This is a genomic window from Iamia sp. (assembly GCF_035575815.1).
Classification (GTDB): Bacteria; Actinomycetota; Acidimicrobiia; order Acidimicrobiales; family Iamiaceae; genus Iamia.
This window is the reverse complement of record NZ_DATLXO010000120.1, coordinates 1-54,309: the sequence shown is the minus strand read 5'-3', so window position 1 is coordinate 54,309 and position 54,309 is coordinate 1. Positions and strand designations below refer to the sequence as shown.

The following is a 54,309-nucleotide window of genomic DNA, read 5'->3' as shown; positions in this document are numbered from 1 at the left end:
GGCGCCGGCGCTGCGACCCGCCCCGGTCCGGTGCACCTGGAGCTGGCCTTCCGCGAGCCGCTCGTCGGCCGGGCCGGGACGTTGCCGCCCGGGCGCCCCGACCGCAGCCCGTGGACGGTGAGCGCCGCCGACCGCCCGGTGCCGCTCTGGGGCGATGTCGCGACCGTCGTCCGCGGAGCTGAGCGGGGCCTCGTCGTCGCCGGCGGCGAGCCCGGCTCGGGTCTCGGCGGGACGGCGGCCACCGCAGACGCCGCCCTCAGCGTCGCATCGGCCCTCGGGTGGCCGCTCGTCGTCGACGCCCGCCTGCGGGGCGCCCTCGGAGGTCCGCACCGCCAGACGGTGACGGTGGTCGGGGCCGCCGATGCCGTGCTGCGCCACCCGGCCACTGCCGCCGCGCTGGTGCCCGACGTGATCGTCCACCTCGGCGCCCCGGTCGCATCGCGAGTCGTCGCCGAGTGGCTGGCGAGCCACGTCGCGACCGAGATCCGAGTGACCGCTCACGGCTGGATCGACCCGGCCCACGGCGCCGCCCACCGCGTCGCCGCTGCGGCCTCCACCCTGGCCGAGGCCATCGGGGCCGTCGACGGTGCCGCCCTGTTCGTCGGTCCCCGCACCGACCCGGCGTGGACCAGTCGCTGGGCCGAGGTCGAGGGCATCGCCCAACGGGCCATCGACGAGGTGCTCGCCGGCCACGACGAGGTCACCGAGCCCGGGGTGGCCCGCACGGTGCTCGCCGCCCTCGAGACGGGCGAGGCGCTGGTGGTGTCGTCGTCGATGCCGGTGCGCGACCTGGAGTGGTACGGCCGGCCCCGGGCCGGCGTCGAGGTCCACGCCAACCGGGGCGCCAACGGCATCGACGGCGTGGTCTCCACCGCGGTCGGGGTGGCCCGGGCCACCGACGCACCCACTGTCTGCCTGGTCGGCGACGTGGCCCTGCTGCACGACGCCAACGCGCTGCTCGGCCTGGCCCGGCGCGGGGCCGATCTCACGATCGTCGTGGTCGACAACGACGGCGGCGGGATCTTCTCGTTCCTGCCCCAGGCCGCCGACCCGGGGGGCGAGACCTTCGAGGCGCTCTACGGCACGCCCCACGGCGTCGACCTGCGGGCCCTGGCTGCCGCCCACGGCATCGAGACGATCGAGCCCGCCACCGCCGCCGAGGTGGGCCCGGCGCTGCGAGCGTCGCTCGCCGCCGGGGGGGTGCGCCTCGTGCGGGTCACCACCGAGCGGGCCGCCAACGTCGAGGTCCACCGAGAGATCCACGACGCCGTCGCCGCCGCCCTCACCTGAGGTCGGTCGTCCGGTTTGCGGTGCTCGGTCGGCCCGTCGCCTGGTAGCGCTCGCCTATGACGAGCTGCCGACCAGGTCACCCGATGCCAGGATCGTGGTGGCCCCGCTCATGGGGTTGGCGGCAGGTGCTCAGCATCGACGTAGCCAAGGCGCCGGTTCAGTGCGATGGGCGCCTCGTTGTCAGGATGGTGGACTGTGCGGATCGTGGGAACGCCAAGGTCGCGAACGCGAGCGATCACAAGGACCTTCATGGCCAGGCGATGCCTCGGCCTCGATGGCTCCGGAGGACACCCGTCATCTCGTTGAAGAAGAAGCCCCGGGCCCGGTGGTCGGATGCGGCCGACATCCCGACCCACTGGTCCCCGTCGAGCGCGATGATCACGGCGCCTGGGTCATAGGTCTCCCGCTTGATGCGCTCGGCGCAGTACTCGGCGTAGGTGTAGAACTCCTCGCGTCCAGGGATGTCGGCTGAGCAGGTCCGGTTCAGCTCGTACAGGCGGCGGTGGTTCGAGTCCCTATCGCCGAGTTCGTGGATCGTTCGAAAGACGATCCCCTGTCTCCGGCAGCCACCGACGACGACGTCGAACGCAGTGGTGTCGAGCGTCTCGACGTCGAGGGTCAACCGCACCCAAGGGGGGTCCATCGGCGAACCATAGGAGGTGCCTCCCCAGCGAACCGCGACGGTCCCTCGGTGTACGTTCAGAGGCCATCGTGTTGAACCCGCCGACTCAGTACGCCACCGATCAGAACCTGGCGGCCCGCCAGCACTTCTGGACCGTCAGCCGGCGTGAACCGACCTTCGACCTGTTCCCCTGGGTCCTCGACCTGGCCGGCCTCCACGCCGAGTCGTCCGCAGATGTGGTGGACCTGGGATGCGGCAACGGGCGCTACGAGCAGCTCCTCTCCGAACGGCACCACCGCGGGATGCGCATCGCGCTCGACCTCTCCAGGGGCATGCTCGGTGACGTCACCGCGGCAGCCCGTGTCCAGGCCGACGCTCAGCGCCTCCCACTTCGGTCGAACAGCGTCGACGTCGTCCTCGCGCCCCACATGCTGTACCACGTCCCCGACGTCGCCCAGGCTCTCCGCGAAGCCAAGCGGGTGTTGCGATGGGGCCCTCGTGGCAATCACCAACGGTCAGGACAACCTGGCCGGCATCGCGGCCATCGTGGAGGAGGCCGTCGGCAACGAGTGGCAGATGCGGCAGCCTGCCGATCAGCACTTCAGCCTCGAGAACGGCGGCGCGCAGCTGAGCGCCGTGTTTTCCCTCGTCGAGCGGGTCGACTGCCCGAGAAGCGACCTCGTCGTGACCGACATCGGCGCCTTCACCGGTTACGTCGCCAGCATCGCCGACCACTACCAAGACCAGGTCAACGTCCCGTGGAGCGACGTGGTCGAAGGGGCGCGGGCGCGGTGCGCGGACCGCCTGACCACGAAGGGTGAGCTCCGCATCCCCACCGCTGTCGGTGCCTTCATCTGTCGCTGAGCCGGTGTTCAGGGACGGGTCGCACGGGGCTGGACGCGGGCGACCGCCGTGGCCTACTTGTCGAGGGCGCCTAGCGTCGTCAGGTGCGATCGAGCAGCGCACGGGCCGTGGCCACGAGCTCCGCGTTGCCGTCGGCAGCAGACCCGTCGGGGAGCACGAGTGCGTCCTCAAGGCCGATCCGGACGTCGAATCCTCGGCGGATCGCCTCGCCCAGCAACGGCCATGTCGAGGTGCCCTCCCCGTGTAGGAGCACCGATGTGGCGTCGATGTCATCGCCCAGCGCCGCGACGAGTCGAGCCGCCTCGGCAACCGCCTGCCGAGGGGGGAGGTCGTCGACGACCCCGAGGAGCACCCGCAGGCACTGATCATGGCCGTCCCATTGGCGCCAAGCGGCGATGGCCGTCGGGTGCCACAGTCCCGCCTCGACGCCAACGCCGAGGTCGAAGAGCGCGTGGGCGACTGCCTGCGGGCCAGGCTCGTGCCAGTTCACCGAAGCGAAGTCGGGCAATACCATCCAGTCGCGGGCCGTTGAGGCACGCCTTGAGCATCACGTGCACAGCGTGACAGGCCAGGCCGAGCCGGGTCCGACCAAGCGCCCGCCGCCGATCTACGTCACGCCCCAGGAGTTGACGCCTCGGATGGGCCCGCCCCTTGTTCTCCAACGCCGGTAGCGGAGCCTCTCCCTTGTCGTCCGCGACCGCTGTCGCGGCCCGCGTTGGTGCCTCGCGCGTGGGGCAGCGCCCACGCGCTGAGGGACAGGTCCGGTCGCCGGATCGGTCCCGCCGGGGCCTGGATCTGACGCACAGAACGAGCGTCGTTGTATGACGTTTAGTGATACGGTGGACCCATGGCCCGTGCGATCTCTGTCCGGCTCAATGACGAGGCCGAGCGTGCCCTGCGCTCCCTCGAGGCCGCCGGGCTGTCGAGGTCAGAGGCAATCCGTTCGGCAGTGATCCAGTCGGCTCGACGGCTGCGCAGAAGCTCCGAGCTCGCGGCCGAAGTCTCGGCGCTGGAGGCCGACGACGCCGATCGCGACGAGATGCTCGCGGTGGTCGGGTTGATGGAGTCGCTGCGTGCTCCGCGGTGACGTCTACCGGTTCAAGCCGCCGAAGGGCGTCGGCCATGAGCAGCACGGCGAACGGTTCGGCCTGATCGTCCAGGCCGCTGAGTTCCTGCCGCGCTCGGTGGTTCTCGTGGCGCCGACCTCGCGGCGCGCACGCGCCGCCTCGTTTCGTCCCGAGATCGACGTCGAGGGTGCAGTCGATGTCCGCCGCCTCGGCGAGCTGTCGGGCCATCTCAGCCGCGAGGAGCTTTGGGGTGTCGACGACGCGTTGACCACCGTCCTCGGTTTGGGCTGACGGAGCCCGGGTCGGTCAGAGGTGGGCAGTTTGGGCAGGAGCCGTTTGGGTCGCTGCCTTAGGCTCATCCAATGGTGCTTCCTGATTCGCCGGTCGATCTTCAGCGGCTCGCAGAGGTCTGCGGCCGCTATGGAGTCGCACGTTTGGAGGTCTTCGGGTCCGTGAGCCGGGGCGACGCCGGCCCCGATAGCGACATCGACGTGCTCTACGAGATGGTCCCCGGCGCCCGGCTCGGTTGGGACATCGAGAAGCTCGTTGACGAGCTTGAGGCCCTGTTTGGTCGATCGGTCGATCTCGTGTCGCGCCGTGCGCTCCATGAGCGGCTCCGTGAATCGGTGCTCGCCGAGGCACAGGTGATCTATGCGGCGTGAGGTCGTCCTGATCGGCGAGATGATCGACGCAGCCGAACAGGCGCGCTCGTTGGTTGACGGCCTGGATCTTGCCGTCCTCAACGGGGATCGCCAGCGGCGAGACGCCCGCCTCTGGAACTTCACGGTGCTCGGCGAAGCGGCAGGTCCGATCGATGACGCGGTGAAGGGCCGGTTCCCGGAGATCCCCTGGTCGAAGCCTGTCCGTTTGAGGAATCGCGTATCCATGGGTACTGGTCGATCGACCTGGAGGTTCTCCACACGACAGCTGTCGACCTGCTCCCCGAGTTCGTCGCGCAGCTCCGCATCGCCCTCGCCACTCTGGAAGCCGAGGGCTGAGGCGGCACATAGGTAGGCAGAGTTCCGGTATGCCGCGCCGCCGCACCCTGAAGTGGAAATGGCCGGAGCGTCGACGGATCGTGGCGGCGCGGACACCCTCCGGCATGTTTCCCCCACCAGCAGGTGGGCCGCCAGGCCCCCGGGCTGAGATCGTTTGAGCCGCCGGCCACGAAGGTAATGGTCAGCCACGGCGCCAACCGTCACGCGCCGGTGCGACGGCGGCGACGTCGGCACCGAACGTGCTGGCGAGGGCGCTGGACGCGTCAGCCTCGTCACCGAGGTAGTCGTCGACCGCCCGGCGGATGAGCTCACCCATCGTGACCCCTTCCACCGCGGCCGCCTGATCGATGCGACGGCGCTGCTCCTCAGTCAGGTAGATCTGTGTGCCGGTCACCGACATACAGCGACCTATACAGCGTCCTCGAGCGCCATCGACGGCCGGCAGGGACGCCCATGGGCGGCGGCCCGATCGGGTCAGCTCGGCGAGGCCGGCAGGGAGATCACCCGGACGGTCGCGGTGGCCCGGGCGACGATGACGCCGTCACCATCGACGAGGTCGGCTTCCACGAACGAGATCGTTCCGCCGCGCTTGACCACGCGCCCGTGACCCCAGAGCGGGCCGACTTGTGCCGGTGCCAGGTAGGAGACCTTCATCTCGAGCGTCGCCGCGAACTGCCCGGGTGGCAGGGTCGCGACCAGTGCCGGTCCCATGGTGTCGTCGAGCATGGCCGCGAGCAGTCCACCTTGGATGTCGCCGAGTGGGTTGGCGAACTCCGGTCGACCCTCGTACCGCACGACGATGGTGCCTCTGCCCGGATCGATCTCCTCGAGCTGCCAGCCGAGAAGCTGGGCCACCGGCGGCATCGCAGCTCGACCTTCGATGGCGTCCCAGAAGGGGCCTGAACGGTCCGGACCCTTGTCACTCACGGTTCGATCGTTGCACGTGGGCGATGCTCATGCCGGCCGACCGTGCCCGTCGAGCGAGGGGGAGCATCCGCCGTTCGAGAAGCACCCGCCCGCAGGGTGCCGATCGGGGACATGCGCCGGGGTGGTGGATCTGGTGCCGTACCGGCGCGGAGCTGAGCCCGGCGACGCTGTCAGGGGCGGACGAGCACGCCGAGCAGGGCCTGGAGCTTGGCGCGGGTCTCGATGAGCTCGGTGGCCGGGTCGCTGTCGGCGACGATGCCGTTGCCGCCGAAGACCCGGGCCTCGGCGCCATCGATCACGGCGCTGCGGATCCCCACCGCCCACGTGCCGTTCCCCTGACCGTCGAGCCACCCGACGGCCCCGGCGTAGGGGCCCCGGTCGAAGCCCTCGAGCTCGGCGATGGCATCGAGCGCTGCGGCGCGGGGGCGGCCGCACACCGCCGGTGTCGGGTGCAGGGCGGCCACCAGGTCGAGCGCCGAGGGCGCGGGCGACGAGAGGTGTCCCGACACGGTGGTGGCCAGGTGGGTCACGTTGGGCAGGGCGACGACTGATGGCTCGGCCTCGAAGTCGAGGAACGAGCAGAACGGCACCAGGGCGTCGTACACGGCGTCGATCGTGACCTGGTGCTCGTGGCGGTAGGAAGGCGAGGCGAGCAACCCGGCCACTGCGTCGGCGTCGGCCGCGGGGTCGCCCCGGCGGGGGGCGGTGCCGGCCATGGGCTGGGAGGTGACCTCGTCACCGGCCCGTCCCACCAGCAGCTCGGGGCTGGCCCCGACGAAGCCGTCGACGGAGAACACGTAGCACCCGGGGAAGCCCAGGGTGAGACGGCGCAGGATGGCGGCCACGTCGAACGGCGCGTCGGCGCTGACGTGCACCTCGCGGGCCAGCACCACCTTGTCGAGTCGCCCGGAGCGGATCAGTGCGGTCGCGGCGGCCACCGAGTCGCACCACTCGGCGGGCGACCGGGCGCTGGCCACGGTGAAGCGACCGGGGCCGAGGCCGGGCACCGGCGGTCGGCCCAGGGCCGCCACGTCGACCGCGACCGGGTCGGCGGGTGGGTCATCGGCGGTGCCCACGGTGGTGACCCACCCGCTTCGGTCGGTGCCGCGCCCGACGACGAGGGCCGGGATCGTCAGGCGACCCGTGGCATCAGGGTGGAATGGGACGACGCCGAGGGCGACTGGTCCGGTTCCCGGTCGGGTGACGGGATCGTCGATCTGTGCGGCGGCGAGGGCCTCGGCCGCGACATCGGGGGGCAGGCGGGCAACCACCCCTCGTCCGGCCAGAGCGGCGCCGTCAGCCCGGGCGAAGAGGAGCGCATCGCTGCCGGCGACCGCTACTGGGTCGAGGGGCTCGGCGAGGGGCCGGGTGATCGCGACCAGCTCGGGCCAGGGCACCTCGCCGGTGCGGGTCATGGGTCGGGGACAGGCTCGACGCCCGCCGCGTCGCAGGCGTCGGGGACGGGCCCGGCGTCCGCTGCGCCGCGCGTGGCGGTCACCAGGCGGGCGATGCCCACCGTGAGCAGGTCGTGGCGGGGAGCGGTGAACCCGGCCTCGTCGAGCAGGGCGAGCATGCGCTCGGCCGACGGCAGGTACGACACCGACTTCGGGAGGTAGCGGTACGCGGCCGGGTCCGACAGCAGGCCGCCGAGGCGGGGCACGACCCTGCCGAAGTACAGGGCGTGGCCGGCCCGCAGCACCGGGTTGGGCGGCTCGGCCACCTCGAGCAGGGCGATGCGTCCACCGGGGCGCAGCACCCGGGCCAGCTCGATGAAGAACCGCGGCAGCTCCTCGAGGTTCCGCAGGGCGAAGCCGCACGTGACACCGTCGATGGAGCCGTCGGGCACCGGGAGGCGCAGGACGTCGCCGTGCACGAGGGGAGCCCGGGTGCGCGCCGCGGCGAGCATCCCGAACGAGAGGTCGACCCCGACGGGGCGGTGTCCGCCCCGGACGAGCTCGGTGCAGAGGTCGCCGGTGCCACAGGCCAGGTCGAGCACGAGGGAGCCGATCGGGAGGTCGAGGTCACGCACCGTGCGCCGCCGCCACCCGACGTCCATCCGGAACGTCATCACCCGGTTCACCAGGTCGTAGCGGGGGGCGATGGTGTCGAACATCACCCGGACGGCCTGGACCTTCTCCTCACCGCTCGGCAGGCGGTCGGCGTCGGGAAGAGCTCCGGTGGCGATCGGGCGGCCGGACGGAGCGGGGCGAGAGGTCACGGCGGCGAGGATACGGGGGACAGGCCGACGACGACGGACCGGACCCTACCTGCTCGGTGCTGTCGCCGAACTGGTAGGGAGATCGGGGGTCCCAGGCCCCGGATCCACTACCGGTTCGGTGTGGTCGTCGAACTGGTACGGAGATCGGGGGTTCCCGCCCCCAGAACCGCTACCGGTTCGCCGGGTCGTCCGGCGCCGCCTCGGCCTGGGCGCGGGCCCAGCGGTAGTCGGCCTTGCCGGCGGGGGAGCGCACCACCTGCGGAACGAAGACGAAGTCCTTGGGAAGCTTGTAGCGCGCCACGTGGGTCGCGGCCTCGGCCAGAAGGCCCGGAACGTCGGCCGCAGCCCCTTCCACCAGCTGCACCACGGCCACGACCTCGTGGCCCCAGCGCTCCGACGGGCGCCCGGCCACCACCACGTCGGCCACCGAGGGGTGGGGGGCGAGGGCCATCTCGACCTCCTCGGCGAAGATCTTCTCGCCGCCGGAGTTGATGGTGACCGAGTCCCGGCCGAGCAGCTCGATGATGCCATCGGCGCGCCAACGGGCCCGGTCGCCGGGCACGGCGTAGCGCACGCCGTCGAGCACGGGGAAGGTGCCCGCGGTCTTCTCGGCGTCACCGAGGTAGCCCAGGGGCACGTAGCCGCGCTGGGCCAGCCACCCGGTCTCCTCGGCGCCGGGCTCGAGCAGGCGGGTGGTGGCGGCGTCGATGACCACCGTGTCGGGCCCCGGTGTGAAGGTACCGGTCGACGCCGCGCCCTTGACCGAGGTCTGTCCCATCTGGGCGCCGGTCTCCGAGGCGCCCACCGCGTCGAGCAGGAAGATGTCGGGCAGGTGCTCCAACATGCGGTCCTTCAGCGCCGCGGTCATCGGTGCCCCCCCGTTGACCACCGCCAGCAGGTCGGGCAGGTGGCGAGGCCGGCGCTCGAGCTCGTCGATCAGCGGGCGGGCGAAGGCGTCACCCACCAGCTGCAGGGTGTTGATGCGCTCGCGCTCGGCGAGCTCCCACACCACGACCGGGTCGAGGCGGCTCGGGTCGTCGGGGATGACGATGGTCCCGCCGCCGGTGAAGGTGTTGAACGTGAGCCACTGGGCGGCGCCGTGCATGAGGGGAGGGGTCACAATGGCCCGGGCGCCGCCCCCGGCCCCCGACGCGACGACGGCGTCGAGGTCAGGGTGCACCTCGGATGAGCCGAAGGGGCGGCCCCCCATGGCGCCGACGTAGATGTCGTGCTGGCGCCAGAGGACCCCCTTGGGCATCCCGGTCGTGCCGCCGGTGTAGAGGATGTAGAGGTCGTCGGGCGAGGGCTCGGTGGCCGGTGGGTCACCCGGCGCGCCGGCGAGGGCGGCCTCGTAGTCGAGGGCGCCGGGCAGCAGCGCCTCGCCGGTCTCGTCCGCGACCTGCAGCAGCAGCCGCAGGTCCGGGAGCTGGTCGCGGATCTCGCTGAGCACCGGCGCGAAGCGGGCGTGGTAGACGATGCCGGTCGCGGCCGAGTCGCGCAGCAGGTACAGCAGCTCCTCGGCCACGTAGCGGTAGTTGACGTTGAACGGCGCCACCCGGGCGCCGTAGGCGCCGAGCATGCCCTCGACGTACTCGTTGCCGTTGTAGAGGTAGAGGCCGATGTGGTCCTGGTGACTCTCGTGGCCGCCGAGCCCGGCGCGCTCACGGTGGGCGCCGAGACCGGCGTCGGCGAGCACCCGGGCCAGGCGGTGGCTGCGGTCCGCCACGTCGGCGTAGGTGAGGCGTCGGTCGCGGAAGACGATCGCCTCGCGCTCGGGGTAGGCCCCGGCGACGGCATCGAAGACGGTGGCGAGGTTGAACTCCTGGGGCACGGGGGTCCTCGGGTCGATGGCTCGGACCGCAAAGACTAGTGACCGGATCTGACGGTGCGTCAGGACGGGCTGCTCGTCCGAGGGAGTCGGACGCTTCGGGCGATGGCCCTCAGGTGCCGTCGACCGCGGCCGGGGAACGCAGCCCGGGCGCCACGCCGGCACGGGCCACGGCCCGGACCCAGGCGTGGTCCGTCTTGCCCGACGGCAGGCGCCGGACGGCGTCGACCGCGATCGTCCGACGCGGCACCTTGAACGCGGCGAGGTGCGCCCGGCAGTGGGCGTTCAGCTCCTCGTCCGCGGCCGGGATGCGGGGACGGTGCGCGATCACGGCGACGACCCGCTCACCCCACCGGTCGTCGGGCACGCCCACCACCGCGGCGTCGAACACCGACGGGTGGGCCTTGAGCACGGCCTCGACCTCGTCGGGGAAGACCTTCTCCCCGCCCGTGTTGATCGAGCTGGCCCCCCGCCCGAGAAGGGTCACGGCACCGTCGGCCTCGATGCGACCGAGGTCGCCGGGCACCGCCCACCGCACGCCGTCGATCACCGGGAACGTGTGGGCTGTGCGCTCCGGGTCGTTGCGGTACCCGAGGGGGATGTGGCCCCGCCGGGCGATGCGCCCGATGCGGCCGATGTCGATCCCGGGCACGAGGGGTGAGCCCTCGTCGTCGAGGACCGCCGTGTGGTCGGCGAGCGGGAACCGGGTGGTGCGCGCCGCGGGCTGACCCGGCCAGGTGACGGCGTTGCCCTGCCCCCCGGTCTCCGAGGTGCCGTAGCCGTCGACGACCGCGACCCACGGCAGGTGGACGGCCAGCTCGGTGCGCACGGCGGGGGAGAGCACGGCCCCGCCCGAGACGACCGCCACCAGCGAGCCGAGGTCCCAGCGCTGGGGCTCGGCGTTGAGGGCATCGGCCAACGGACGGGCGAAGGCGTCGCCCACGATCACGACCAGCGTGGCCGCCTCCTCCGCGACCAGGTCCCAGAGATCCGCGGGCACGAACGTCGACGAGGGGAGGATCAGGACGGTGCCGCCTCCGAGCAGGGTCGCCAGCGTGACCCACTGGGCGGTGCCGTGGATGAGCGGCGATGCGGGAACGGTCCGGGTCCCCCCGACCACCACCCGGTCGACGACCTCCCCGGGGCTGCGCGGGACCTCGATCGGAGAGCCGCCCAGGAGAGCGGCCGCCGATGCGGCTCCGAGGGCGGCGAAGACGATGTCCTCGTGACGCCACTCGACGCCCTTGGGCATCCCGGTCGTGCCCCCGGTGTAGAGCAGGTAGCGGTCGTCGCCGCTGCGGTCGGCGACGACGGGTCGGGTCGACGCCGCGGCCCTCAGGTGCTCCTCGTGCACCGCCCCGCGCCCGACGAGCGGGGTGATCTGATCGCCCTCGGCGCGCAGGGCGGCGACCGCCGGGGCGACGGCGGGACCGAGGTCCGGGCCGTGGAGCACGACGCGGGGACGGGCGTCGCGGAGCAGGTAGGTCATCTCCGCCGCGGTGTAGCGGTAGTTGACGTTGAAGGGGACGGCGCGGAGCTTGTAGGCGCCCAGCAGGGCGGCGAGGTGCTCGTGGCCGTTGCGCAGGGCGAGGCCGACGCGATCACCGGGTCCGACGCCGTGGGCGGCGAGGAGGTGGGCGGCCCGGTTGGCCCGCTCGTCGAGTGCGGCGTAGGTCAGACGGGAAGCCCCGGCGACCACCGCCTCTCGCGCACCGACCCGGTCGACCACGGCCTCGAACAGGTCGGCCAGGTTCCAGCTCCCGGCCATCAACCGACGGTAGCGACGACCGTGAGCGGCCACCGCATCTGCGCGAGGGTCGTCCCCGGCGGGGTGAGGCACGGTTCACGCCCGGCGCCATCCGGGGCTGACCACGGCCCCCGGGGCCCCTTGACGGGCCGTCGCGGCGTTGCGAACCCGGGGGCCGTGGTCCACCGTGGTACCGATGCTCACGGTCCACGCTCGACGCACCCGGCCCCGCCACCACATCGAGCGCCACCTCAGCCACCGGGCGGGGTGGCTGCGCGCCGCGGTGCTGGGGGCCAACGACGGCCTGCTGTCGACCGCCGGCCTGCTCGTCGGCGTCGCCGCATCGGGGGCGGGGCGACCGGTGGTGGCGGCCAGCGGGGTGGCGGCGCTGGTGGCGGGCGCGGCGTCGATGGCCGTGGGCGAGCTGTCGTCGGTGGCCTCGCAGCGCGACGCGGAGGAGGCGGACCTGGCGCGCGAGCGCGAGGAGCTGGTCGAGACGCCCCGCGCCGAGCAGCGCGAGCTGGCCGGGATCTACGAGCGCCGGGGCCTCACCCCGCACCTCGCCGACCAGGTGGCCGAGCAGCTCACCGCCCACGACGCCCTGGAGGCCCACGCCCGTGACGAGCTCGGCCTCGACCCCGACGACCTGGCCCGGCCCGGGCAGGCGGCGGTCACCTCGGCGTTCAGCTTCTCCCTCGGCGCGCTCGTCCCGCTGCTCGTGGCCCTCCTCGTCGGCTCCGGGGCGCGGGTCGCCGCAGTGGTCGCCGTCACCCTCGTGGGCCTCGGCACCCTGGGCGCGACCGGTGCCCGCCTTGGGGGCGCCCCGCCGCTGCGCCCCACCCTGCGCGTCGTGGCCGGCGGGGCTGCGGCCATGGCCGTCACGGCCCTCATCGGCAGCCTCTTCGACGTCGCTGTGAGCTGAGGGGCCTACTCGTAGTAGCGGAAGACGACCACGGCGACGCACGACGGCTTGGGGGCGCCCTCGACCTCGTAGGTGAAGGTCATGGTCACCTGGGCGCCGCCGGCGATGTCGTCGACCGCATCGAGCGAGGCACCGAGGCGCAGCATGGCCCCGACGGGCACCGGGGAGGGGAAGCGCACCTTCTCACAGCCGTAGTTCACGCCCATCTTGATGCCCTCGACGCGCATGATCTGCGGGGCCAGGCTCGGTCCGAGCGAGAGCGTGAGGTAGCCGTGGGCGATGGGGCCGCCGAAGGGCGACTCGGCGTTGGCCCGCTCCACGTCGACGTGGATCCACTGGTGGTCGCCGGTCGCCTCGGCGAAGGTGTTCACCCGCTCCTGGGTGATCTCGAGGTGGTCGGAGTAGCCGAGGTGGGTGCCCACCAGCTCCTTGAGGCCGCTGATGCCCTGGATGATCGTCGTCATTGGAGCATCATGGCCGACGTGACCCCGGCTCTCCCACCCTCGCCGCCGGGAGGATCAGGTGAACCAGATCTTCTGGTGGGCGCGGCTCTGGGGGTGGACGAGCAGCACCAGCTGGGCCACCGCGAACATCAGCCCGATCGCGGCGAAGAGGTTCGAGCTGAGCACCAGCAGGCTGAAGAGCACCGAGATGGCCGAGACCACGACGCCGAGGAGCCAGCCCCACCGCAGCTCGTTGGCGATGCCCAGCCCGGCGGCGGCGGCGCCGACCACCAGGGCGGTGCCGATGGGGAACGAGAAGATCCTGCCGTAGAGCACGCCGAACACGGCGTCGATGTAGAGCAGGAACATCCCGATCTGCAGCGTCTGGGGCAGCGACTGGTTGGTCCAGCGGGTGAGGGCCATGGCTGACAGTGTGGCAGGAGTGGTCCTCGCCGCGGGTGCCGGGACGCGCCTCGGGCCCCTCACCCGCCTCCGGCCCAAGGCCCTGTGCCCCGTCGGCAACCGGCCCCTCGTCGACCACGCCCTGGACCGCCTCGCCCCGGTCACCTCCGACCGGGCCGTGAACGTGCACCACGGCCGGCGGGCGATGGAAGCCCACCTCACCGGGTCGGCACCCGGCGACCCGCCTCACGTCTCGGCGGAGGAGGGGGAGCCGCGCGGCACCGCCGGGGCCCTGGGCGTGCTGCGCGACTGGATCGACGGGCGTCCCACGCTCATCACCAACGCCGATGCCTGGCTGCGGACCGATCTGGTGGCCTTCGCCCAGGGGTGGGACGGCGAACGGGTGCGCCTGCTGTGCGTGGCCGATGCAGCCCGCGGCGACTTCGGGCCCCTGCGCTACTGCGGGGTCGCGCTCATGCCCTGGAGCGAGGTGGGCCGCCTCGGTCCCGAGCCGGCGGGGCTCTACGAGGCGTCGTGGGCGGCCGCTCGCCTCGCCGGCGCGCTCGACCTGGTGGTCCACGAGGGGCCGTTCGTCGACTGCGGGAACCCGGCGGACTACCTCGCCGCCAACCTGGCCTGGTCCGGGGGGCCCAGCGTGATCGGGGCCGATGCCCGGGTGGCCGAGGGGTCCGAGGTGGTGCGCTCGGTGGTGTGGCCGGGGGCCGAGGTCGGCGCCGGGGAGCGACTGGTCGACGCCATCCGCGCCGGTCCGCTCACGGTGCTCGTCCGTTGACCGTGGTGCTCTGCGGGTCTTGCTCCTCCACCGACCGGGCTCGGTCGGGTGACCGTGCGGCGCGACGGGCCCTGCTCCTCCACCGACCGGGCTCAGTCCGGTGACCGGGCAGGTTCAGGCGGGCGGGGCAAAGGGCCGGGAGGGCGGGGCGGGGACGTGCGGAGCGACGGTGAGCGCCGCCTGGTAGCTCCGAGCCTGGGCCAGGACGGCTGCGACGTAGGGCAGGGAGTGGTTGTAGGAGAAGTAGGCAGCGCGGAGCTGGGCCTCGTCGGTGAGGTCGGTGCGCCCGGCGCAGAGGTAGGCGGCGGCACCGGCGGTGGCGTCGTAGAAGGTGTGCGGGTCGCGTTGGCCGTCGCCGTCGCCGTCGCGCCCCCAGCCGGCCCAGGTCGAGGGGATGAACTGCATGGGGCCGACGGCGCGGTCGAACACCGGGTCGTCGTCGTAGAGGCCAGCGTCGGTGTCGCCGATGCGGGCGAAGTCGCCACTGCCGTCCAGCTGGGGGCCGATGATGCGGGTGGTGGGGTATCCCCGGGCGCCCAGGCGGCCTCCGCCGAAGGTGCCGTGGCGGCCCTCGATCTTCGAGATGCCGGCGAGCATCCACCACTCGACCCGGCACGGGGCACTGGCGGCGGCCTTCACCCAGGCGTCGAGGGCCACGAGCTGGAAGTCGAGCCCGGCCCCGACGACATCGGCGCGCAGGCGGGGTGGGGTCAGGCCGACCTGTGCCTCCAGCACGGCGGCCTCGCGGCGGCCGAGCGCCTCGACCGAGTCGGCCTCCTCCACCCTGGTGCGGACCGCATCGGCCTCGATGTCGCGGATCTGCTGCTCGGTGCCCTGGCGGGCGGCAACGGCGTCGCGCTCGGCCTGCTCGGCCCGGCGGCGGGCGTCGCGGGCCCGGGTGCGGGCGTCGATGGCGGCCCGACGGTCGTCGAGCGCCTCGTCGACGTCGTCGGCTCGGGCGGCCACCGACGACTCACCCAGTGATAGGCGCACGAGGGCGTCGTTGACCCCGCCCTGCCCGCTGAGGACGGTGCCGATGTCCGACACGGTCGAGGACTCCGACATGTAGTTGGCGACCAGCAGCTCCCGCAGGGCGTCGCGGGCCCGCTCGAGGATGCGGAGGGCCCGATCGGCCTCCTGGACTCGGCGGCGGTGGAGCGCAACGGCCTCCACCCGCTCCTCGCCCCGGGCCCGCTCGTCGATGCGCCGCTGGGCCAGGAGCGCGACCGCAGCCTCCCTGTCGCCCTGCAGGTCGATGATCCGGCGACGCAGGTCGTCGCGGAGGTCGATGGCGTCGTCGCGATCGACCTCCGCGGCGAGCAAGGTATCGTCGGCCGCGGCGACCTCAGCGCTCTCGACCCGGAGCGCGAGCAGCGACGGCGACACGGGGTTGGTCGCCAGGGGGGTGTCGTCGAAGGCCGGGTCGGTCCCGGGGGTCTGGGTCACGACGCGGAGATCGGCCCCGTCCACTACTGCGCCACCGACGCCGGTGGCGCCTGCCGCGGGAGGCGAGGACGGCGTGGCCGCCGATGCGGGCAGGGGAGCCAGCAGGGCGCCGACGGTCAGCATCCCCACGACGAGGCGGCGGGCGCGGCGCAACGCGGCCGACCGGTCGCCTCTGCTCTCGAGCACCGTGGTCACTGCCATCGCCTTGGTCCTCCGCTCCGCCGGTGGGAGGCTACTCGGCGACCGGGGCGACCGGCACGGCGCGGCGGGTCGGTGACGCCAGCGCCGTGGCCCCGGCCGCCAGCTGGCCGCAGGCGGCGTCGATCGAGGTGCCCCGGGTGTGGCGCACCGTCACGTTGACGCCGCGCTCGGCCAGTCGGGACCGGAACGCCTCGACCCCTTCGGGCGAGGTGCCGCGCGTGCGGTAGCCCGGCGTCGGGTTGAGGGGGATGAGGTTGACGTGGGCGCGCAGGGCCCGGGCGTAGTCCGCCAGGCGCGCCGCGTCGCCGGGGCGGTCGTTGACCCCGGCGATCAGCGCCCACTCGAAGCTGAGCCGGCGTCCGGTGACCTCGATGTAGTCGGAACATGCTTCGGCCAGCATCGACAGGCCGAAGCGCTTGTTGAGCGGCACCAGCTCGTCGCGGAGGGCGTCATCCGCAGCGTGGAGCGATACCGCCAGGTTCACCGGCAGCTCCTCGTGGGTCATCCGACGGATCCCGGGAACGACCCCGACGGTCGACACCGTCAGGTGCCGGGCACCCAACCCGAGGTCGCCGTGGATGCGACGGATGGCCGTCCAGGTGGCGTCGTAGTTGGCCAGGGGCTCGCCCATGCCCATGAACACGACGTTGCCGAGGCGTCGGCCGTCATCGCGGGCCCGACGGGCGGCCCGCACCACCTGCTCGACGATCTCCCCGGCGCTCAGCTGACGGGTGAAACCGGCCTGGCCGGTGGCGCAGAAGCTGCAGGCCATGGCGCACCCGGCCTGGCTCGACACGCAGACCGTGGAGCGCTGGGGGTAGTGCATGAGCACCGTCTCGACGCGAGACCCGTCGGCGAGGGTCCAGAGCCACTTCACGGTGTCGCCGCCGTCCGCGGTGGCCTCGGTCGTGAGGGCCAGGCCCTCGGGGAGCGACGCGGCCAGCCGGGCCCGGAGGGCGAGGGGGACGTTGGTCATCTCCTCAGGGGTGGCGAGCTGGTCGTGGAGCCCGGCCCACACCTGGTCGACCCGGTAGCGGGGCTCGTCGTCGAGCAAGGCCCCCAGGGCGGTGCGATCGACGTCGTAGCGGGTCACGGGCGGCACCCTGCGAGGCTACGGCGCGCAGTGGGCGCGGCCCCCTACCCCGCGACCCGGGAGCGTTCGCCATCCTCTCACCTAACCTCACCTAGCCTCGGCCCATGACGGACGTGGCCCCTCCCGAGCAGCCCGGCTGGTACGCCGATGCCGCAGGGGCCTGGTGGTGGTGGGACGGGCGCGCCTGGACCTCGGCGGCGGCCGCCGCCCCGGACCCGAGGACCGGCGTCGACCCGGCCGTGGCCCGATCCCAGGAGCGCACGATGGCCATGGTGATGTGGATCGTGTTCCTGGTCGGCGGCGGCTGGATCGGGGCGTTGGTCTTCTACGTCGTGGCCAAGGACAAGGCCTTCGTGCGCCACCACGCGGCCGAGGCCCTCAACCTGACCCTCACCACCATTATCCCGCAGCTCCTCGCCCTGGGGTTGCTGGTGCCGTACTACCTCGACCTCATCACCAGCACCGACGAGGTCCCCTCGGTGACGAGCGCCTTCCTGATCGGTCTGGTGCTGCTCGTGAGCCTCACCCTGGTGACCTACGCGGTGGCCATCGTCGGGATCATCCGGGCCCGCAGGGGCCGCTGGTGGAGGATCCCCCTGCCGTTCCACCCGGTGCGGGGCGTGGTGGGTTCGGGCGAGGAGCCCTACTCGGTCGCCTGAGACCGAGAGGGCGCGCCGGGTCGGTGCGAGCGCACCCGACGGGTGTGCGCCGGGGTGAAGCCGAGCCGCTCGTAGAGCCGGCGGGCGGCGACGTTGTCGGCGTCGACGTAGAGCAGGCCCTGGGTGGTGCCCCGGTCGGCGAGGTGGGTGAGGCCGGCGACGACGAGCGAGCGGCCCAGCCCTCGGCCCCCGGCCGAGGGGTCGACGCCGATGACGTAGATCTCGCCGGTCTCGGGTTCCGTGGCCGTCGCCGGGTGCACCTTGGTCCAGCAGTAGCCGTCGAGGTGGCCTCCGGCATCGACGCCGGGGGTGCCGTCGACGAGCAGGAACCCGGCGGGGTCGAACCACGGCTCGACCATGGCCGAGCGCAGGCTGGCCACCGTCTCGCGGCCCTGGTCCGGGTGGCCCGCGAAGGCCCGGTTGTTGCACCGGACCCACGCCTCCTCGTCGAGGCTGCCGGGGCGCAGGGGACGCACCGGCACCGGACGGGTCGCGTCGAGGTCACCGGTCGCGAGCGGCAGCGACCGGCGCAGCAGCAGGACGTCGCGCCGCTCGTCCAACCCCGAGGCGGTGGCCACGGGGTCGACCAGGGCCTCGGGCTCGTCGGTCTCCCAGTGCACGGCGACGGCGCCGTCGGCGAGCGCCGCCTCACCGACGGCGAGGAGCAGGTCGGCGAGGGCGCGGGCTTGGGGACCCGCCGGCTCGGCGTCGGCGGGAAGGGGGGTGGTGGTCAACCAGGCCTCGCCGTGACGCCGGCGGGCCCGGGCCCGGAGCCCGGCTGCGGGGCCCGACGCCACCTCGCCGCCGTGGGCGTTCAGTCGGACGGCGGCCACGGCCGGACCCTACCGGCGGCACCCCGGATGCCGGGCGGTGCGGGGGATGGGTCCGCCGGCGCGGGGAGCGGTGGGTCCACCTACCCTCCGGGGATGGCCCGCCCTCGTTCGCCCAAGGGACGCGCCCGGGTGGTCCACGAGCGCCTGGCCGACACCTACCCGGGTACGGCGGTCGAGCTCTGCGCACTGGATCACCGCAACCCCTTCGAGCTGCTGGTGGCGACGATCTTGTCGGCCCAGTGCACTGACGAGCGGGTCAACCTCGTGACCCCGGCCCTCTTCGCACGGTACCCCACCCCCGGTGAGCTGGCCGGCGCCGACCCGTCGGAGGTCGAGGAGCTCATCCGGCCCACGGGCTTCTTCCGCAACAAGGCCCGGAGCCTGCTGGGCATGGCCCACGCCCTCGACACCACCTTCGGTGGCGAGGTGCCGAGCGCCATGGCCGACCTCGTCACCATCCCCGGCGTGGGGCGCAAGACGGCCAACGTGGTGCGGAGCGTGGCGCTGGGCCAACCCGGCCTGCCGGTCGACACCCACGTCGGGCGGGTGTCGCGCCGCCTCGGGCTCACCACCGAGACCGATCCGGTGCGGGCCGAGGTCGCCCTCAACCCCATGGTGCCCGCACCCGAGAGAGGTGTGTTCAGCCTCCGGTTGATCCTCCACGGCCGGGCGATCTGCCGGTCCCGGGTCCCGCAGTGCGCGGCGTGCGCGCTGGCCGACGTCTGCCCGTCGGCTGGTCAGCTCACCTGAGAACCGGCGGCGCGGCCGGCATCTCGGCGGCCGGACTGCGCACCCTGGTCGAGGACTCGACCGATTTCCCTCACGATGACCGCACCTGCGACCGATGGAGCGGGGTGGAACAGAACCCCCCCATAGAGACCGGGTGTCGGCGGCATCGAACCGTGGGCGCCAAGATCTCCGTCCGCCCTCGGCGCCTCGGCGTCGCGCTGCTGGCCGTCGCGTTGATCGCGCTGGCCGGGTGCCAGATTGATGACGTGGAGTCTGGGGTCTACAACGGTCCGGGAGCGGTCGAACAGCTCGAGAGGTTCGGCTCCTTCTCCGGCCGCGCCCAGACCTACGCGACCGACTACGTCCCATACAGCAACGGGTGGGCCACGGACTTCAACCCGACCTGGCTGGTCGACCCGTGGTCCCGGTGGGTGGCAGAGGAACCCGGGCGACGCCTCGTCCTCGGCCTTCCACTGCTGCAGGAGAGCCACCGGGGCCAGTTCGCACTCGGTGCGGCGGGGGCCTTCGACCAGCACTTCGTGGGCCTCGGTCGCACCCTGGTGGCGAAGGGTCTCGGCCACTCGGTCATCCGCTTGGGCTACGAGGCCAACAACCCCAACATCGGACCGTGGCAGGCAACCGACGACCCCGCTGGCTACGTCCGGATGTACCGCCACGTTGTGTCGGTCCTGCGAGCGATCCCCGGAGCCCGGTTCACCTTCGACTGGAACCCCTGCACCGGTCTCACCGGGGGCCGGGCCCTCACGTCGTACGAGTCCTTCTACCCCGGCAACGATGTCGTCGACATCATCGGACAGAACGTCTACGACGTGAAGTGGAGAGATCCCGGCGTCACGCCCGCAGAGCGGTGGTCCCACATCGTGAACCGGCCGCTCGGTCTGAAGGCGCATCGGGACTTCGCCCGGGCGCATCGCAAGCCCATCAGCTTCCCCGAGTGGGGCCTCTACGCCCCGGGTGACCAGTACGCCGGCGGGGGAGACAACCCCTACTTCGTCGACCGCATGGCCGATTGGATGGCCGCCAACGATGTCGTCTACCAGGCCTACTTCAACTGGGACTGGGGCGGAGGGGTGCTGTCGGACTTCCCCAACGCCGCCAAGCGGTACCAAGCCCGTTTCTGATCCTCCGCAACGACGCTCCCCGGTGGGGACGGCGACCCCTCACGGGGTCAGGCCCACGACCGACAGGCGGAACAGCACCAACGACAGGCCCACAGTGGCGGCCACCCCGATCGGGGCTGCGGCGGGCCGGCGCCGCCACCTCGCGACCGTCGACGCAACCCCATCGATCGCCGAGGTCGGGCCGGGACGTTGGTTGCGGAGGTCGAGGATGATGACGGCCAGGACGACCGTCAGGTAGATCATGGCTTGCATGGCGCTGATGATCTGGAGCCCCAGAGCGCTGCCGGGGTGACGGACGAGCACCACGGCCGCGGCGGGGACGACGCCGAGCACGAGCGTCGGCACCAGGTGGCGGGGCTGGAGCCCGGACCGGGCGCTCTGGCCCTTGGGGGTCACGGCGAAGCCGGGGGCGCGGCGTCGGATGCCGAGCCACATCCCGTACACGAACCCCCAGGTCGTCCACGGCCAGCGGATGATCTGGAACAGCACGAGGTCGAGCGACCACAGCTTGGCCGCCCGCGGGCGCAGGAGGTCCTGGCGGCGGAGGTACCAGAGGATCGCGCCCAGAAGGAGGGAGCTGGGCCAGATGTGGCCGTAGAAGCCGACCACACTGGTCGACCCCCAGCTGGCGCCGGTGACCACGGCGAGGGGCGGGATGACGGCCCCGAGGATGAAGATGAGCCCTTGAGCGAGGTAGTGGCAGAGGGCGAACCCGAGGCGGAGACGGGCCCGCCACGGTGCGGTGCGCAGCCGTCCGGGCGCCCAGCGGGTCAGGATCACGCCGAGGCTGCGGGCCCACTGCTTCTCCTGGGTCAACATGGCGCCCAGGCTCTCGGGACCGTCCCCGTGCGCTTCGGCGTCGATGGCGAACACGCCGTCCCAGCCGCCGGACTGGAGCCAGAGGGTCGTCGAGTAGTCCTCGGCCAGCTCGGGCCCTAGGCCACCGACGCCACGCAGCGCGGCGGTGCGGACGGCATAGTGAGACCCGATGCAGACAGGAGCCCAGCCGCCGTTGCAACCGGCTTGGATGGGACCGTGGAGGGCCGCCTCCTTGTGCAAGCGTCCCTTGACGGTCCAGCCCCGTGCGTCGTTCGCGTCGCACACGCTGGGGGCCGAGACGTAGCCGACCGACGGGTCGGCGAAGGGGCGGACCACCTCGGCCAGGTAGGTCGGCCCCGGGATGTGGTCGGCGTCGAGCTGGGCCACCACGTCATACCGCTCGTAGCCGACGGTGTCGTAGAAGTAGGCGAGGTTGCCCTCCTTGGACCTTGTCCGCCTCGGCCACTCGGCGCGGTGGTACTCGGTGATCCCGAATCGCGTCGACACCGACACGCCGTGGGCGGCGCACCAGTCCAGGGTCTCCTGCGACGGATCCTCGTCGGCCAGCCACACGTCGTAGGGGTGGGGGAACACCTGGGAGCGCATGGCGTCGAGGGTGCGCGCCAGCACCGACCACGGTTCCGACGGCGCCTTGGTGACCACCATGGCGGTGCGCAGCCGAGGGACGGGGAGATCCGGGTTCGGGCGGGTCATGCGGCACATGAAGAACAAGCCGTACGACGCGTTGGCGAAGAGCCATCCCAGGACCACGGTCGTCAGGAGCCGCCACCCTCCCAAGGCGCCGCGCTCGGGCGAGAGCCACCACAGCCAGAACCACCCGGCGGTGATGGCCCAGGACAGGACGAGGAGCCGCACCACCAGCTCTTGGGCGAACCCCAGGACCGGAACCAGTCGCCGAGCAGGGGTGGCGCGTTGCTCACCGGCCGCGGCCCTCGAATCAGGTGGAACGGTGGAGGCCGCGAGGTCCACGAGCACCTGGGGCACCGGGGCCACGCCGACCGGTCTCAGGCGCCGGTGTCGAGAACGCCGCGGCGATGGCGTTGGGCCAGACCCAGAACCAGCACGCCGGCGAGGATCATGACCAACGCGACGGCCACGAGGACCGAGAGGTCACTGGCACCGGTGCGCGCCAGCTGGTCACCCACGCCGGCGCGCACGCCCGACCCGCCAGAGCTCGCGGCTCCCGCACCCACCACCACCGACGCCACCGTCGCACCTGCTCCTGTTGCCTGCACAGTCATGTCAGAACCTCTCGTTTCGTCCCGTCGGGGAGGGTCCCCACACCGGCGTCGGAGGGTGTTGTCAGCTGCCCCCGGTGGAGTATCCAACGCGTTAAGTGAGCATGCAAGGCACCACACTACAATTCGTGCTGTGTTCTTGGTCACGTTACGTGACGGACGGTCTTCGAGCGGCACGGAGCGAGCTGGGCCGCCGGCGCGTTCCGGTGTGCTCACCGTCCGGCATCGGCTGTCAAAGAAATTCGAGGTTTCGCTTGCCGTTTCGCTGGACGGTGATTCCTGTGCGCTTACAATGACTCCCGACCAGGTTCCCGCCACCTGGTTCACCGCGACGCTGGGATCCGCCGCCCGGCGTCGCCCGACGGGGGCGCCTTTCTGGCGCCCCCGTCGCCTTTTTCACCCGCCCATCGGGTAACAGGTCCGTCGGGTGCGGGTAACAGGTTGGTCGGGTGATGCTCCCGCCGGCCGTCAGGCGCCCAGGGCTCGTTCGGCCCGCTCCAGGGCCCGCCGCACCGAGCGCAGGGCCCGCTCCGCGTCGTAGAGGGCCGCAGCCACGCCCTCGGTCGGGGAACGGTCGCTGGCTTCGGCGTCGGCACCGACCCGGACCAACATGTCGTTGACCTGGGACGACAGGGAGCTGAGGGTCGCGGCGGTGGGGAGCTCGGCATCGGCCATCGCCCCAGTGTGGTCCTCGCGCCGGGTGACGCGACCCCGGCGGACAACGGGTCGAGGGCGCCCCGCAGGCCGGCGATCCCATGGCGGCCCGGTGGCTGCGCTTCGGTAGCGTGCTGCCGTGCTCACCCGACTCGACCTGCGCGGCACCTCCGACGACGCGCTCGCCGACCTCCTCCCGCCGGTGGCCACCGACGACGAGGGCCCCCGCGCTGCGGTGCGCGAGGTGCTCGAGGCCGTGCGCACCGGTGGCGACGCCGCGATCCGCGCCCTGACGATGCGCTTCGACGGCGTCGACGTGGCCGACACCCGCGTGCCGCCCGAGGCCATCGTTGCGGCGCGCGACTCGGTGCGCCCCGAGGTGCGGGCCGCGCTCGAGGTGGCGGCCGCGGGGATCGAGGACTTCCACCGCCACCAGCTGCGACCGCCGTCGACCTACTCCCGCGATGGCATCCTGATCACCGGCCGGGCCCAGGCCGTCGACCGGGCCGGGTGCTACGTGCCCGGTGGTCGGGCCCTGTACCCCTCGACGGTGCTGATGACCGCCGTGCCGGCCCTGGTCGCCGGCGTGCCCGAGGTCGCCCTGTGCGTGCCGCCGGGGCCCGACGGCGAGGTGCCGGCGCTCACCCTGGCCGCAGCCGCCGTCGCCGGCATAACCGAGGTGCACCGGGTCGGTGGCGCCCAGGCCGTGGCGGCCCTGGCCTACGGCACCGAGACCATCCGGGCCGTCGACGTCATCGTGGGGCCGGGCAACGTCTATGTGGCCGAGGCCAAGCGCCAGGTCGCAGGAGAGGGGCGCGTCGGGGTCCCATCGGCCTTCGCCGGGCCGTCGGAGGTCGTCGTCATCGCCGATGACTCGGTCGCCCCCGACCTCGCCGCGATCGACGTCATCCTCCAGGCCGAGCACGGCCCCGGCGGTCGCGCCTGGTTCGTCACCTGGGACCAGGCCGTGGCCGACGCGGTCGATGCCGCCATCGGGGCCCAGGTCGCGGCATCGCCCCGGCGCCAGGACATCGAGGCCACCTTCGCCGCGGGCGGGCGCCTCGCCCTGGTCGACGGACCGGCCCAGGCCGCGGCGGTGGCCAACCGGGTCGCGCCCGAGCACCTCGAGGTGATCTGCGCCGAGGAGGCCGCCACCGAGATCGTGGGCCTCATCCGCCACGCCGGCGCCGTGTTCGTCGGTCCGTGGGCGCCGGCCTCGGTCGGCGACTACCTCGCCGGCCCCAGCCACGTCCTGCCCACCGCCGGTTCGGCCCGGTTCGGCTCGGCGCTCACCGTCGCCGACTTCACCAAGGACATCCACGTCGTCACCATGGATCGCGACGCGCTGGCCCTCGTCGGCCCTCACGTGGCCGTGCTGGCCGAGGCCGAGGGGCTGCCGGCCCACGCCGAGTCGGTCCGTCGTCGCCTGGCGGCACCCCGATGAGCAGTGTCGGCGGAGCCGACGCGTCCAGACCGGAGGGTGGGGTCGCCGGCGCGCCGGTCCGCCCGCGCCTCGGCCCCCGGACCGACGTGGCCCTCATGGCCGGCTACCACTCGCCCCAGGTCGACGTCGACGTGCGCCTCAACGTCAACGAGTCTCCCTTCCCCCCGCCGCCGGAGTTCCTCGACGCCGTCGCCGACGCGGTCACGAAGGTCGGTTGGCACCGCTACCCCGACCGCGCCGCGCTTCGCCTCCGCTCCAAGATCGCCGCCGCCCACGGCGTGGATGCGGGCCAGGTCTTCGTGGCCAACGGGTCCAACGAGGTGCTCCAGACCCTGTCGCTCACCTACGGCGGGGCGGGCCGGTCGGTCGCGGTGTTCGAGCCCACCTACGCCCTGCACTCCCACATCGCACGCCTCACCGGGGCGACGGTCGCCGAGGGGGCACGCGCCGATGACTTCGCCCTCGACGTGACCGAGGTGCGCCGGGTCGTGGCCGAGGCCGCGCCCGCCCTCACCTACCTGTGCTCGCCCAACAACCCCACGGGCCTGGTCGAGACGCCCGAGACCGTGAGAGAGGTGTTGGCCCTCGTGCCCGGGTTGCTGGTGGTGGACGAGGCCTACGGCCAGTTCGCACCCTGGTCCGCCCTCGAGCTCGTCGACGACGACACCCCCCTCGTCGTGACCCGCACCTTCTCGAAGACCTGGTCGATGGCCGCAGCGCGCCTCGGCTACCTCGTCGGCCCCTCGTGGGTCGTCGACGAGCTCCAGAAGGTCGTGCTCCCGTACCACCTCGACGCCCTGAAGCAGGTCGCCGGTATCCTGGCCCTCGACCACGTCGCCGCCATGGAGTCCCGCGTCGCCCACCTGGTCGAGGAGCGCGGGCGACTCGAGGCCGCGCTCCGCGACCTGCCGTGCGAGGTCTGGCCGTCGGGAGCCAACTTCATCCTCTTCCGCCCCACGTCGCGGGCCGGCGCCGAGGTCTGGCGGGCCCTGCTCGACCACTCGGTCCTGGTCCGCGACTGCTCGTCGTGGCCCCGCCTCGACGGGTGCCTCCGCGTCACCGTCGGCACCACCGACGAGGACGACCGCTTCCTCGCCGCCCTCCGGGAGATCCTCCGATGACCGCCGCCCTCGGCCCCCGCGCCGCCAGCCGCCAGCGCACGACCAAGGAGACGGCGATCTCGATCACGCTCGACGTCGACGGCCCCCGGGGCGAGGTGTCGGCATCGACGGGACTGCCGTTCTTCGACCACATGCTCGACCAGATCGGCCGTCACGCCGGCTTCGACCTGGCCCTCGACGCCACCGGAGACCTGCACGTCGACGGCCACCACACCGTCGAGGACGTCGGCATCCTCCTCGGTGAGACGTTCCGGGAAGCCCTGGGGGACAAGGAGGGCGTGCGGCGCTTCGCGTCGGGCCTGTACCCCCTCGACGAGGCCCTCGTCGAGGTGGCCCTCGACCTGTCGGGTCGGCCCTTCGTGGTCTTCGACGTGGCCTTCGGTGAGGTCCTCCCGCTCGGTGACCCGCCGTTCAACCCGGAGATGGCCGAGCACTTCTGGCAGTCGTTCGCCACCTCGGCGGGCATCACCCTGCACGTCACCAAGCGGTCGGGCCGCAACACCCACCACGTGCTGGAGGCGATGTTCAAGGGTGTGTCGCGCTGCCTGCGCGACGCGGTGCGGGTGGAGGGCCGTGGGGTGCCGTCGACCAAGGGCACCCTCTAGTGGTGGTCGACGGTGCGCGCCCGCTCATCGCAGTCCTCGACTACGGCATCGGGAACCTGCGCTCGGCCCAGAAGGCTCTCGAGAAGGTGGGCGCCGACGCGCGCCTCACCGCGGACCACGGGCTGATCGCCGACGCCGACGGCCTGGTGCTGCCGGGCGTGGGGGCGTTCGGACGGTGCATGGAGGCCCTGGCCGCCGCCGGGCTGACAGAGGTGGCCGCCGCCGGGGTGGTCGATGCGGTGGCCGGCGGGCCGCCGTTCCTCGGGGTGTGCGTCGGCATGCAGATGCTCTTCGAGGGCTCCGACGAGACCCCTGGCGTCGCCGGGCTCGGGGCCCTGCCGGGGTGGGTCCGGCGCCTGCCGCAGGGGGTCAAGCACCCGCAGATGCAGTGGAACGTGCTCGACTGGGCCCGCCGCCCCGAGCCGACCGCGGGGCTGGCCGACCCCGCGTGGGTCTACTTCGTCCACTCCTACGCGGTGGAGGCGCCCGCCGAGCTGGTCGCCGCGACGTGCGACTACGGCGGCCCGGTCGTGGCCATGGTCGACCGGGGCCGGTGCTGGGCCACCCAGTTCCACCCCGAGAAGTCTTCGGCCAGCGGTTTGGCGCTGCTCGCCGGCTACGTGGCCGAGTGCCGGTCGACGCCGGCGGTCGCGTCCGGGCCGGGCGAGACGCGCTGATGGACCTGTACCCGGCCATCGACCTGCGCGGCGGGCAGTGCGTCCGCCTCACCCAGGGCGACTTCGCCCGTGAGACCGTCTACGGCGACGACCCCGTCTCCCAGGCCCGGGTCTTCACCGACGCCGGCGCCCCGTGGATCCACGTGGTCGATCTCGACGCGGCCCGTACCGGCGAGCCGGTGAACCGGCCCGTCATCGCCGCCGTCGTCGCCGCGGTGTCGACCCCGATCCAGACCGGGGGCGGCGTGCGCGACGACGCCTCGGCCGACGAGCTCCTCGGCGCCGGCGTGGCCCGGGTGGTGGTGGGCACCGCGGCCCTCGACGACCCGTCCTGGGCCCGGGCCCTCGCCGCCCGCCACCCCGGTCGGGTCGTGCTGGGTCTCGACGTCCGGGGCGACGAGGTCGCGGTGCGGGGCTGGGCCGAGGGCTCGGGCCGCACGCTGCTCGACGTGGCCACCGAGATGGACGACGCCGGGTTCGCGGCCTACGTGGTCACCCAGATCAACGTCGACGGCGTGGGCACCGGACCCGACCTCGACACCTACGAGCGGCTGCTCACCGAGGTCGAGACCGACGTGGTCGCCTCCGGCGGCGTGGGCACCCCCGAGCACCTGCGCGACCTCGCTGCGCTCGAGGCCGGCAACCGCGTGCTCGCCGGCGCCATCGTGGGCAGGGCCCTCTACGATGGGGCGCTGTCGATCGACACCGCCCTCGCCGCCGCCGGCACCGCCTGACCATTTCATCGCAGGTGAGGCCCGGGCCGAGCCGTGCCCGTTCTGAGCCGCCAACCGGACACGGGTGGCCGATCTGTGGCCCAGAACGGATCGCGGTCGTCATCAGGAGCCGAGGGCGACGACGACCTTGCCGGTGTTGCCACCGGTGAAGAGCAGGTTCAGCGCGTCGGGGGCGTTCTCGAGGCCCTCGACGACGTGCTCGGCGTGGCGGACCTGACCGTCGGCGACCCAACCGAACATCTCCATCTGGGCCTCGGGAAACCGGTCGAGGTAGTCGAGGATCAAGAAGCCCTCCATGCGGGCCCGCTTGGTGATGAGGCTGAAGTAGTTGGTGAGTCCGTGGGCCTCGCCCCGGGCGTTGTAGGCGGAGATGGCGCCGCAGCACACCACCCGGGCGCGCATGGCCAGCTGGGCCAGGCAGGTGTCGAGGATCTCGCCGCCGACGTTGTCGAAGTAGAGGTCGATGCCGTCACCGCACAGCTCGCGGAGGCGGGCGCCGAGGTCGTCGTTCTTGTAGTCGATGGCCCCGTCGAAGCCCAGCTCGTCGATCAGCCAGGCGCACTTCTCCGGTCCGCCGGCGATGCCCACCACCCGGCCGGCGCCCTTGATGCGGGCGACCTGCCCGACGACCGATCCGGTCGCACCCGCCGCCCCCGACACGACCACCGTGTCGCCGGGCTGGAGCCGGCCCACGTCGAGGAGCCCGAAGTAGGCGGTCATGCCGGTGACGCCGAAGACGCTGAGCGCCTCGGTGGGCGGAACGCCGTCGGGGATGACCTGGGCGGTGTTGCCGCCCTCGTCGACCACGGCGTGCTCCTGCCAGCCGAGCATGCCGAACACGGTGTCGCCGACGGCGTAGCTGTCGCTGTTGGAGGCTACGACCTCGCCGATGCCACCGCTGCGGACCACGGCGTCGATCTCGATGGGGGGCAGGTAGCCGGGGGCATCGTCCATCCAGGTGCGGATCGTGGGGTCGATGGAGAGGTACTGCACGCGCACGAGGGCCTCGCCCGGTCCGGGCTCGGGCTGGGGGACGGTCTCGAGGCGGGTGGTCTCCTCGTCGACCATCCCCGAGGGGCGGGTGGCGAGGACGACCTGGCGGCTGGTGGGGGGCATCGCCCGATCCTGGCAGGACTTCGTCGGTCGTGTGGCGGGCAGGCGGCGATCCGGGGCACCGCATCGCGGTGTGACGACGTCCTGGGTCTGGGTCACCCCCGGGGCTTCGGGGTTCTGGCCACCCTGGTGGGGCCCACGGGCGCACCAGGGTGGCCGTCTTTCGGTTCTGCGGCGGGTCTGCGGACGGCGGTTCTGCGGACGGTCTGCGGACGGCGGCTCGGATCAGATCGGCGGGCCGGGTGGGTTCCACCGCTCGATCACCGGGGTCTCGCGCTCCCAGCCGAGCGCGCCCCAGCCCGCCGGGTCGAGCGTCAGGTGGCGACCGCCGCCCGGCGCCAGTCCCAGCCAGCGGGCGGCGAGCACGCGGAGGTGGTGGGCGTGGCCGACGAGGGCCACGGTGCCCTCCACGGAGCGGGCCCGGACGATCACCGAATCCGCCCGGGCCCCGACCTGCTCCAGGGACTCGCCGCCGGTGATCTCGTCGTCCCAGACGGTCCAGCCCGGGCGCTCGTCGCGGATCTGGGCGGTGGTCCGGCCCTCGGCGAAGCCGTAGTCCCACTCGATCAGGTCCGGGTCGATGACGTCGACCGCCAGGCCCGCTCGCGCTGCGGTGTCCCGGGACCGGGCCAGCGGGCTGCACCAGATGGCGACCACGCCGTCGAGCGGCAGGCGGCCGGGCAGGTCTCGGGCCTGAGCCTCGCCGGTGGCGTTGAGCCCGATGTCGGTGCGCCCGGTGTGGCGGCGACCCTTGGCCCAGTCGGTCTCGCCGTGGCGCACGAGCAGCAGCCGAGTGGAAGGCACATCCCTGAGTCTGGCCGCTGGGCCCGGACCGGCGTGCCGTTGGGGGCGAGCCTCGCATCATCTCATCACGATCGACAGTGACGGGACGAGGCGTAGGCTGGAGCCATGCGCACGACGGTCGAACTGCCCGTCGACAGCCACGTCCACCACGAGCCGTCCGCGCGGTGGTTGGCGGCGATGTCCGGCACGTTCGCCACGACACCCATCACCCAGGGGCCCTGCTCCGGATCCTGATCCGGGGTGGCCTGACCGCCGTCGAGGCGGCGCGGGTGCTCGACGACGTGTGCGCCGACGACCGCCACGAGCTGTGACCGACGACGAGGCCGACTTGCAGGCGGTGCTGCGGGGCGTGCTCGACCAGCGGCAGGTGACCGACACGTACCTGGCGGCGCAGGCCCGACGACGCAGGCCCGACGACGGGGAGGGGCCCTCGCCACCTTCGACCGGGGGTTCGTCGCGTTGCACCCCGACGTCGGCGTCTTCGTCCCGACCTGACCCGCCACGCTGCGGACCTCGTCCTCCTCGCCGGCCGAGGCGCTACTCGGCAGTGAAGGCGCGGGCGGCGACGTCGGCGGGCACGCTCGGCGTCGTCGCGCCGAGGCCGCCGGAGGCCAGCACGGTCTGCGCCGCGGCGGCAACGGCCCCGTAGGCCGCGTTCGAGAGGTTGCTGCCGAGCGAGACCCGGCGCACGCCCGCTCCGGCCAGGTCGGCGACCGTGGGCCCGCCGGGCAGCAGCAGAACGTTCACGGGGACGCCGACCTCGGTCACGACCGTCCCGATGGCGTCCAGGTCGACCAGCCCGGGGGCGTAGACGACCTCGGCGCCGGCGTCGCGGTAGGCGACGAGCCGAGCGGTGGTGTCGTCGAGGTCGTCGACTCCGTGGAGGAGGTTCTCGCAGCGGGCGGTCAGCACCAGACCGTGCTCTCCGGCGCTGGTAGCGGCGGCGGCGACCCGGGCGACGGCCACGTCGAACGGCTCGATCCGATCAGCGCCCGGATTCCAGTCCTCGATCGAGACGCCGGCCGCCCCGGCGTCGGCCAGGAGCCCGACTGTCTCGGCCACGCCGTCCGGACCGTCGGCGAAACACCGCTGGGCGTCGACGTGGAGGGGCAGCTCGGTGCCCGCGGCCAGGTCGGTCACGTGGTCGACCAACACGTCGCGGGTGATGCTCATGTCGGCACGGCCCCGCGAGTTGGCCAGGCCGGCGCTGGTGGTGGCCAGGGCAGCGAAGCCCATGGCGGCGAGCAGGCGGGCCGAGCCCCGGTCGAACGGGTTGGGGATCACGAAGGTTCCCTCGCGGTGGAGGTCGCGGAGGCGGTCACGGCGGGCGGTGGCGGTCATGGGGCCGAGTCTGTCGAAGGCCGACGCGCCCCGCTGGCGGGATTCGGACGAAGACTCACCGGGCCCGACGCTTATTCGTGCCGGGTTGCGCCCGGGCCGGAACGGGCAAGGGAAGTTGCCCAGGCGGCCGGTACCGTCGCAGAGTGCGCACCGCCCGGGTGATCCCCTGCCTCGACGTCACCGGCGGACGGGTCGTCAAGGGGATCAACTTCGTCGGGCTCCGCGACGCGGGCGATCCGGTCGAGCTGGCCGCCCGCTACGACGCCGAAGGGGCCGACGAGCTCGTGTTCCTCGACATCACCGCCAGCTCCGACGACCGAGACACGATGGTCGAGGTGGTGGCCCGCACCGCCGAGCAGGTCTTCATCCCCCTCACCGTCGGGGGCGGCATCCGCAGCGTCACCGACGCCCGGCGCCTGCTGCGCGCCGGGGCGGACAAGGTGTCGCTCAACACCGCCGCCATCGCCCGCCCCGAGACCATCGCCGATGTGGCCGTCGAGTTCGGGACCCAGTGCGCAGTGGTGGCCATCGACGCCCGCCGCCGAGTGGTCGACGACCCCGCCGCGGGCTGGGGCGTCTTCACCCACGGGGGCCGCAACCCGACCGACCTCGACGCCGTCGAGTGGGCCGTCGATGCCGAGCGTCGGGGCGCGGGCGAGATCCTGCTCACCTCGATGGACCGCGACGGCACCCGCGATGGCTTCGACGTCGAGCTCACCCGCGCCGTGAGCGAGGCCGTCGGGATCCCGGTCATCGCCAGCGGGGGAGTGGGCACCCTCGCCCACCTCGCGAACGGCGTCATCGACGGCCGGGCCGATGCGGTGCTCGCGGCGTCGATCTTCCACTTCGGCGAGCACACCGTCGCCGAGGCCAAGGCCGTCATGGCCGCCGCCGGCATCACCGTCCGTCCTCCTGCCTGACGTCGACCGCGGGAGCCGGGCGCCGAGGGCCGAGGCTCGGAGCTGGGCCCGAGCGTCGGAACCGACGCCGAAGGCCCGGCCACCGGGACCGGTAGCGTGCGCCCCGTGGCCGACAAGCTCCCGATCAAGATGCTGAACGACCGCGTGCTCGTCCGGCCCGAGACCGACGGCGAGCGCAGCAGCACCGGCGGCATTCTCATCCCGGCGACGGTCACCACGGCCAAGCGCCTGGGCTGGGCTGAGGTCGTCGCCTCCGGCCCCAACGTCCGGTCGATGGAGGTCGGCGACAAGGTCCTCTACAACCCCGAGGACCGCTACGAGGTCGAGGTGCGAGCCGAGGACTTCGTGATCCTCCGCGAGCGAGACGTGCACGCGGTGGCCTCCGAGCGCATCGAGGAGGGCTCCACCGGGCTCTACCTCTGAGTCGCGCCGGTCGCCATCTCGTGGGAGGAACCTCAGGGTCGGGCCCTATCCTCGGCCTCCATGCCCGCCCTCACCCCGATCGAGATCCGCGCCGAGGACCTGGACCGGGTGCGCTACGACACCGACGGCCTGGTGCCGGCCATCGTCCAGGAGGAGGGCACCGGCGACGTGCTGATGATGGCCTGGATGAACGAGACCACCCTGCGGCGCACGCTCTCCGAGGGGCGCACCGTGTTCTGGAGCCGGTCGCGCCAGGAGGAGTGGCGCAAGGGCGACACCTCCGGCGACCGCCAGCTCGTGCGCCGGGCCGCGTACGACTGCGACGGCGACACCCTGCTCTTCGTGGTCGAGCAGGAGGGCCGGGGTGCGTGCCACACCGGCGCCAAGAGCTGCTTCTACCGGGCCTTCGGCTCCGACGCCTGAGCGACCCGAGGTGATCCGGCCCGATCGCGAGGCGTTCCGCACCCTCGCCCGCGACCACACGGTGGTGCCGGTGTGGCGCGAGCTGCTCGCCGACCAGGTCACGCCGGTGGCCGCGTTCTGCCGCCTCTGCCCGGGCGACGAGCCCGGCTTCCTGCTCGAGTCGGTCGAACACGGGGAGCGCTGGGGCCGCTGGTCCTTCGTCGGGCGGAGGCCCGTCGCCAGCCTGGTGGCCCGCGGGGCCGACGTCTCCGTCGAGGGCCCCGGGGCTGGCGCCATCGCCGCCGGCCTGCCCCTCGACCGGGGGATCCTCGCCGCCGTCGATGCGCTGTTGGCCCGCACCCGCACGCCCGAGAGCCTCGACCTGCCGCCCCTGCACGGCGGCCTGCTCGGCTACCTCGGCTACGACGTCGTGCGCGAGGTCGAGCACCTCCCCGACACCCCGCCGGACCAGATGGGCCTCCCTGACGCGGCGATGTCGGTCATCGGCGAGATCGCCGCATTCGACCACTGGCGCCAGCGCGTCACCCTCGTGGTCAACGCCCCCGTGGCCCCGGGATCGACCGAGGCCGAGGTCGACGACGCCTACGACGAGGCCGTGGAGCACCTCGACGAGATGGCCCGCGACGGCTCCCGTCCGCAGAGCGAACCGCTGCTCGACCCGCCGTCGGCCGACGACGAGCTCCCGGCGGTGACCTCCACCCTGGGCGGGTCGCTCTACGAGCGGGCCGTCGAGGTGGCCAAGGAGCACATCCTCGCCGGCGACATCTTCCAGGTCGTGCTCTCCCAGCGCTTCGACCTGCAGCTGGACGCGGATCCCTTCGACGTCTACCGGGTGCTCCGCCAGGTGAACCCGAGCCCGGTGATGTTCTTCGTGCGCCGCCCGGAGGTGTCGCTGGTGGGCTCCTCGCCCGAGCCGCTCGTGCAGCTGCGGAACGGCCGGGTGGTGTCGCGCCCGATCGCCGGGACCCGCTACCGCGGCCGCACCGAGGAGGAGGACCGCCGCCTGGCGGCCGAGCTGGCCGAGCACCCCAAGGAGATCGCCGAGCACGTGATGCTCGTCGACCTGGCTCGCAACGACGTGGGCCGGGTGGTGCGCTACGGCACCTGCCAGGTCGACGAGATGATGACCCTGGAGCGCTACAGCCACGTCATGCACCTCACGTCCCAGGTGTCGGGAGCGCTGGCCGAGGGGCGCACGCCCATCGACGTGCTGCGGGCCACGATCCCCGCCGGCACGCTCACCGGTGCGCCAAAGGTGCGGGCCATGGAGATCATCGACAGCCTCGAGCCGGCCAAGCGCGGGCCCTACGGAGGGGTGGTGGGCTACGTCGACTTCGGCGGGGCCATCGACACCGCCATCGCCATCCGCACCATGATCTGCCTGCCCGACGGGCGGGCGTCGGTGCAGGCGGGGGCGGGGGTCGTCGCTGACTCCGTGCCCGAGCACGAGGAGCTCGAGTGTCGCAACAAGGCCCGGGCCCTGCTCGCCGCGGTGCCGGCCGCCCGACGGATGACCGCCGCCCGCCGGGCCCACGCCGCCGAGATCTGACCCGGTGCACCGGGAGCCGTTGCGCCCTCCGCGGCGGTGACGTGAGTGGTGGACCCGAGGGAGCGGGGCCCGACGGGGCCAGACTGGCCCCATGGCCGTCACCGTCTCCCGCATCCGCCGCGACGTGGTTGCCCTGTCGGGCCCCGAGACCGTCGCCTACCTCCAGGGGCAGCTGAGCCAGGACGTGGGCGCCCTGGCCGTCGGCGACTCGGCCCTGGCCTTCGTCCTCCAGCCGACGGGCAAGGTCGACACCTGGGTGCGGGTCGACCGCGCGGGGGTCGAGACGGTGCGGCTCGACACCGACGCCGGCGCGGGAGCCGGCCTCATGGCCCGCCTCCAGCGCTTCAAGCTGCGCACCAAGACCGACATCGAGCTGGTCGAGGGCGTCGCGGTGCTCGCCGTGCGCGGCGCCGAGGTGATCGACGGGGTGCCCTCCGGGTGGCCCGGCCTGGAGGGCTCCGATGTATTCGACGCCGATCCCGACGAGCTGCCCTCGGACCTGCCCGTCGGTGCGCTCGACCTCGATGGCGAGGGCTACGAAGCCCTGCGCATCGCCCACGGCGTGCCCGCCATGGGCGCCGAGATCACCGTCGACACGATCCCCGCCGAGCTCGGGCAGTGGGTGATCGACGCGTCGGTCAGCTTCACCAAGGGCTGCTTCACCGGCCAGGAGCTCGTGGCGCGCATCGACAGCCGGGGCGGCAAGGTTCCCCGCCACCTGCGGGGCTTCGCCTCCGTGACCCCGCCGCCGGCGGCCGGGGAGGTCCTCTCGGTCGACGGACGCGACGTCGGCGTGGTCACCAGCGCGGCGATCGACGCCACCGGGCGCACCGTCGGCCTGGCCCTCGTGCACCGCTCGATCGACCCGCCCGCCACTGCGCTGCTCGCGGGAGCCGAGGTGCAGGTGCTGGCCCTGCCCATCGTCACCCCGGAGTAGGTGGTCCGATCCGAGGACACCCCGCCTACGATCGATCAGTGCCCACCGTCGCCCACGGGCTCCCCCTCAAGGTCCTCGAGCGGGTCGGGCCCGCCGACCTGGCGGTGCTCGGCTCGGGTGGCCCCGATGCGCCCGCAGTGCTGTTCCTCCACGGCTTCCCGACCCACGGGGTGCTCTGGCGCAAGGTGATGAGGGCTCTCGGTGACGAGGTCTTGGGCCTCGCCCCCGACCTGCTGGGCCTGGGCGACACGGTCGTCTCGCCGTATGAGGACTTCGGGGCGCCGATGCAGGCCGAGCTGCTGCTCGACTGGCTCTCGACCCGGGGGATTCCGCGCGTCGTGGTCGTCGGCCACGAGCAGGGCGGGGGCGTGGCCCAACAGATGGTCGCCACCCACCCCGAACGCATCGCCGGGCTGGTGCTGGTCGACACCGTGGCCTACGACAACTGGCCCGTGCCCCTCGCGGCCCAGGTCATGCGCCTGGCTCGCACCCCGGGGCTCGACATCCTCGCCTACGCCCTCGACCTGCCCCGCCGGGTCGGGGCCAACGCTCACCTCGGCTTCGGCCGAGCCGTCCATGACGCCGCCGCCCTCGACCCCGACGTGGTCGAGGAGTACCTGCGCCCGGTGCTCACCGTCGAGGGCCGGGAGCGGGCCCGACGCTTCCTGCTCGCGGGCGACGCCCGGGTGACCCTCGAGTGCGGGCCCGGCCTGCGGGCCTACGACGGCCCGGCCGCCGTGGTGTGGGGCGCCGACGACGCCTTCTTGTCGCCCTCGTGGGGCACCCGCCTGGTCGACGACCTGCGCAGGGCGCCTGCGCTCACCCTCGTGCCGTTCTGCGGTCACCTCGTGCCCGAGGAAGCGCCGGAGGCGGTGGCCGACGCCGTCCGTGACGTGCTGCGAAGAGGCACCGGAGCACACGGTGGCTGACGCCCCCCGTCGCAGCCACTACGAGGTGCTCGGCGTGCCCACGGGGGCCGACCCCGCCGAGATCCGGCGGGCGTACGTGAAGCTGGCCCGGCGCTTCCACCCCGACTCCCACGGCGGGCGCAGCTCAGCCGAGCGGGCCCACGCCGATCGGCGCATGCGCGACGTGAACGCGGCCTGGTCGGCCCTGTCAGACCCGGGCCGGCGCCGGGCCTACGACGCCACCATGACCCGGGCTCGCGCCACGCCTGTGGACCCGGCCCGACCGCCGGGACCGGGCTGGCGACCGCGCCCCGACGACGACGAGTGGCTCGCGGACTACAGCTCGTGGCGCGAGGAGACCGACCTGCTGCCCCCCGATCCGCCCGGGCCCCGCCGCCCGGTGCGGGTCCTGCCCGCGGCCATCTTCGGCGCCGCGGGGCTGGCCGTCGTCTTCGGCTTGGTGCTCGGCTCCCGGCCTCTGCTCGCCCTGGCCATCGCCCTCGCGGGCATCGCCCTGTCGCTCTTCGTGTGGATCCCCTTCGCCGAGCTGGCCCGCAGCCGCGACCACGATCCCGACCGCTGACCGCTGACCGCTGACCGCCCCCAGGAGACGCCCCGTGGACACCTACCTCGACCGCATCCTCACCGCCCACCGCGCTGCCGCGGCCGTCGATCGCCGGCCGCGGGGAGCCATCTTGGAGGCGGCCGAGAGGGCCATGTCCGACGGTCCCACGCGGGGCCTGCGGGCGGCCCTGGTCGCCGACCACGCCGCCGGGCACCTGGCCGTCATCGCCGAGATCAAGCGTCGATCACCCTCGAAGGGCGACCTGGCCGTCGACCTCGTCGCCGGTCGCGTGGCCGAGGCCTATGCCGAGGGTGGCGCCGCGGCGCTGTCGGTGCTCACCGAGCCCGAGTTCTTCGGGGGCTCCGCCGCGGATCTGCGCGAGGCGCGCTCCGCCTGTGAGCAGCCCGTGCTGCGCAAGGACTTCACCGTGGTCGAGGCCGACGTCCTCGACGCCCGGGCCATGGGCGCCGATGCCGTCCTGCTCATCGCCGCCGCCCTCGACGACCACCAGCTGGCTGACTTCCGGCGCCTGAGCGCAGAGGTGGGCCTCGACGTGCTGGTCGAGGTGCACGACGAAGCCGAGGTCGAGCGGGCCCTCGAGGCCGGGGCCGACCTGATCGGGGTGAACCAGCGCGACCTGGTGACCTTCAACCTCGACACCGACCGGGCGGTGCGCATGGCCCCCGAGGTGCCCGAGGGCGTCGTCCGCGTGGCCGAGTCCGGCATCCGAGGTCCCGATGACGCCCGACGCCTCGCGGATGTCGGCTACCACGCGGTGCTGGTGGGGGAGTCCCTCGTCACCCAGGACGACCGGGCCGGGGCCGTCGCTGCGCTGCGGGCGTCCCGCGGGGGCTGACCACCGGTGCCGAGTGCGGGAACGGTGCGGGGGAGACGGGGGTACGTCCCGTAGCATCGAGGAGTGTTCGTCAAGATCTGCGGCATCACCAGCGAGGAGGACGGTCTCCTCGCCGTGGCCATGGACGCCGACGCGGTGGGCTTCATCTTCGCCCCCTCGACTCGCCAGATCGCTCCCGTGGTGGCCCGCGACATCGCCAAGCGCCTTCCGTCGGAGCTCATCACCGTCGGTGTCTTCCGTGACGAGGCCCCCGAGCGGGTCGTCTCCGTCGTGACCTCGGCCGGCCTGCGGGCGGCCCAGCTCCACGGCCACGAGACGGTCGAGGCCACGCGCTACGTGGCCGAGCGGGTGCCGCTGGTCATCAAGGGCTTCCCGGCCGGCTCGCCCGACCTGGCCCGCGTCGAGGACTACGGCGCCGAGGTGGTGCTGATCGACGGGGCCACGCCCGGCGGCGGCCAGACCTTCGACTGGTCGCTGGCCGACGAGGTGCCCGCCGGCCAGAAGGTTCTCCTCGCCGGCGGCCTCCACCCCGACAACGTGGCCGCAGCCGTCGAGCGGGTGCGACCCTGGGGCGTCGACGTGGCCACCGGCGTGGAGCGCGACGGAGGGTCGCCCGGCCGCAAGGACCCTCGCAAGGTCCGCCTGTTCGTGGCCCACGCGCGCGCGGCGGCACCGCCCTGGTCCCCCGACGTGGACGACGCCCCCTACGACTGGACCGAGGACACCTGAGCATGGCCGCCGAGACGACCTCCACGTCTTCTGACCCAACGTCCGACGACACCGTCCCGGCGATGGGCGAGCCCGACGCCAGCGGCCGCTTCGGCCGCTTCGGTGGTCGCTTCGTCCCCGAGACGCTGATCCCCGCCCTGAGCGAGCTCGAGGCCGCGTTCCGCGACGCATGGGCCGATGCCGACTTCCGATCCCGCCTCGACGGGCTGCTTCGCGACTACGCCGGGCGGCCGTCGCCGCTCACCGAGTGCGAGCGGTTGTCCGAGAAGCTCGGCCTCCGCCTGCTGCTCAAGCGCGAGGACCTGAACCACACCGGGTCCCACAAGATCAACAACGTGCTGGGCCAGGCTCTCCTCGCCCAGCGGATGGGAAAGCACCGGGTCATCGCCGAGACCGGCGCCGGCCAGCACGGCGTGGCCACCGCCACCGCCGCCGCGCTGCTGGGCCAGGAGTGCCTGGTGTACATGGGCGAGGTTGACATGGAGCGCCAGGCCCTCAACGTGTTCCGCATGCGCCTGTTGGGCGCCGAGGTGCGGCCCGCCCTCACCGGCAGCCGCACCCTGAAGGACGCCGTCAACGAGGCCATGCGCGACTGGGTGGCCACCGTCGAGACCACCCACTACTGCATCGGGTCGGTGATGGGCCCGCACCCGTACCCGTGGATGGTCCGCGAGCTGCACCGGGTGATCGGCGACGAGGTGCGCGGGCAGTGTCGAGCCCTGACAGGGTCAGACCCCGATGTGGCCGTGGCCTGCGTGGGGGGCGGCTCCAACGCCGCTGGTCTGTTCGCCGGGTTCGCCGACATGCCCACCCGCCTGGTCGGCGCCGAGCCCGAGGGCGGCGCCGCGGTCGGCCGAGGCATCCCTGGGGTCGTCCACGGGTCGAAGTCGTTCCTGCTGCAGGACGAGTGGGGCCAGGTGCGCGAGGCGACGTCGATCTCGGCCGGGCTCGACTACCCCGGCATCGGCCCCGAGCACTCCTTCCTGGCCGAGTCGGGGCGGGCCGAGTACTTCCCGGTGAGCGACGAGGAGGTCGTCGACGCCTTCGTCACCCTCAGCCGCACCGAGGGGATCATCCCGGCCCTGGAGTCGGCCCACGCCCTCGCGTGGGTGATCCGCGAGCGCGAGGCGCTCGCCGGCCAGACCGTCGTGTTGAACCTCTCGGGCCGCGGCGACAAGGACGTCGAACAGGTGTCGGGCATCCTGGGCCCGTCGGCGGGGGCCGACCGGGGTCTCCGATGAAGGCCCCCGACGGGTTCCTCGAGGCGCACCTCCGCCAGCGGCGTGACGGCGGGGCCAAGCTGCTCGTGCCCTACATCACCGGCGGCATCGACCCCCGGTGGATCGACCTGGTGCGCTCGGCCGCCGACGCCGGCGCGGATGCCATCGAGGTCGGGATCCCCTTCAGCGACCCGGTGATGGACGGCCCCACCATCCAGGCTGCGTCGCAACGGGCCCTCGACCGGGGCGCCACGCCCATGTCGATCCTCGACGACGTGGCCACCGCCGATGTCGGCGTGCCCCTCGTGGTCATGACGTACTTCAACATCGTGTTCCGAGTGGGCGTCGAGCGCTTCGCCACCGAAGCCCGCGAGGCCGGGGTGTCGGGGATGATCCTGCCCGACGTTCCGCTCGAGGAGCTCGGGGAGTGGGCGCCGGCGGGCGCCGCGTCGGGTCTTGAGACGGTGATGTTGGTCAGCCCGCTCACGCCCCCCGAGCGCCTGCCGTTGCTCATTCAGGCGGCCGAGGGCTTCGTGTACGGGGTGAACCTGCTCGGCGTCACCGGCGAGCGCGCCGCCATCGGCGAGCGGGCGGCCGTGCTCGCCGCCCGGCTCAAGGCCGTCACCGACGTGCCCGTGATCATGGGCTTCGGCGTCTCGACGCCCGACCAGGCCGTCGAGGTCGCGTCGCGGGCCGACGGGGTGGCCGTCGGCTCCGCCCTCATGCGCCGGGTGCTCGATGGCGAGGGTCCGCTGCGGCTCGGGGCCGCAGTGGCCGAGCTCCGCGCCGCCCTCGACGCCTGATGACCTGCCCTCCGCCCTCCACTGAACTGGTAGCCGATCTGGGGGCCCCCGCCCCCGATGTCCCTACCAGTTCGAGGGCTGCATCCGAACTGGTCACCGATCTGGGGGTCCCGACCCCCGGTCCCGTGACCAGTTCAAAGGGGTGGGCCCGGTGAGCCTTCCGGTGATCGACGTGGGGCCGCTGGTCACGGGTCGGGGCGACGTCGCCTCGGTGGGGCGCGAGCTCGATGCCGCCTGTCGCCGCGACGGCTTCCTCGTCGCCGTCGGCCATGGGATCGACCCTGCGCTCCAGGCCCGGCTGGACATTGCCGCCCGGGCGTTCTTCGCCCTGCCCGAGGCGGAGAAGGCGGCCGTCGGGATGGACCGGGGCGGCCGGGCCTGGCGGGGCTGGTTCCCCGTCGGCGGTGAGCTCACCGCCGACGGGGCCGACCACAAGGAGGGCCTGTACCTCGGCACCGACCTGGCGGCCACCGACCCTCGGGTGCGGAGCGGGCGGCCGCTGCACGGTCCGAACCTTTGGCCGGCGCGCCCGGTCGAGCTGCGCCCGGCGATCGAGGCCTGGATGACGGCCATGACCGCGCTGGGCCACGCGCTCGTCGGCGGCCTGGCCCTCGGCCTCGGGCTCGACGCCCAGTGGTTCGCACGGGGGCTCACCGCGAACCCGACCCTCTTGTTCCGCATCTTCCACTACCCGCCCGTGGCGGCCCCGGCGGAAGGCTGGGGGGTGGCGGAGCACACCGACTACGGGCTGCTGACGATCCTGGCCCAGGACCACCACGGCGGCCTCGAGGTGCGGGGCCCCGACGGCTGGATGGACGTCCCGCCCGAGGAAGGGGCCTTCGTGGTCAACGTGGGTGACATGCTTGACCGCATGACCGGCGGCCGCTACCGCTCGACCCCGCACCGCGTGCGGCCCTCGGTCGGAGTCAGCCGCTTGTCGTTCCCGTTCTTCTTCGATCCCGGCTGGGACGCCGAGGTGCGCCCTCTGCCCCTTGTGGGCGACGCTCCGCCTGACGACGCCGCCACCCGGTGGGACGCCACGAGCCTCCGCGACCTCGACGGCACCTACGGCGACTACCTCACCGCCAAGGTCGCCCGGGTGTTCCCGGCGCTCCACGAAGAGACCACCCGCGAGTGACGCCGCGCATCCCCGATCCCTGTGATGGCCGACCGATCGCGGTCCCCTTGGTTCTCGTCGTGGCGGGCTACGGCCAGGGTCGGATTGGGGGGCGAGAGGTGCCCAGGGTGTCGGCGACCTGGTTGAGGTCGCCGATGTCGCCGGTGAGGACCGTGTCGCGGAGGCGGGCGGCGACGACGACGAGGTGAGCGTCGACGACGTCGGTGGTGCGGGCGAGGGTGAGCAGGCGACCCAGAGCCCGTCCGTCATCGAGGGCGTGGATCGTGACGGACTTGAGGAAGGCGGCGAGCCGGCCCTGGCGTGCGCCGTCGCGCCACACCTGGGCCACGACGGGGTGGGTGGTGTGCAGGGGGGTGCGGGACCGGTGGAGGACGGTGCAACAGGTGCCGCCGAGCCGTCACCGGAGGCGACAGAAGAGATCAGGCGACGGTGACGGTGGAGATCTGCCAGCCGGCTTCGCTCCTCGCGGCAGTGACCTTGATGAAGACCCCGGTGCTGCGGTTGCGGTAGTTGCAGCTGCTGGTCGGGAACTCGCCGGTGTCGCAGCCGTAGACCTCGAAGCCCTCCGACGGCACGCCGAGGAGGGCGGTGACCACGTCGCCGGGGGCGATGCGGGCGGCGCGGACCTCGTCGCCGGCCTCCCACGCCGCCTTGAGCTCGTTGACCGCATCGCGGGCGGTGGCGGCGTGCTCGGTCGGCCCGCTCGGCGGGGACGGGGGCACCGAGGTCGCCTCCGTGGAGGGCGTCGCCTCGGTGGAGGGGGAGGTCTCGGCTGCGGGCGGCGAGGTCGTGACCGGGTCGGTGGTCGACGAGTCGGAGGAGGCGCCGTCGGTGTCGTCGTCGGTGGCCCCGCACGCGGTGAGGGCGACGGCCACCAGGACGCCGAGAGCGGGGCCGAGGCACCGGCGCGAGCGCCGGGAGCGCCCGTAGCCGCAAGGGAGGTGTTGGGACACGGTCGGACCCTACGTCTCGGGTGCGGCGTCGAGGTGGCGGTGGAGGAGCTCGAGGGTGCGTGCCCACGCCTGCTCGGCGGCCTCGGGCGAGTGGGCGATGGCCCGGTCGGACTCGAAGAACCAGTGGGCGGTGCCGGGGTAGCGGTGGACCTCCACGTCGACGCCGACGAGGCGCATGTTGGCCTCCATCTCGACCACGGCGTCGTCGGACTCGAGCTCGTCGAGCTCGGCGACGTGGACCTGGACGGCCGCCCGCATCGGGGCGAAGTCCACGTCGGTCGTGCCGTAGAACGCGGAGACGCACCCGACGGCGTCGGGCTCGCGGGACGCGACCCACAGCCCGAGCGAGGCGCCCATCGAGAACCCGACGACACCGACGGGTCCCTCGGGTGTGGCGGGCAGGCCCCGCAGCACGGTCACCGACGAGCGCACCAGCTCGGCCATGGCGGTGGCATCGGAGCCCTCGAGCAGGGCCTTGGCCTCCCCGGGGGTCGTGGCCGTCTCACCCGTGAACAGGTCGGGGGCGAGGGCGACGAACCCGGCGTCGGCGAGCCGGTCGGCGACCGACCGGAAGAACGGCGTCAGCCCCCACCACGAGTGGAGGACGACGACACCCGGCCCGGCCCCCGAGTCGGGGGCGACGATGTACGCGGTGCCGGCGTGCCTCCGTTCCCCGGCCATGGTCCGACCCTACGGCGGTTCGCCCGCCCCACCGACCTAGCCTGCGCCGAGATGTCTCACGTCGATGCCCCGCCCACCTGTCCGCTGTGCCGGGCCGAGAAGATCACGCCGTGGTACCTCGACGACGAGCTCTGCTGGATCGCCGAGTGCTCGATCTGCGCGCTCCCGATGGTGGTGCTCCGTGCCCACGACCGCGAGCCCGCCCCCGAGGTGAAGGGCGCCCTCCACGAGCGCCTGGCGGGGGTCGTGGCCGAGCACTTCACCTTCGAGCACTGGGTCGACGACCGCATGCGCCAGATCCCGGACCACTACCACGCCCACGCCCGGCCTGACGGGGGCTTCTTCGGTCACGCCGGCCTGCGTCGGGGCGCAGCGGCGGACGGCCCCGACGCATCGAACGGCCCTGACGCATCGCCCGGCCCCGACGTGTCGCCCGACCCTGACGCGGCGCACGGCCCTGACGCATCGAACGGCCCTGACGTGCCGAGCGCGCCGTGACCGGCCCGGTCCCGCCGCACGAGGTCCCCGGTGACGAGGCCGACGCCCGCATCACCGTGTTCGAGGCGGTCGGGGGGCGGCCGTTCTTCGACCGCCTGGTCGACGACTTCTACGACGGGGTCGAGACCGACCCGTTGCTCCGACCCCTCTACCCCGAGGACCTCACCGCCAGCCGGCCCCACATGGCCGGGTTCCTCGCCCAGTACTGGGGCGGCGGCACCGCCCAGTACTCCGACGAGCGCGGCCACCCGCGGCTGCGCATGCGCCACATGCCCTTCACCATCGGGTTCGACGAGGCCCGGGCCTGGCTTGGGCACATGGAGGCGGCGGTGCGGGCCCAGGGCCTCCCCGACGAGATCGCCGAGGCGATGACCGCCTACTTCGTCAACGCCGCGACCCACCTGGTCAACGTCGGCTGACGGTGATGCCGCACCCGGCCTCGGACCGCCCGGTCCTCTGGCACGCTGTCGGCCATGGCTGAGACCCCTGCACCCGGCACGCCGGCCCCTGCGATCACCCTGCTCGACCAGCACGGCGACGAGTTCGACGTCGCCTCGCTGGCCGGTCGGCGGATCCTCATCTACTTCTACCCGAAGGCCGACACCCCTGGGTGCACGACCCAGTCGTGCGGGCTCCGCAACGTGGCCGCCGACGTGGGGGACACGGCGATCATCGGCATCAGCCCCGATCCGCCCGCCAAGCTGGCGCGCTTCGACGAGAAGCACGGACTCGGCTTCGCCCTGCTCTCGGACCCTGACCACGAAGTAGCCGGGCGCTACGGCGTGTGGGCGGAGAAGTCGATGTACGGCCGGAAGTACATGGGCATCGTCCGCTCGGCGTTCCTGATCGGCGGCGAGGGCGAGATCGTCGAGGCCTGGCCCAAGGTCTCACCCACGGACACACCGACCAAGCTGGTCAAGGCGCTGGCGGCCCTCGAGGGCTGACCCGCAGTGGGCTACTCGCCCAGGCCGAGGCGCTCCGCGTCGCGCCGCTCGGCGTCGGAGATCATGCGGTCGCGGGCGAGGGCCACAGCGGCGAGGGCGGCCGCCAACAGCACCACCCGGCGGAGCTGGCGCACGACGGGCTTCGACAGTGAAGAGGGGTCGGGCACGCGCCTGAGGCTAGGAGGATCAGCCAACCGGCGTCGCATCGTCGGAAGGGCCCACCCCCCGGCCGGAACGGGCCCCGAGGCCGTCGCATCGCGGTCGTGCCCGGAGCGGGGATCGAACCCGCATGTCCTTGCGGACAGTGGATTTTGAGTCCACCGCGTCAGCCGATTGCGCCATCCGGGCGAGCCGTCGGATCGTAGTCGTCGGTGGCTCGGCGGCCAGTGCTGATCGCCCCGGTCGAAGCGGCCCGGTCGAAGCGGCCCGGTCGAAGCGCCCCTGTCGAAGTGCCACTGTCGAAGTGCCACTGTCGAAGCGCCCCGGTCGAAGCGCCCCGGTCGGGGCGCGCCGTCGCTGCCGGATGCTCAGTCGTGCTCGCCGGGACCGTTGTCGCGGTTCTCCTCCGCGAAGTCGCGCAGGGCGCCGACGTCGACCGCGTCGCACACCTGCTTGGTCACCCACGCGGTGGCCACGACCCCGGCTCCCTCGGGCAGCCCGTCACCGGGCGCCACGATGACGTCGTCGCCGGCCAGGGCCTCGACCCGCTCCCGGTCCGCGTCGGAGAGCCCGGCGTGCTGGAGGAGGACCCCTCCCTCCTCCAAGATGCCCACCTGCACGGCGGGCGCGATGGCCTCGCTCCGCACGTCGCGAGTTGACGGGCTCGCCAGGTGGGGGCCCGAGGTCGGTGGGTCGGTGCGGTACTCCGGGGCCTCGGCGCCCGGCAGCACGTGGACCGTGCGGGTGTCGAGCGGCTCGCGGCGGACCGGGCCGCACGCCCCCGTCTCCTCGTCGGCGTCGCCGCAGGCGGTGCCGTCGACCGCCGCCACGGCCACCGCGGCAACCGCGATCGCGCGTGCTCCCCACCGCGGGAGGTGACGACCGGGCGCCGCGGGCACCGAGGGGACCGTCGGAGGCGCGGCGGCGACATCGGGGGCGGCGACCACACCGCCCCCTGGAGTCGGGTCGCCGGTCGCAGGTCCCGACGGTCCTGGCCCTCGGGCGCCCTGTCGTCGAGCCCGGGTCACCAGGGCCACCGAGCCGATGATGACCGCCCCGCCGACGACGATGCGCGGCGTGACCTCCTCGCCCAGCACCAACGCTCCCACCACGAGGGCCACCACTGGGATCAGGTAGGTGACGAGCGAGGCCACGGTCGCCCCGAGGTCGGCGACGATCCGGAAGCTGAGGACGTAGGCCACGCCGGTGCCGACGGCGCCGAGGAGGAGCAGGGACCCGATCGGGCGGAGGCCGGGCACCACGCCGTGCGCGATGGAGGTGGTGATGGCGATCGGGGCGAGAAGGATGGTGGCTGCCGTGACCTGACCGGCGGCGGCGACCACCGGGGGGATGCCCATGAGGTGACGGGCCGACCAGCAGAAGGTGAGCCCGTAGCCCATCCCCGCCCCGACCGGGGCCAGCACCGCGAACCCACCGCTCTCGGTCAGGGTCGAGCCGCCCACCCCGGCCACGATGGCGACTCCGAGGAGTCCGACGAGCAGGCCCCCGACCACCTTGGCTCGCAACCGCTCCCCGAGGACGGGAACCGCGAGGCCGGCGGCGAACAACGGGGTGCTGGCGTTGAGCACGGCCGCCAGGCCCGAGTCGATGTGCTGGCCGCCCCACGCGAGGAGGGTGAAGGGGATGGCGGATCCCGCGGCGCCCACGACGAAGAAGTTGGCGACGGTGCGACGGTCGCGGGGGAGGGCGAGGCCCCGTACCCGGAGGAACGTCAGCAGGACCAGGGCACCGAGACCGGTGCGGCCACCGGCGACGGCGGAGGGGGTGAGGTCCTGGCCCGCCACCTGGATGAACAGGAACGACCACCCCCAGATGAAGCTCAGCGCGACGAGCCGGGGCACGGGCGCATCCTGGCAGTCGGATCCTCCGCGCCTCACCTCGAATCGGCGACGCCGGGTCGAGCGGAACCCGGGGCCGAGGGCGGCACCTCCTAGTGTGGCGCCATGGCCAGGGTCCTCGTCGAGCGTCGCCTCCGCGATGTGGGGACCCGGCTCAAGCGTCTGCGCGAGGAGCTCGAGGTCACCGACGAGCAGCTCCATCAGCTGGCCGACGAGGCCGACGATGCCCGGCTCCGAGCCCTCGTGTCGGAGACCCCGTCCGCCGAGCGCGAACACGCCGAGGCCGCGGGCCACGCGGACGCCATGCGGCGTCACCGCAAGTCGGTGGCCGACGAGATCGTCCGGCTCGAGGTCACCCAGGACGAGCTGCTCGATCGCTTCCAGGCCGGGCGTTCGTGAGGGCCACGGCGACGGCGGCGAGCGGGCCCCCGCGACCCTGGCATCCTGGCCCCATGACCGACGACGAAGGGCGCCGACGATGACGACCCGCGTGGTGATCGCCGAGGACGAGGCCATCATCCGCCTCGACCTCTCCGAGACCCTCCAGGAAGAGGGCTACGAGGTGGTCGCCGAGACCGGCCGCGGGGACGACGCGGTCCGCCTCGTGCGCGAGCTCCAGCCCGACATCGCCATCCTCGACATCAAGATGCCCGGGCTCGACGGGCTGTCCGCGGCCCGCGAGATCGCGGGTGAGCGCCTCGCCGCGGTGCTGATCCTCACCGCCTTCAGCCAGCGTGACCTGATCGAGCGAGCCCGCGACGCAGGGGCCCTCGGGTACCTGGTGAAGCCGTTCCAGAAGGCCGAGCTGCTGCCCGCCATCGAGGTGGCGCTGGGCCGGTTCCGGGAGATGAAGGCCCTGCACGACCAGGCCACCTCGCTCGAGGAGCAGCTCGAGAGCCGAAAGTCGGTCGATCGGGCCAAGGGGCGCCTGATGGACGATCACAGCCTCACCGAGGGCGCCGCGTTCTCCTTCATCCAGAAGACGGCGATGCGCGAACGCCGTACGATGCGCAACGTCGCCGACGAGGTGCTCGCCGGCACCCTCGTGCCCAAGCCCTGAGCGCGGACGACGGGTCGGGCGCGGGGTCGGCAGCGGTCCCGCTCCGATCCTCCCCCGAGCACGACGTCCTAGGGTGGCCGGCGCATGGCTGTGATGCTGATCGACGGGAACTCGCTCACCTACCGCGCCTTCTTCGCGCTGCCCACCGACCTGGCGACGGCCTCGGGACAGGTCACCAACGCGGTGTTCGGCTTCACCTCGATGCTGGTGAACCTGCTGCGCGACCACCAGCCCGAGGCCATCGTGGTGGCCTTCGACCGCCCCGAGCCCACGTTCCGCCACGAGAAGGTCGCCACCTACAAGGCGGGCCGGGCCGAGACACCCGACATCCTGCGCCAGCAGATGAGCCTCGTCCGCCAGGTGATCGACACCCTCGCCATCCCGACGTTGGAGCAGGCGGGGGTCGAGGCCGACGACATCCTGGCCACCCTCGCCACCCGGGCCCGCGACGCCGGGCGCGACGTCATCATCGTCACCGGCGATCGCGACGCGTACCAGCTGGTCGAGGACCCCCACGTCAAGGTCCTGTACAACAAGCGGGGCGTCTCGGACTACGCCTTCTACGACGAGGAGGGCATCGAGGCCCGCACCGGTGTGCGCCCCGAGCTCTACGTGCTCTACGCCGCCCTCCGCGGCGACCCGTCGGACAACCTGCCCGGCGTGCCCGGCGTGGGGGAGAAGACGGCGGCCAAGCTCATCAACGCCCACCGGTCGCTCGACGAGCTCTTCGCCCACGTCGACGGCCAGACCCCGAAGCTGCGCCAGAACCTCGCCGAGCACGAGGCCCAGGTGCGCTCCAACGCGGAGATGATGGTGCTGCGGCGCGACGTCACCCTCGACGTCGACATCGACGAGCTGACGATGGGTGAGCCCGACACCGACGAGGTGAAGCGCCTCTTCGAGTTCCTCGAGTTCCGCACCCTGTGGGACCGCCTGGTGGAGGCGCTGGGCGCGGATCTGGGAGCGCTGGGGGCCGAGACCCAGGTGCTCGAGGCCGAGATCGTCGAGCCCGCCGACCCCGACGACGCCGTCGCCCGCCTGGGGGCCCTCGCGGCGGCGGAAGAGGGCGCGCCGGTGGCCGTCGCCCCCGCGTTCGACGGGATCCCCACGTGGGACGCCGATCTGCTGGGCCTCGCCGTCGTCGTCGATCCCGGGACCGGTAAGGTGATGTGGCTGCCGGGCCCGGTGCTCGCCCATGACGACGTGCGCGCCGCGCTGGGCGATCTGCTCTCGGGCCCGGGTTGCCGTCCCATCGCCGCCCATGACGCCAAGGCCCTTCTGCGCTGGGTGGCCCGGACCGATCCATCGCACCGTCCCGCCTCCGATGTCGTCACCCTCGCGGTGGACACCGCCCTCGCGTCGTACCTGATCGATCCCGCCGAGGGGCGCTACGACCTGGCGCCGCTGCTCGTGCGCTACGCCCAGGCCGAGCTGGCCGTCGACGACGACGCCGCCCCCGAGGGACAGCTCGCGTTCGCATCCGACGATGGCGACGACGCCGAGGGTCGAGCGGCCCGCACCGCCAGTCGCAGCGCCCTCGGCGTGGCCCACCTCTCCGGGCCGCTCCTCGCCGCCCTCGACGCCCAGGGCCTGCGCACCCTCCACGACACCATCGAGGCGCCCCTGGTCGCGGTGCTGGCGGCGATGGAGACCGTGGGGGTCGGGGTCGACCGCTCCCGGCTCACCGAGATCAGCGATCGCATGACCGCCGAGGTCGCTCGGCTCCAGCAGGCGATCTGGGACGACGCCGGCGGCGAGTTCACGGTCAACTCGACCCCGCAGCTTCGCGAGGTGCTCTACGGGCGACTGGGTCTGGCGCCGGGCAAGAAGACCAAGACCGGGTTCTCGACCGACGCCCAGAGCCTGGAGAAGCTGCGCGGCCAGCACCCGATCATCGAGCACCTGTTGGCCTACCGCGAGGTCGAGAAGCTGCGCTCCACCTACGGGGTCGGGCTCCTGTCCGAGGTGGGGCCCGACGGTCGCATCCACGCCACGTTCAACCAGACGGTGGCCCGCACCGGGCGCCTCTCCTCCGATGCTCCCAACCTGCACAACATCCCGGTGCGCTCCGAGCAGGGGAAGGCCTTCCGCACCGCCTTCGTCCCCTCGCCGGGGTGTGACCTGCTGGTCGCCGACTACAACCAGATCGAGCTGCGCTGCATCGCCCACCTGGCCGACGACCCGGGCCTCATCGCCGCGTTCACCAGCGGTGAGGACATCCACACCACCACCGCGGCCCGCATCTACACCGTGGTGCCCGAGGAGGTCACCGGGGCCATGCGGGCCAAGGCCAAGATGGTCAGCTACGGCCTGGCCTACGGCATGGAGTCCTACGGGCTGGCCCAGCGCCTGGCCATCTCCGTCGATGAGGCCAAGCTCATCCTCACCGCCTACTTCGAGGCCTTCCCGGCGGTGAAGGACTACATGGATCGCACCGTGGCCGGGGCGCGCGAACGGGGCTACACCGAGACCCTCTTCGGCCGCCGTCGCCCCATCCCCGAGCTGCAGTCCGGCAACCGGGGCATCCGCATGGCCGGTGAGCGCCAGGCCATGAACGCCGGCATCCAGGGCCTGGCCGCCGACATCTTCAAGGTCGCCCTGGTGCGCCTCGACCGGGCCGTCGCCGCCCGCGAGGCCGAGAGCCGGCTCATCCTGCAGGTCCACGACGAGGTCATCCTCGACGTGCTGCCCGGTGAGCACGACGACATCGGCGCCCTGACCCTCGACGTCATGCGGGGCGCCGCCGATCTGCGCGTGCCCCTCGAGGTCAACCTGGCGTTCGGGTCGACCTGGGCCGACGCCAAGTCGTAGCCACCGCACCCGAGAGGACCAGCCATGCCCGCCCGCCGCCGTCGAGTCCCTGGGGGGATCGACCCCTCCGCCGCCCCACCCGACCGGGCGACGAGCGGCGGCCGCCGCGCCGCTCAGCAGGAGGCGGCCCAGGTCTTCGCCGATCGCACGCGCGCCGAGCGCGAGGAGCAACGCCAGGCGGCCCGGGTCCGGCGCGAGGCGGCCGAGCGCGAGGGACGGCGCCGCGAGCTGACCAAGTCCAAGGATCGAGCCGCGGATCGGCTGAAAGACGTGCGGCGGCGTGGGGCGGGGACCGAGGCGCGCACCGAGGCCGACGCCGCCTACCGGGCCGCCCTCGACGCCCTGATCCGCGACGAGCAGGGCCTGCCCCCGCTCGCCCCCGACGCCGAGCCCGCCCCGCCCGCTGACGGCCCCCCGCCCCCCGACGCCGTCCCGCCCCCCGACGACTGACCCGACGTGTGGCGCAAACTGGTGGCTCAGCGACCAGTTCGCGCCCGGGCTGGGCGGGCCACAGCGTCGGGCTCGGGCCACGATGGGGGGATGACCCGTGACCACTGGTTCGAGGACCTTGCTGATCACCTCGGCCCGACCTACCTGCGCTACTCGTTCACCAAGGGCACCGAGCAGGAGGTCGGCTTCCTCGTCGACACCCTCGGGCTGGAACGGGGGATGCGGGTGCTCGACGTGGGCTGCGGGCCCGGCCGCCACGCCCATGCCCTCGGCCGACGGGGGATCGCGGTGCACGGGATCGACATCAGCGATCGCTTCGTCGCCCTGGCCCGGCGCGACGCCCCTGCCGGTGTGACCTTCGCGCGCGCCGATGCCCGCGCCCTGGGCTTCAACGCCGAGTTCGATGCCGCCATCTCCCTCTGCCAGGGCGCGTTCGGGCTGCAGGGCGGTCCCGCCGGCGGCCAAGGTGGCGCGCCCCGGCTCGGCGAGCTCACCGGTGACGACGTGGTGCTGGCCGGGATCGCCCGCGCCCTGCGACCCGGCGGTCTGGCCGCGATCTCCGCGTTCTCCTCCTACTTCCAGGTGCAGAACCTCATCGAGGGCACGAGCTTCGACGCGGAGACCGGCGTGGCCCACGAGCGCACCACCATCAAGGACGCCGACGGCACCGACGCCGACACCGACCTGTGGACCACCTGCTTCACGCCCCGCGAGCTGCGCCTGCTGGCCCGGGCCGCCGGCCTGCAACCGGTCCACGTCTGGTCGGTGGAGCCCGGCCGCTACGCGGCGCGGCCCCCCGACCTCGAGCACCCCGAGCACCTCCTGGTCGCCCGGCGGCCCCCCGACCCGGCGCCGGTGTGACCGCCACTGTGGCCCCCTGCGGGGTCGGCGGGTACCCTGTCGACCTCGCGCGCCGAGTGGCGCACCCCCCCGGCGTGCCCCTGGGCCCGGCGGCCCGGCAACCCCGTCCATCGACTCCCTGCCCCTACGAGAAGAGCTCCCTCAGTGTCCGACCAGACCACCCTCACCGCCCCTGACGAAGAGGCCTACGTCCCCCGCGTGATCGCGTTCGACGACCTCGACATCGACTTCGACGCCGCGATCGACGCCAGCATGGTCAGCGTCGAGGACGGCCAGATCGTCGAGGGCAAGGTGGTCAAGGTCGACAAGGACGAGGTCCTGCTCGACATCGGCTTCAAGACCGAGGGCGTCATCCCCGCCCGCGAGCTGTCGATCCGCAACGACATCGACCCGTCCGAGATCGTGTCCTTCGGCGACGAGATCGAGGCCCTCGTCCTCACCAAGGAGGACAAGGACGGCCGCCTCGTCCTGTCCAAGAAGCGGGCTCAGTACGAGCGGGCGTGGGGCGACATCGAGGCCACCAAGGAGCGCGAGGGCGTCGTCACCGGTCCGGTCATCGAGGTCGTCAAGGGTGGCCTCATCGTCGACATCGGCCTGCGCGGCTTCCTCCCCGCGTCGCTGGTCGAGCTGCGCCGGGTGCGCGACCTCCAGCCGTACGTGGGCCAGGAGCTCACGGCCAAGATCATCGAGCTCGACAAGAACCGCAACAACGTGGTGCTGTCCCGCCGGGCCTGGCTCGAGGAGACCCAGAAGGAGCAGCGCGAGGAGTTCCTCGACAACCTGAAGCCGGGCGAGGTCCGCAAGGGCGTGGTGTCCAGTGTCGTCAACTTCGGCGCCTTCGTCGACCTCGGGGGCATGGACGGGCTCATCCACGTCTCGGAGCTGTCGTGGAAGCACGTCGACCACCCCGGCTCGGTCGTCGCCGTCGGTGACGAGGTATCGATCCAGGTGCTCGACGTCGACCGCGACCGCGAGCGCATCAGCCTCTCGCTCAAGGCCACCCAGCAGGATCCGTGGCAGGAGTTCGCCACCTCGCACCGCGTGGCCGAGCTGGTCTACGGCCGGGTCACCAAGCTGGTGCCCTTCGGCGCCTTCGTCCAGGTGGGCGACGGCATCGAGGGCCTGGTCCACATCTCGGAGATGTCGGCGCACCACGTCGACCTCCCCGAGCAGGTCGTCACGCCGAGTGAGGAGCTGTGGGTCAAGATCATCGACCTCGACCTCCAGCGTCGCCGCATCAGCCTGTCGATCAAGCAGGCCGCCGAGGGCGGCGTCGTGTCCGCCGAGTACCAGGAGCACTTCGGCGAGCACGCGTACGACAACGAGGGCAACTTCATCGCCACCGAGTGGGCGGAAGACCCCGCGGTCGAGGAGGCCTGGGCTGAGTACGAGGCTGAGCAGGGGTTCGCGACCGAGGCCCCCCCCGTCGCCGAAGCTGCCCCACCCGCGGTCGGCCCCGCCGCCGCGGAAGATGTCGCGGCCGACCCCGCCGCCGAGCCGTTCGCCGCGGCCGCCGCCGCACCGGTCGCCGAGGCTCCCCCCGTCGACGACGTCGAGGAACCCGGGCCGGCCTGATCCCGACCCACGGGCCGGGGCCCAGGCCCCGGGCGAGCGCGAGCACGATCCCGTCGTCCCGCTGTCGAAGAAGGTGGGGATCGAACCCTCTGGGACGGTGTGCGCATCTCCGAGGCGTTCTGATGCTCCCCCCGGTCGCGGTGCACCCACCGGACCGGGAGGTCGAGGGCGTACGGGGACGAACCGGTACCCTCACGGCCCATCGCCCCCGACGACCCGAGTGCCGCACCGGCTCCGAGCCGCGACGCCGGGCTCGCGCCGGGGTTCGCGAGGCGCGGCGGCGTCGGCCTCGGAACCGTGCTCGGCGGGCTCGCCGGCCTGTGGGGTCTGCTGATCGGGATGCGCCCGCTCTACGACAACAGCTTCCTCACGCACTTCGCCACCGGCCGCGTGATGCTCGAGCGCGGTGGGGTCCCCCGCACCGACCCGTACTCCTTCACCGCCGGGGGCGATCCGTGGGTCGTGCAGAGCTGGCTGGCCTCGCTCGTCTACGCCGGGGCCGAGGATCTGGGCGGCCTCGGTGCCGTCCGCCTGGTCAACGGCGTGCTCTGCGCCCTGCTCGCCGTGGCCGTCTGGACGCTGACCGCCCGCTCCCAGTCGATCGTGATCCGCGTCGCCATCACCATCGCGGTGCTGGTCGGCGCGGCCGAGATGTGGTCGGGACGCCCGCTGCTCTTCGGTCTCCTCGGCCTGGCGGCGGTGCTGCTGGTGGCCGACGACCACCTCGACCCGCGCTGGCTGGTGCCCGTGGGCTGGGTCTGGGTCAACACCCACGGCTCGTTCCCCTTCGCCGTGGTGCTGCTCGCCCTCGTGGCCGTCGGGGCCCGCCTCGACCGGGGGTCGTGGGGCCCCGAGGTCCGCGCCCTGGGCTGGGCGAGCGTCGGGCTGCTGCTGGGCGCGGTCAACCCCCTCGGCCCCCGCCTCTTGTTCTTCCCCCTCACCGTGGGCGCCCGCTCGGAGGCCTTCGAGTCGGTCGTCGAGTGGCAGGCGCCCAGCTACCGGTCGTGGTCCCAGCTGCTCGTCGTCGGCCTGCTGCTCGTGGCCGTGCTCGGGCTGGTCCGAGCGCCTCGCTGGCGCGACGCCCTGCCGCTGGTGGTCTTCGGCGGCCTGGCCCTGACCTCGGCCCGCAACCAGGCCCCGCTGCTGCTGGTGTTGATCCCCGTGCTCGCCGGCGCCGTGGTGCACCTCGGCC

The 54,309-nt window shown here is 73.1% G+C and carries 63 protein-coding genes, 1 tRNA gene and 1 pseudogene (1 of these 65 only partly in view); 39 read left to right on the top strand and 26 right to left on the bottom strand.

Features of this window, described 5'->3' with window-relative positions; all coding sequences use genetic code 11:
* A protein-coding gene (gene menD, locus VNL12_RS12720; protein WP_325595116.1) for a 2-succinyl-5-enolpyruvyl-6-hydroxy-3-cyclohexene-1-carboxylic-acid synthase crosses the window boundary here: on the top strand, positions 1-1,290 show its 3' portion. Its footprint begins 510 nt before the window's first position; the window shows 1,290 of its 1,800 coding nt (coding positions 511-1,800); the start codon falls outside the window, past its left edge; the stop codon is at positions 1,288-1,290.
* A gap of 247 nt (positions 1,291-1,537) precedes the next feature.
* On the opposite strand, the gene VNL12_RS12715 is transcribed toward menD, so the two are convergent.
* Complete coding sequence (locus VNL12_RS12715; RefSeq protein ID WP_325595114.1) at positions 1,538-1,933, bottom strand: hypothetical protein; 396 nt, start codon at positions 1,931-1,933, stop codon at positions 1,538-1,540.
* Between the two features lie 68 nt (positions 1,934-2,001).
* On the opposite strand from VNL12_RS12715, the pseudogene VNL12_RS21245 reads away from it, so the two are divergent.
* Positions 2,002-2,346: pseudogene (locus tag VNL12_RS21245) on the top strand (class I SAM-dependent methyltransferase); the annotation flags it as partial.
* A 64-nt stretch (positions 2,347-2,410) separates the two neighbouring features.
* Positions 2,411-2,776 carry a hypothetical protein gene (locus VNL12_RS12705; RefSeq protein WP_325595110.1) on the top strand — a complete coding sequence of 122 codons (366 nt, stop codon included), beginning with the start codon at positions 2,411-2,413 and terminating at the stop codon, positions 2,774-2,776.
* Positions 2,777-2,855: 79 nt separating this feature from the next.
* Here VNL12_RS12705 and VNL12_RS12700 read toward each other — a convergent pair whose 3' ends face one another.
* Positions 2,856-3,266, bottom strand: a complete 411-nt coding sequence (locus VNL12_RS12700) for a 3-keto-5-aminohexanoate cleavage protein (RefSeq protein ID WP_325595108.1) — start codon at positions 3,264-3,266, stop codon at positions 2,856-2,858.
* A 357-nt stretch (positions 3,267-3,623) separates the two neighbouring features.
* Here VNL12_RS12700 and VNL12_RS12695 point away from each other — a divergent pair, with 357 nt between their 5' ends.
* The 4 genes from VNL12_RS12695 to VNL12_RS20945 all read left to right on the top strand — a co-directional run bounded on the left by VNL12_RS12695 (position 3,624) and on the right by VNL12_RS20945 (position 4,857).
* On the top strand, positions 3,624-3,863 hold the full coding sequence (locus tag VNL12_RS12695) for a hypothetical protein (protein ID WP_325595106.1): 240 nt from the start codon (positions 3,624-3,626) through the stop codon (positions 3,861-3,863).
* Positions 3,850-4,134: a type II toxin-antitoxin system PemK/MazF family toxin gene (locus VNL12_RS12690; RefSeq protein WP_325595104.1), complete on the top strand. Its 285-nt coding sequence runs from the start codon at positions 3,850-3,852 to the stop codon at positions 4,132-4,134. Before VNL12_RS12695 ends, VNL12_RS12690 begins: the two co-directional genes overlap by 14 nt.
* Before the next feature lie 71 nt (positions 4,135-4,205).
* Positions 4,206-4,505 carry a nucleotidyltransferase family protein gene (locus VNL12_RS12685; protein ID WP_325595102.1) on the top strand — a complete coding sequence of 100 codons (300 nt, stop codon included), beginning with the start codon at positions 4,206-4,208 and terminating at the stop codon, positions 4,503-4,505.
* On the top strand, positions 4,495-4,857 hold the full coding sequence (locus VNL12_RS20945) for a DUF86 domain-containing protein (RefSeq protein ID WP_349257846.1): 363 nt from the start codon (positions 4,495-4,497) through the stop codon (positions 4,855-4,857). The genes VNL12_RS12685 and VNL12_RS20945 overlap by 11 nt, the downstream gene beginning before the upstream one ends.
* A gap of 165 nt (positions 4,858-5,022) precedes the next feature.
* Here VNL12_RS20945 and VNL12_RS12680 read toward each other — a convergent pair whose 3' ends face one another.
* The 6 genes from VNL12_RS12680 to VNL12_RS12655 all read right to left on the bottom strand — a co-directional run bounded on the left by VNL12_RS12680 (position 5,023) and on the right by VNL12_RS12655 (position 11,582).
* Positions 5,023-5,235, bottom strand: coding sequence for a CopG family transcriptional regulator (locus tag VNL12_RS12680; protein WP_325595100.1), 213 nt, complete (start codon positions 5,233-5,235; stop codon positions 5,023-5,025).
* Between the two features lie 80 nt (positions 5,236-5,315).
* Entirely contained in the window at positions 5,316-5,768 is a 453-nt protein-coding gene (locus VNL12_RS12675) for a PaaI family thioesterase (protein ID WP_325595098.1), read from the bottom strand.
* Positions 5,769-5,938: 170 nt separating this feature from the next.
* The gene (locus VNL12_RS12670) at positions 5,939-7,183 is read right to left on the bottom strand and encodes an isochorismate synthase (RefSeq protein ID WP_325595096.1); all 1,245 of its coding nucleotides are present in this window, start codon (positions 7,181-7,183) and stop codon (positions 5,939-5,941) included.
* The gene (locus VNL12_RS12665; protein ID WP_325595094.1) at positions 7,180-7,986 is read right to left on the bottom strand and encodes a ubiquinone/menaquinone biosynthesis methyltransferase; all 807 of its coding nucleotides are present in this window, start codon (positions 7,984-7,986) and stop codon (positions 7,180-7,182) included. The genes VNL12_RS12670 and VNL12_RS12665 overlap by 4 nt, the downstream gene beginning before the upstream one ends.
* Before the next feature lie 169 nt (positions 7,987-8,155).
* Positions 8,156-9,817 carry an acyl-CoA synthetase gene (locus VNL12_RS12660; protein ID WP_325595092.1) on the bottom strand — a complete coding sequence of 554 codons (1,662 nt, stop codon included), beginning with the start codon at positions 9,815-9,817 and terminating at the stop codon, positions 8,156-8,158.
* A gap of 109 nt (positions 9,818-9,926) precedes the next feature.
* Positions 9,927-11,582, bottom strand: coding sequence for an AMP-binding protein (locus VNL12_RS12655; RefSeq protein ID WP_325595090.1), 1,656 nt, complete (start codon positions 11,580-11,582; stop codon positions 9,927-9,929).
* 175 nt (positions 11,583-11,757) lie between these two features.
* On the opposite strand from VNL12_RS12655, the gene VNL12_RS12650 reads away from it, so the two are divergent.
* A complete protein-coding gene (locus tag VNL12_RS12650) occupies positions 11,758-12,483 on the top strand; it encodes a VIT family protein (protein WP_325595088.1) in 726 nt (241 codons plus the stop codon).
* Between the two features lie 5 nt (positions 12,484-12,488).
* Here VNL12_RS12650 and VNL12_RS12645 read toward each other — a convergent pair whose 3' ends face one another.
* Positions 12,489-12,947, bottom strand: a complete 459-nt coding sequence (locus VNL12_RS12645; RefSeq protein ID WP_325595086.1) for a MaoC family dehydratase — start codon at positions 12,945-12,947, stop codon at positions 12,489-12,491.
* A gap of 54 nt (positions 12,948-13,001) precedes the next feature.
* Entirely contained in the window at positions 13,002-13,349 is a 348-nt protein-coding gene (locus VNL12_RS12640) for a hypothetical protein (protein WP_325595085.1), read from the bottom strand.
* Between VNL12_RS12640 and VNL12_RS12635 the strand changes: the two genes are divergently transcribed.
* On the top strand, positions 13,348-14,121 hold the full coding sequence (locus VNL12_RS12635) for a sugar phosphate nucleotidyltransferase (RefSeq protein WP_325595083.1): 774 nt from the start codon (positions 13,348-13,350) through the stop codon (positions 14,119-14,121). The two genes, VNL12_RS12640 and VNL12_RS12635, sit on opposite strands and share 2 nt — an antisense overlap.
* 114 nt (positions 14,122-14,235) lie before the next feature.
* Here VNL12_RS12635 and VNL12_RS12630 read toward each other — a convergent pair whose 3' ends face one another.
* Both VNL12_RS12630 and rlmN read right to left on the bottom strand, forming a co-directional pair.
* On the bottom strand, positions 14,236-15,768 hold the full coding sequence (locus VNL12_RS12630; RefSeq protein ID WP_325595081.1) for a lytic murein transglycosylase: 1,533 nt from the start codon (positions 15,766-15,768) through the stop codon (positions 14,236-14,238).
* 31 nt (positions 15,769-15,799) lie between these two features.
* Positions 15,800-16,870, bottom strand: a complete 1,071-nt coding sequence (gene rlmN / locus VNL12_RS12625; RefSeq protein WP_325595079.1) for a 23S rRNA (adenine(2503)-C(2))-methyltransferase RlmN — start codon at positions 16,868-16,870, stop codon at positions 15,800-15,802.
* 95 nt (positions 16,871-16,965) lie between these two features.
* Between rlmN and VNL12_RS12620 the strand changes: the two genes are divergently transcribed.
* The gene (locus VNL12_RS12620; protein ID WP_325595077.1) at positions 16,966-17,520 is read left to right on the top strand and encodes a DUF4870 domain-containing protein; all 555 of its coding nucleotides are present in this window, start codon (positions 16,966-16,968) and stop codon (positions 17,518-17,520) included.
* On the opposite strand, the gene mshD is transcribed toward VNL12_RS12620, so the two are convergent.
* Complete coding sequence (gene mshD, locus VNL12_RS12615; RefSeq protein WP_325595076.1) at positions 17,505-18,353, bottom strand: mycothiol synthase; 849 nt, start codon at positions 18,351-18,353, stop codon at positions 17,505-17,507. The two genes, VNL12_RS12620 and mshD, sit on opposite strands and share 16 nt — an antisense overlap.
* Before the next feature lie 93 nt (positions 18,354-18,446).
* Between mshD and nth the strand changes: the two genes are divergently transcribed.
* Entirely contained in the window at positions 18,447-19,103 is a 657-nt protein-coding gene (gene nth, locus VNL12_RS12610; protein ID WP_325595075.1) for an endonuclease III, read from the top strand.
* A gap of 152 nt (positions 19,104-19,255) precedes the next feature.
* Positions 19,256-20,224, top strand: coding sequence for a hypothetical protein (locus VNL12_RS12605; RefSeq protein ID WP_325595073.1), 969 nt, complete (start codon positions 19,256-19,258; stop codon positions 20,222-20,224).
* Positions 20,225-20,263: 39 nt separating this feature from the next.
* On the opposite strand, the gene VNL12_RS12600 is transcribed toward VNL12_RS12605, so the two are convergent.
* From VNL12_RS12600 to VNL12_RS12590, 3 genes are all read right to left on the bottom strand, one after another.
* The gene (locus VNL12_RS12600; RefSeq protein ID WP_325595071.1) at positions 20,264-22,057 is read right to left on the bottom strand and encodes a glycosyltransferase family 2 protein; all 1,794 of its coding nucleotides are present in this window, start codon (positions 22,055-22,057) and stop codon (positions 20,264-20,266) included.
* Positions 22,058-22,068: 11 nt separating this feature from the next.
* The gene (locus VNL12_RS12595) at positions 22,069-22,305 is read right to left on the bottom strand and encodes a hypothetical protein (RefSeq protein ID WP_325595069.1); all 237 of its coding nucleotides are present in this window, start codon (positions 22,303-22,305) and stop codon (positions 22,069-22,071) included.
* Between the two features lie 465 nt (positions 22,306-22,770).
* Positions 22,771-22,977: a hypothetical protein gene (locus VNL12_RS12590; protein ID WP_325595067.1), complete on the bottom strand. Its 207-nt coding sequence runs from the start codon at positions 22,975-22,977 to the stop codon at positions 22,771-22,773.
* 118 nt (positions 22,978-23,095) lie between these two features.
* Here VNL12_RS12590 and hisD point away from each other — a divergent pair, with 118 nt between their 5' ends.
* The 5 genes from hisD to hisA are packed head-to-tail and all read left to right on the top strand — an operon-like array spanning position 23,096 to position 27,537.
* Entirely contained in the window at positions 23,096-24,400 is a 1,305-nt protein-coding gene (hisD, locus tag VNL12_RS12585) for a histidinol dehydrogenase (protein WP_325595065.1), read from the top strand.
* Entirely contained in the window at positions 24,397-25,521 is a 1,125-nt protein-coding gene (gene hisC, locus VNL12_RS12580) for a histidinol-phosphate transaminase (RefSeq protein WP_325595063.1), read from the top strand. The genes hisD and hisC overlap by 4 nt, the downstream gene beginning before the upstream one ends.
* Entirely contained in the window at positions 25,518-26,126 is a 609-nt protein-coding gene (hisB, locus tag VNL12_RS12575; RefSeq protein WP_325595061.1) for an imidazoleglycerol-phosphate dehydratase HisB, read from the top strand. Before hisC ends, hisB begins: the two co-directional genes overlap by 4 nt.
* A 2-nt stretch (positions 26,127-26,128) precedes the next feature.
* Positions 26,129-26,803 carry an imidazole glycerol phosphate synthase subunit HisH gene (gene hisH, locus VNL12_RS12570; protein WP_325595059.1) on the top strand — a complete coding sequence of 225 codons (675 nt, stop codon included), beginning with the start codon at positions 26,129-26,131 and terminating at the stop codon, positions 26,801-26,803.
* Positions 26,803-27,537, top strand: a complete 735-nt coding sequence (hisA, locus tag VNL12_RS12565; RefSeq protein WP_325595057.1) for a 1-(5-phosphoribosyl)-5-[(5-phosphoribosylamino)methylideneamino]imidazole-4-carboxamide isomerase — start codon at positions 26,803-26,805, stop codon at positions 27,535-27,537. The genes hisH and hisA overlap by 1 nt, the downstream gene beginning before the upstream one ends.
* 102 nt (positions 27,538-27,639) lie before the next feature.
* Here the strand turns inward: hisA and VNL12_RS12560 are convergent, their stop codons facing one another.
* The 4 genes from VNL12_RS12560 to VNL12_RS12545 all read right to left on the bottom strand — a co-directional run bounded on the left by VNL12_RS12560 (position 27,640) and on the right by VNL12_RS12545 (position 30,795).
* Complete coding sequence (locus VNL12_RS12560) at positions 27,640-28,653, bottom strand: NADP-dependent oxidoreductase (RefSeq protein WP_325595055.1); 1,014 nt, start codon at positions 28,651-28,653, stop codon at positions 27,640-27,642.
* 222 nt (positions 28,654-28,875) lie between these two features.
* Entirely contained in the window at positions 28,876-29,454 is a 579-nt protein-coding gene (locus VNL12_RS12555; protein ID WP_325595053.1) for a histidine phosphatase family protein, read from the bottom strand.
* Positions 29,455-29,519: 65 nt separating this feature from the next.
* Positions 29,520-29,756, bottom strand: a complete 237-nt coding sequence (locus tag VNL12_RS12550) for a hypothetical protein (RefSeq protein ID WP_325595051.1) — start codon at positions 29,754-29,756, stop codon at positions 29,520-29,522.
* Between the two features lie 235 nt (positions 29,757-29,991).
* Positions 29,992-30,795, bottom strand: coding sequence for an isocitrate lyase/phosphoenolpyruvate mutase family protein (locus VNL12_RS12545; RefSeq protein WP_325595049.1), 804 nt, complete (start codon positions 30,793-30,795; stop codon positions 29,992-29,994).
* 143 nt (positions 30,796-30,938) lie between these two features.
* On the opposite strand from VNL12_RS12545, the gene hisF reads away from it, so the two are divergent.
* The 12 genes from hisF to VNL12_RS12485 all read left to right on the top strand — a co-directional run bounded on the left by hisF (position 30,939) and on the right by VNL12_RS12485 (position 41,266).
* Positions 30,939-31,715 carry an imidazole glycerol phosphate synthase subunit HisF gene (hisF, locus tag VNL12_RS12540; protein WP_325595047.1) on the top strand — a complete coding sequence of 259 codons (777 nt, stop codon included), beginning with the start codon at positions 30,939-30,941 and terminating at the stop codon, positions 31,713-31,715.
* Positions 31,716-31,844: 129 nt separating this feature from the next.
* Positions 31,845-32,138: a co-chaperone GroES gene (locus VNL12_RS12535; protein ID WP_349257849.1), complete on the top strand. Its 294-nt coding sequence runs from the start codon at positions 31,845-31,847 to the stop codon at positions 32,136-32,138.
* 60 nt (positions 32,139-32,198) lie between these two features.
* Complete coding sequence (gene hisI, locus VNL12_RS12530; RefSeq protein ID WP_325595043.1) at positions 32,199-32,561, top strand: phosphoribosyl-AMP cyclohydrolase; 363 nt, start codon at positions 32,199-32,201, stop codon at positions 32,559-32,561.
* A gap of 10 nt (positions 32,562-32,571) precedes the next feature.
* Positions 32,572-34,110: an anthranilate synthase component I family protein gene (locus tag VNL12_RS12525; protein ID WP_325595041.1), complete on the top strand. Its 1,539-nt coding sequence runs from the start codon at positions 32,572-32,574 to the stop codon at positions 34,108-34,110.
* A gap of 91 nt (positions 34,111-34,201) precedes the next feature.
* Entirely contained in the window at positions 34,202-35,047 is an 846-nt protein-coding gene (locus VNL12_RS12520; RefSeq protein ID WP_325595039.1) for a hypothetical protein, read from the top strand.
* A gap of 38 nt (positions 35,048-35,085) precedes the next feature.
* Positions 35,086-35,976: an alpha/beta hydrolase gene (locus tag VNL12_RS12515; protein WP_325595037.1), complete on the top strand. Its 891-nt coding sequence runs from the start codon at positions 35,086-35,088 to the stop codon at positions 35,974-35,976.
* Entirely contained in the window at positions 35,969-36,538 is a 570-nt protein-coding gene (locus VNL12_RS12510; RefSeq protein WP_325595035.1) for a J domain-containing protein, read from the top strand. Before VNL12_RS12515 ends, VNL12_RS12510 begins: the two co-directional genes overlap by 8 nt.
* Positions 36,539-36,572: 34 nt before the next feature.
* The gene (gene trpC / locus VNL12_RS12505; protein WP_325595034.1) at positions 36,573-37,376 is read left to right on the top strand and encodes an indole-3-glycerol phosphate synthase TrpC; all 804 of its coding nucleotides are present in this window, start codon (positions 36,573-36,575) and stop codon (positions 37,374-37,376) included.
* 63 nt (positions 37,377-37,439) lie between these two features.
* A complete protein-coding gene (locus VNL12_RS12500) occupies positions 37,440-38,105 on the top strand; it encodes a phosphoribosylanthranilate isomerase (RefSeq protein WP_325595033.1) in 666 nt (221 codons plus the stop codon).
* Between the two features lie 2 nt (positions 38,106-38,107).
* On the top strand, positions 38,108-39,346 hold the full coding sequence (gene trpB / locus VNL12_RS12495) for a tryptophan synthase subunit beta (protein ID WP_325595032.1): 1,239 nt from the start codon (positions 38,108-38,110) through the stop codon (positions 39,344-39,346).
* Positions 39,343-40,128, top strand: a complete 786-nt coding sequence (gene trpA, locus VNL12_RS12490; RefSeq protein WP_325595030.1) for a tryptophan synthase subunit alpha — start codon at positions 39,343-39,345, stop codon at positions 40,126-40,128. The genes trpB and trpA overlap by 4 nt, the downstream gene beginning before the upstream one ends.
* Before the next feature lie 151 nt (positions 40,129-40,279).
* Complete coding sequence (locus VNL12_RS12485) at positions 40,280-41,266, top strand: isopenicillin N synthase family dioxygenase (RefSeq protein WP_325595028.1); 987 nt, start codon at positions 40,280-40,282, stop codon at positions 41,264-41,266.
* A 67-nt stretch (positions 41,267-41,333) separates the two neighbouring features.
* Here the strand turns inward: VNL12_RS12485 and VNL12_RS12480 are convergent, their stop codons facing one another.
* From VNL12_RS12480 to VNL12_RS12470, 3 genes are all read right to left on the bottom strand, one after another.
* The gene (locus tag VNL12_RS12480) at positions 41,334-41,594 is read right to left on the bottom strand and encodes a hypothetical protein (RefSeq protein WP_325595026.1); all 261 of its coding nucleotides are present in this window, start codon (positions 41,592-41,594) and stop codon (positions 41,334-41,336) included.
* Positions 41,595-41,685: 91 nt separating this feature from the next.
* Complete coding sequence (locus VNL12_RS12475; RefSeq protein WP_325595024.1) at positions 41,686-42,219, bottom strand: hypothetical protein; 534 nt, start codon at positions 42,217-42,219, stop codon at positions 41,686-41,688.
* Positions 42,220-42,228: 9 nt separating this feature from the next.
* Entirely contained in the window at positions 42,229-42,900 is a 672-nt protein-coding gene (locus tag VNL12_RS12470; protein WP_325595022.1) for a dienelactone hydrolase family protein, read from the bottom strand.
* Positions 42,901-42,951: 51 nt separating this feature from the next.
* Here VNL12_RS12470 and VNL12_RS12465 point away from each other — a divergent pair, with 51 nt between their 5' ends.
* From VNL12_RS12465 to bcp, 3 genes are read left to right on the top strand one after another with little or no spacing between them, the layout of a single operon-like run.
* Positions 42,952-43,398, top strand: a complete 447-nt coding sequence (locus VNL12_RS12465) for a hypothetical protein (protein WP_325595020.1) — start codon at positions 42,952-42,954, stop codon at positions 43,396-43,398.
* Positions 43,395-43,817 (top strand): globin, encoded by a 423-nt coding sequence (locus VNL12_RS12460; RefSeq protein WP_325595018.1) that lies wholly within the window; start codon positions 43,395-43,397, stop codon positions 43,815-43,817. Before VNL12_RS12465 ends, VNL12_RS12460 begins: the two co-directional genes overlap by 4 nt.
* A gap of 54 nt (positions 43,818-43,871) precedes the next feature.
* Positions 43,872-44,342, top strand: coding sequence for a thioredoxin-dependent thiol peroxidase (gene bcp / locus VNL12_RS12455; protein ID WP_325595016.1), 471 nt, complete (start codon positions 43,872-43,874; stop codon positions 44,340-44,342).
* A gap of 11 nt (positions 44,343-44,353) precedes the next feature.
* Here bcp and VNL12_RS12450 read toward each other — a convergent pair whose 3' ends face one another.
* The 3 genes from VNL12_RS12450 to VNL12_RS12440 form a co-directional block, all read right to left on the bottom strand.
* On the bottom strand, positions 44,354-44,509 hold the full coding sequence (locus tag VNL12_RS12450; protein ID WP_325595014.1) for a hypothetical protein: 156 nt from the start codon (positions 44,507-44,509) through the stop codon (positions 44,354-44,356).
* A 97-nt stretch (positions 44,510-44,606) separates the two neighbouring features.
* Positions 44,607-44,690 (bottom strand) — tRNA-Leu (locus tag VNL12_RS12445).
* Positions 44,691-44,869: 179 nt separating this feature from the next.
* Positions 44,870-46,363: an EamA family transporter gene (locus VNL12_RS12440; RefSeq protein WP_325595012.1), complete on the bottom strand. Its 1,494-nt coding sequence runs from the start codon at positions 46,361-46,363 to the stop codon at positions 44,870-44,872.
* Positions 46,364-46,465: 102 nt separating this feature from the next.
* On the opposite strand from VNL12_RS12440, the gene VNL12_RS12435 reads away from it, so the two are divergent.
* From VNL12_RS12435 to VNL12_RS12405, 7 genes are all read left to right on the top strand, one after another.
* Positions 46,466-46,759: a hypothetical protein gene (locus tag VNL12_RS12435; protein ID WP_325595010.1), complete on the top strand. Its 294-nt coding sequence runs from the start codon at positions 46,466-46,468 to the stop codon at positions 46,757-46,759.
* Between the two features lie 79 nt (positions 46,760-46,838).
* A complete protein-coding gene (locus VNL12_RS12430) occupies positions 46,839-47,420 on the top strand; it encodes an ANTAR domain-containing response regulator (protein ID WP_325595008.1) in 582 nt (193 codons plus the stop codon).
* Positions 47,421-47,504: 84 nt separating this feature from the next.
* Positions 47,505-50,231, top strand: a complete 2,727-nt coding sequence (gene polA, locus VNL12_RS12425) for a DNA polymerase I (RefSeq protein ID WP_325595006.1) — start codon at positions 47,505-47,507, stop codon at positions 50,229-50,231.
* A 24-nt stretch (positions 50,232-50,255) separates the two neighbouring features.
* Positions 50,256-50,681, top strand: coding sequence for a hypothetical protein (locus tag VNL12_RS12420; protein WP_325595004.1), 426 nt, complete (start codon positions 50,256-50,258; stop codon positions 50,679-50,681).
* 90 nt (positions 50,682-50,771) lie between these two features.
* Positions 50,772-51,542, top strand: a complete 771-nt coding sequence (locus VNL12_RS12415) for a class I SAM-dependent methyltransferase (protein ID WP_325595003.1) — start codon at positions 50,772-50,774, stop codon at positions 51,540-51,542.
* A gap of 144 nt (positions 51,543-51,686) precedes the next feature.
* Positions 51,687-53,117: a 30S ribosomal protein S1 gene (gene rpsA / locus VNL12_RS12410; protein WP_325595001.1), complete on the top strand. Its 1,431-nt coding sequence runs from the start codon at positions 51,687-51,689 to the stop codon at positions 53,115-53,117.
* 297 nt (positions 53,118-53,414) lie between these two features.
* The coding region (locus tag VNL12_RS12405; protein ID WP_325594999.1) for a hypothetical protein at positions 53,415-54,309 on the top strand (895 nt) is incomplete at its 3' end.

Bases quoted from the DNA above. Each gene is read 5' to 3' on its own strand.
- VNL12_RS12715 (WP_325595114.1), bottom strand. From the start codon at position 1,933: ATGGACCCCCCTTGGGTGCGGTTGACCCTCGACGTCGAGACGCTCGAC.
- VNL12_RS12695 (WP_325595106.1), top strand. From the start codon at position 3,624: ATGGCCCGTGCGATCTCTGTCCGGCTCAATGACGAGGCCGAGCGTGCC.
- VNL12_RS12685 (WP_325595102.1), top strand. From the start codon at position 4,206: ATGGTGCTTCCTGATTCGCCGGTCGATCTTCAGCGGCTCGCAGAGGTC.
- VNL12_RS20945 (WP_349257846.1), top strand. From the start codon at position 4,495: ATGCGGCGTGAGGTCGTCCTGATCGGCGAGATGATCGACGCAGCCGAA.
- VNL12_RS12670 (WP_325595096.1), bottom strand. From the start codon at position 7,183: ATGACCCGCACCGGCGAGGTGCCCTGGCCCGAGCTGGTCGCGATCACC.
- VNL12_RS12655 (WP_325595090.1), bottom strand. From the start codon at position 11,582: ATGGCCGGGAGCTGGAACCTGGCCGACCTGTTCGAGGCCGTGGTCGAC.
- VNL12_RS12650 (WP_325595088.1), top strand. From the start codon at position 11,758: ATGCTCACGGTCCACGCTCGACGCACCCGGCCCCGCCACCACATCGAG.
- VNL12_RS12645 (WP_325595086.1), bottom strand. From the start codon at position 12,947: ATGACGACGATCATCCAGGGCATCAGCGGCCTCAAGGAGCTGGTGGGC.
- VNL12_RS12635 (WP_325595083.1), top strand. From the start codon at position 13,348: ATGGCTGACAGTGTGGCAGGAGTGGTCCTCGCCGCGGGTGCCGGGACG.
- VNL12_RS12640 (WP_325595085.1), bottom strand. From the start codon at position 13,349: ATGGCCCTCACCCGCTGGACCAACCAGTCGCTGCCCCAGACGCTGCAG.
- VNL12_RS12630 (WP_325595081.1), bottom strand. From the start codon at position 15,768: ATGGCAGTGACCACGGTGCTCGAGAGCAGAGGCGACCGGTCGGCCGCG.
- VNL12_RS12620 (WP_325595077.1), top strand. From the start codon at position 16,966: ATGACGGACGTGGCCCCTCCCGAGCAGCCCGGCTGGTACGCCGATGCC.
- nth (WP_325595075.1), top strand. From the start codon at position 18,447: ATGGCCCGCCCTCGTTCGCCCAAGGGACGCGCCCGGGTGGTCCACGAG.
- VNL12_RS12595 (WP_325595069.1), bottom strand. From the start codon at position 22,305: ATGACTGTGCAGGCAACAGGAGCAGGTGCGACGGTGGCGTCGGTGGTG.
- VNL12_RS12590 (WP_325595067.1), bottom strand. From the start codon at position 22,977: ATGGCCGATGCCGAGCTCCCCACCGCCGCGACCCTCAGCTCCCTGTCG.
- hisC (WP_325595063.1), top strand. From the start codon at position 24,397: ATGAGCAGTGTCGGCGGAGCCGACGCGTCCAGACCGGAGGGTGGGGTC.
- hisB (WP_325595061.1), top strand. From the start codon at position 25,518: ATGACCGCCGCCCTCGGCCCCCGCGCCGCCAGCCGCCAGCGCACGACC.
- hisA (WP_325595057.1), top strand. From the start codon at position 26,803: ATGGACCTGTACCCGGCCATCGACCTGCGCGGCGGGCAGTGCGTCCGC.
- VNL12_RS12560 (WP_325595055.1), bottom strand. From the start codon at position 28,653: ATGCCCCCCACCAGCCGCCAGGTCGTCCTCGCCACCCGCCCCTCGGGG.
- VNL12_RS12545 (WP_325595049.1), bottom strand. From the start codon at position 30,795: ATGACCGCCACCGCCCGCCGTGACCGCCTCCGCGACCTCCACCGCGAG.
- VNL12_RS12535 (WP_349257849.1), top strand. From the start codon at position 31,845: ATGCTGAACGACCGCGTGCTCGTCCGGCCCGAGACCGACGGCGAGCGC.
- hisI (WP_325595043.1), top strand. From the start codon at position 32,199: ATGCCCGCCCTCACCCCGATCGAGATCCGCGCCGAGGACCTGGACCGG.
- VNL12_RS12520 (WP_325595039.1), top strand. From the start codon at position 34,202: ATGGCCGTCACCGTCTCCCGCATCCGCCGCGACGTGGTTGCCCTGTCG.
- trpB (WP_325595032.1), top strand. From the start codon at position 38,108: ATGGCCGCCGAGACGACCTCCACGTCTTCTGACCCAACGTCCGACGAC.
- trpA (WP_325595030.1), top strand. From the start codon at position 39,343: ATGAAGGCCCCCGACGGGTTCCTCGAGGCGCACCTCCGCCAGCGGCGT.
- VNL12_RS12470 (WP_325595022.1), bottom strand. From the start codon at position 42,900: ATGGCCGGGGAACGGAGGCACGCCGGCACCGCGTACATCGTCGCCCCC.
- VNL12_RS12465 (WP_325595020.1), top strand. From the start codon at position 42,952: ATGTCTCACGTCGATGCCCCGCCCACCTGTCCGCTGTGCCGGGCCGAG.
- bcp (WP_325595016.1), top strand. From the start codon at position 43,872: ATGGCTGAGACCCCTGCACCCGGCACGCCGGCCCCTGCGATCACCCTG.
- VNL12_RS12435 (WP_325595010.1), top strand. From the start codon at position 46,466: ATGGCCAGGGTCCTCGTCGAGCGTCGCCTCCGCGATGTGGGGACCCGG.
- VNL12_RS12430 (WP_325595008.1), top strand. From the start codon at position 46,839: ATGACGACCCGCGTGGTGATCGCCGAGGACGAGGCCATCATCCGCCTC.
- polA (WP_325595006.1), top strand. From the start codon at position 47,505: ATGGCTGTGATGCTGATCGACGGGAACTCGCTCACCTACCGCGCCTTC.
- VNL12_RS12420 (WP_325595004.1), top strand. From the start codon at position 50,256: ATGCCCGCCCGCCGCCGTCGAGTCCCTGGGGGGATCGACCCCTCCGCC.
- VNL12_RS12415 (WP_325595003.1), top strand. From the start codon at position 50,772: ATGACCCGTGACCACTGGTTCGAGGACCTTGCTGATCACCTCGGCCCG.